This is a genomic window from Fulvimarina thalattae, from assembly GCF_040239565.1.
GTDB lineage: Bacteria > Pseudomonadota > Alphaproteobacteria > Rhizobiales > Rhizobiaceae > Fulvimarina.
In genome coordinates, this window is sequence record NZ_JBEHWS010000007.1 from 167,384 (window position 1) to 220,894 (window position 53,511).

General features: G+C 61.2%; 53 protein-coding genes and 1 pseudogene (1 of these 54 running past the window's edge). 34 read left to right on the forward strand and 20 right to left on the reverse strand.

Features of this window, described 5'->3' with window-relative positions:
- The 9 genes in view from ABRA89_RS11500 to ABRA89_RS11540 are tightly spaced (at most 5 nt apart) and all read left to right on the forward strand, a layout consistent with a single transcriptional unit that may run on beyond the window.
- Nucleotides 1-1,470, forward strand: partial view of a putative monovalent cation/H+ antiporter subunit A gene (locus tag ABRA89_RS11500; RefSeq protein ID WP_349941614.1) — the 3' portion only. 897 nt of this gene lie to the left of the window's left edge; the window shows 1,470 of its 2,367 coding nt (coding positions 898-2,367); its start codon lies beyond the left edge, outside the window; the stop codon is at nucleotides 1,468-1,470.
- Nucleotides 1,467-1,886 carry a Na+/H+ antiporter subunit B gene (locus tag ABRA89_RS11505; protein ID WP_349941615.1) on the forward strand — a complete coding sequence of 140 codons (420 nt, stop codon included), beginning with the start codon at nucleotides 1,467-1,469 and terminating at the stop codon, nucleotides 1,884-1,886. The genes ABRA89_RS11500 and ABRA89_RS11505 overlap by 4 nt, the downstream gene beginning before the upstream one ends.
- Nucleotides 1,886-2,263: a Na+/H+ antiporter subunit C gene (locus tag ABRA89_RS11510; RefSeq protein WP_349941616.1), complete on the forward strand. Its 378-nt coding sequence runs from the start codon at nucleotides 1,886-1,888 to the stop codon at nucleotides 2,261-2,263. The genes ABRA89_RS11505 and ABRA89_RS11510 overlap by 1 nt, the downstream gene beginning before the upstream one ends.
- A 5-nt stretch (nucleotides 2,264-2,268) precedes the next feature.
- Entirely contained in the window at nucleotides 2,269-3,900 is a 1,632-nt protein-coding gene (locus ABRA89_RS11515; RefSeq protein WP_349941617.1) for a Na+/H+ antiporter subunit D, read from the forward strand.
- Entirely contained in the window at nucleotides 3,897-4,370 is a 474-nt protein-coding gene (locus tag ABRA89_RS11520) for a Na+/H+ antiporter subunit E (RefSeq protein ID WP_349941618.1), read from the forward strand. The genes ABRA89_RS11515 and ABRA89_RS11520 overlap by 4 nt, the downstream gene beginning before the upstream one ends.
- Nucleotides 4,370-4,744: a cation:proton antiporter gene (locus ABRA89_RS11525; protein ID WP_349941619.1), complete on the forward strand. Its 375-nt coding sequence runs from the start codon at nucleotides 4,370-4,372 to the stop codon at nucleotides 4,742-4,744. Before ABRA89_RS11520 ends, ABRA89_RS11525 begins: the two co-directional genes overlap by 1 nt.
- Nucleotides 4,741-5,202, forward strand: a complete 462-nt coding sequence (gene mnhG, locus ABRA89_RS11530) for a monovalent cation/H(+) antiporter subunit G (protein WP_349941620.1) — start codon at nucleotides 4,741-4,743, stop codon at nucleotides 5,200-5,202. The genes ABRA89_RS11525 and mnhG overlap by 4 nt, the downstream gene beginning before the upstream one ends.
- Entirely contained in the window at nucleotides 5,199-5,639 is a 441-nt protein-coding gene (locus tag ABRA89_RS11535; RefSeq protein WP_349941621.1) for a DUF423 domain-containing protein, read from the forward strand. Before mnhG ends, ABRA89_RS11535 begins: the two co-directional genes overlap by 4 nt.
- Nucleotides 5,620-6,408 carry an SDR family NAD(P)-dependent oxidoreductase gene (locus tag ABRA89_RS11540; protein ID WP_349941622.1) on the forward strand — a complete coding sequence of 263 codons (789 nt, stop codon included), beginning with the start codon at nucleotides 5,620-5,622 and terminating at the stop codon, nucleotides 6,406-6,408. The genes ABRA89_RS11535 and ABRA89_RS11540 overlap by 20 nt, the downstream gene beginning before the upstream one ends.
- A gap of 6 nt (nucleotides 6,409-6,414) precedes the next feature.
- Here ABRA89_RS11540 and ABRA89_RS11545 read toward each other — a convergent pair whose 3' ends face one another.
- Both ABRA89_RS11545 and ABRA89_RS11550 read right to left on the reverse strand, forming a co-directional pair.
- Nucleotides 6,415-7,197 carry a Crp/Fnr family transcriptional regulator gene (locus ABRA89_RS11545; protein ID WP_349941623.1) on the reverse strand — a complete coding sequence of 261 codons (783 nt, stop codon included), beginning with the start codon at nucleotides 7,195-7,197 and terminating at the stop codon, nucleotides 6,415-6,417.
- 431 nt (nucleotides 7,198-7,628) lie between these two features.
- Nucleotides 7,629-8,807: a M20 aminoacylase family protein gene (locus ABRA89_RS11550; protein WP_349941624.1), complete on the reverse strand. Its 1,179-nt coding sequence runs from the start codon at nucleotides 8,805-8,807 to the stop codon at nucleotides 7,629-7,631.
- A gap of 205 nt (nucleotides 8,808-9,012) precedes the next feature.
- Between ABRA89_RS11550 and ABRA89_RS11555 the strand changes: the two genes are divergently transcribed.
- Complete coding sequence (locus tag ABRA89_RS11555; RefSeq protein WP_349941625.1) at nucleotides 9,013-10,407, forward strand: D-alanyl-D-alanine carboxypeptidase family protein; 1,395 nt, start codon at nucleotides 9,013-9,015, stop codon at nucleotides 10,405-10,407.
- A gap of 90 nt (nucleotides 10,408-10,497) precedes the next feature.
- Nucleotides 10,498-11,604 carry a CobW family GTP-binding protein gene (locus ABRA89_RS11560; protein ID WP_349941626.1) on the forward strand — a complete coding sequence of 369 codons (1,107 nt, stop codon included), beginning with the start codon at nucleotides 10,498-10,500 and terminating at the stop codon, nucleotides 11,602-11,604.
- Here the strand turns inward: ABRA89_RS11560 and ABRA89_RS11565 are convergent.
- Nucleotides 11,597-11,857, reverse strand: a complete 261-nt coding sequence (locus ABRA89_RS11565; RefSeq protein WP_349941627.1) for a sulfurtransferase TusA family protein — start codon at nucleotides 11,855-11,857, stop codon at nucleotides 11,597-11,599. The genes ABRA89_RS11560 and ABRA89_RS11565 overlap by 8 nt on opposite strands.
- Before the next feature lie 96 nt (nucleotides 11,858-11,953).
- Between ABRA89_RS11565 and ABRA89_RS11570 the strand changes: the two genes are divergently transcribed.
- The 8 genes from ABRA89_RS11570 to ABRA89_RS11605 all read left to right on the forward strand — a co-directional run bounded on the left by ABRA89_RS11570 (nucleotide 11,954) and on the right by ABRA89_RS11605 (nucleotide 19,435).
- Nucleotides 11,954-12,505, forward strand: coding sequence for a DUF924 family protein (locus tag ABRA89_RS11570; protein ID WP_349941628.1), 552 nt, complete (start codon nucleotides 11,954-11,956; stop codon nucleotides 12,503-12,505).
- A 122-nt stretch (nucleotides 12,506-12,627) separates the two neighbouring features.
- Nucleotides 12,628-13,893, forward strand: a complete 1,266-nt coding sequence (locus ABRA89_RS11575; RefSeq protein WP_349941629.1) for a GNAT family N-acetyltransferase — start codon at nucleotides 12,628-12,630, stop codon at nucleotides 13,891-13,893.
- Between the two features lie 92 nt (nucleotides 13,894-13,985).
- Complete coding sequence (locus tag ABRA89_RS11580; RefSeq protein ID WP_349941630.1) at nucleotides 13,986-14,435, forward strand: PRC-barrel domain-containing protein; 450 nt, start codon at nucleotides 13,986-13,988, stop codon at nucleotides 14,433-14,435.
- 238 nt (nucleotides 14,436-14,673) lie between these two features.
- Nucleotides 14,674-15,747, forward strand: a complete 1,074-nt coding sequence (locus tag ABRA89_RS11585; RefSeq protein ID WP_349941674.1) for an acyltransferase family protein — start codon at nucleotides 14,674-14,676, stop codon at nucleotides 15,745-15,747.
- Between the two features lie 375 nt (nucleotides 15,748-16,122).
- The gene (dnaJ, locus tag ABRA89_RS11590; protein ID WP_349941631.1) at nucleotides 16,123-17,274 is read left to right on the forward strand and encodes a molecular chaperone DnaJ; all 1,152 of its coding nucleotides are present in this window, start codon (nucleotides 16,123-16,125) and stop codon (nucleotides 17,272-17,274) included.
- A 162-nt stretch (nucleotides 17,275-17,436) separates the two neighbouring features.
- A complete protein-coding gene (locus tag ABRA89_RS11595) occupies nucleotides 17,437-18,090 on the forward strand; it encodes a class I SAM-dependent methyltransferase (RefSeq protein ID WP_349941632.1) in 654 nt (217 codons plus the stop codon).
- Between the two features lie 134 nt (nucleotides 18,091-18,224).
- Complete coding sequence (locus tag ABRA89_RS11600; protein WP_349941633.1) at nucleotides 18,225-18,845, forward strand: class I SAM-dependent methyltransferase; 621 nt, start codon at nucleotides 18,225-18,227, stop codon at nucleotides 18,843-18,845.
- Nucleotides 18,842-19,435, forward strand: coding sequence for an NADPH-dependent FMN reductase (locus tag ABRA89_RS11605; protein WP_349941634.1), 594 nt, complete (start codon nucleotides 18,842-18,844; stop codon nucleotides 19,433-19,435). The genes ABRA89_RS11600 and ABRA89_RS11605 overlap by 4 nt, the downstream gene beginning before the upstream one ends.
- A gap of 16 nt (nucleotides 19,436-19,451) precedes the next feature.
- Here ABRA89_RS11605 and ABRA89_RS11610 read toward each other — a convergent pair whose 3' ends face one another.
- Together ABRA89_RS11610 and ABRA89_RS11615 are read right to left on the reverse strand one after the other, a co-directional pair.
- Entirely contained in the window at nucleotides 19,452-20,489 is a 1,038-nt protein-coding gene (locus ABRA89_RS11610; protein WP_349941635.1) for a LacI family DNA-binding transcriptional regulator, read from the reverse strand.
- A 100-nt stretch (nucleotides 20,490-20,589) separates the two neighbouring features.
- Nucleotides 20,590-21,042 (reverse strand): MarR family winged helix-turn-helix transcriptional regulator, encoded by a 453-nt coding sequence (locus tag ABRA89_RS11615; RefSeq protein WP_349941636.1) that lies wholly within the window; start codon nucleotides 21,040-21,042, stop codon nucleotides 20,590-20,592.
- A 98-nt stretch (nucleotides 21,043-21,140) separates the two neighbouring features.
- Here ABRA89_RS11615 and ABRA89_RS11620 point away from each other — a divergent pair, with 98 nt between their 5' ends.
- From ABRA89_RS11620 to ABRA89_RS11645, 6 genes are all read left to right on the forward strand, one after another.
- Entirely contained in the window at nucleotides 21,141-21,944 is an 804-nt protein-coding gene (locus ABRA89_RS11620; protein ID WP_349941637.1) for a creatininase family protein, read from the forward strand.
- Entirely contained in the window at nucleotides 21,941-22,201 is a 261-nt protein-coding gene (locus ABRA89_RS11625; protein WP_349941638.1) for a hypothetical protein, read from the forward strand. Before ABRA89_RS11620 ends, ABRA89_RS11625 begins: the two co-directional genes overlap by 4 nt.
- 118 nt (nucleotides 22,202-22,319) lie before the next feature.
- Entirely contained in the window at nucleotides 22,320-23,459 is a 1,140-nt protein-coding gene (locus ABRA89_RS11630; protein WP_349941639.1) for a CobW family GTP-binding protein, read from the forward strand.
- A gap of 8 nt (nucleotides 23,460-23,467) precedes the next feature.
- Nucleotides 23,468-24,445 carry a WD40 repeat domain-containing protein gene (locus ABRA89_RS11635; protein WP_349941640.1) on the forward strand — a complete coding sequence of 326 codons (978 nt, stop codon included), beginning with the start codon at nucleotides 23,468-23,470 and terminating at the stop codon, nucleotides 24,443-24,445.
- Nucleotides 24,446-24,730: 285 nt separating this feature from the next.
- Nucleotides 24,731-26,467, forward strand: a complete 1,737-nt coding sequence (locus tag ABRA89_RS11640; RefSeq protein WP_349941641.1) for a putative bifunctional diguanylate cyclase/phosphodiesterase — start codon at nucleotides 24,731-24,733, stop codon at nucleotides 26,465-26,467.
- Nucleotides 26,468-26,621: 154 nt separating this feature from the next.
- Entirely contained in the window at nucleotides 26,622-28,388 is a 1,767-nt protein-coding gene (locus ABRA89_RS11645; protein WP_349941642.1) for a DEAD/DEAH box helicase, read from the forward strand.
- A 12-nt stretch (nucleotides 28,389-28,400) separates the two neighbouring features.
- Here the strand turns inward: ABRA89_RS11645 and ABRA89_RS11650 are convergent, their stop codons facing one another.
- The 4 genes from ABRA89_RS11650 to ABRA89_RS11665 form a co-directional block, all read right to left on the reverse strand.
- Nucleotides 28,401-29,405, reverse strand: coding sequence for an SHOCT domain-containing protein (locus ABRA89_RS11650; RefSeq protein WP_349941643.1), 1,005 nt, complete (start codon nucleotides 29,403-29,405; stop codon nucleotides 28,401-28,403).
- A 131-nt stretch (nucleotides 29,406-29,536) separates the two neighbouring features.
- Nucleotides 29,537-31,936: a PAS domain-containing sensor histidine kinase gene (locus tag ABRA89_RS11655; protein ID WP_349941644.1), complete on the reverse strand. Its 2,400-nt coding sequence runs from the start codon at nucleotides 31,934-31,936 to the stop codon at nucleotides 29,537-29,539.
- Between the two features lie 137 nt (nucleotides 31,937-32,073).
- Complete coding sequence (locus ABRA89_RS11660; RefSeq protein ID WP_349941645.1) at nucleotides 32,074-32,754, reverse strand: GNAT family N-acetyltransferase; 681 nt, start codon at nucleotides 32,752-32,754, stop codon at nucleotides 32,074-32,076.
- 151 nt (nucleotides 32,755-32,905) lie between these two features.
- Nucleotides 32,906-34,039, reverse strand: a complete 1,134-nt coding sequence (locus tag ABRA89_RS11665) for a type III PLP-dependent enzyme (protein WP_349941646.1) — start codon at nucleotides 34,037-34,039, stop codon at nucleotides 32,906-32,908.
- A gap of 547 nt (nucleotides 34,040-34,586) precedes the next feature.
- Between ABRA89_RS11665 and ABRA89_RS11670 the strand changes: the two genes are divergently transcribed.
- Nucleotides 34,587-35,504, forward strand: a complete 918-nt coding sequence (locus tag ABRA89_RS11670; RefSeq protein WP_349941647.1) for a LysR family transcriptional regulator — start codon at nucleotides 34,587-34,589, stop codon at nucleotides 35,502-35,504.
- 67 nt (nucleotides 35,505-35,571) lie between these two features.
- On the opposite strand, the gene ABRA89_RS11675 is transcribed toward ABRA89_RS11670, so the two are convergent.
- Nucleotides 35,572-37,698: a Na+/H+ antiporter NhaC family protein gene (locus ABRA89_RS11675; protein ID WP_349941648.1), complete on the reverse strand. Its 2,127-nt coding sequence runs from the start codon at nucleotides 37,696-37,698 to the stop codon at nucleotides 35,572-35,574.
- A gap of 327 nt (nucleotides 37,699-38,025) precedes the next feature.
- On the opposite strand from ABRA89_RS11675, the gene ABRA89_RS11680 reads away from it, so the two are divergent.
- Nucleotides 38,026-39,423, forward strand: a complete 1,398-nt coding sequence (locus ABRA89_RS11680) for a dipeptidase (protein WP_349941649.1) — start codon at nucleotides 38,026-38,028, stop codon at nucleotides 39,421-39,423.
- Here the strand turns inward: ABRA89_RS11680 and ABRA89_RS11685 are convergent.
- The 3 genes from ABRA89_RS11685 to ABRA89_RS11695 are packed head-to-tail and all read right to left on the reverse strand — an operon-like array spanning nucleotide 39,420 to nucleotide 41,474.
- Entirely contained in the window at nucleotides 39,420-40,235 is an 816-nt protein-coding gene (locus ABRA89_RS11685) for a metallophosphoesterase family protein (RefSeq protein ID WP_349941650.1), read from the reverse strand. The genes ABRA89_RS11680 and ABRA89_RS11685 overlap by 4 nt on opposite strands.
- On the reverse strand, nucleotides 40,232-41,023 hold the full coding sequence (locus tag ABRA89_RS11690) for a 4'-phosphopantetheinyl transferase family protein (RefSeq protein WP_349941651.1): 792 nt from the start codon (nucleotides 41,021-41,023) through the stop codon (nucleotides 40,232-40,234). The genes ABRA89_RS11685 and ABRA89_RS11690 overlap by 4 nt, the downstream gene beginning before the upstream one ends.
- Nucleotides 41,016-41,474, reverse strand: a complete 459-nt coding sequence (locus tag ABRA89_RS11695) for a hypothetical protein (protein WP_349941652.1) — start codon at nucleotides 41,472-41,474, stop codon at nucleotides 41,016-41,018. Before ABRA89_RS11695 ends, ABRA89_RS11690 begins: the two co-directional genes overlap by 8 nt.
- A 111-nt stretch (nucleotides 41,475-41,585) precedes the next feature.
- On the opposite strand from ABRA89_RS11695, the gene ABRA89_RS11700 reads away from it, so the two are divergent.
- On the forward strand, nucleotides 41,586-41,708 hold the full coding sequence (locus ABRA89_RS11700) for a hypothetical protein (protein WP_349941653.1): 123 nt from the start codon (nucleotides 41,586-41,588) through the stop codon (nucleotides 41,706-41,708).
- Nucleotides 41,709-41,720: 12 nt separating this feature from the next.
- Nucleotides 41,721-42,263: pseudogene (locus tag ABRA89_RS11705) on the forward strand (DUF1223 domain-containing protein); the annotation flags it as partial.
- Between the two features lie 3 nt (nucleotides 42,264-42,266).
- Here the strand turns inward: ABRA89_RS11705 and rlmN are convergent.
- The 4 genes from rlmN to thpR all read right to left on the reverse strand — a co-directional run bounded on the left by rlmN (nucleotide 42,267) and on the right by thpR (nucleotide 45,745).
- Nucleotides 42,267-43,526 carry a dual-specificity RNA methyltransferase RlmN gene (rlmN, locus tag ABRA89_RS11710; protein ID WP_349941654.1) on the reverse strand — a complete coding sequence of 420 codons (1,260 nt, stop codon included), beginning with the start codon at nucleotides 43,524-43,526 and terminating at the stop codon, nucleotides 42,267-42,269.
- Between the two features lie 257 nt (nucleotides 43,527-43,783).
- Complete coding sequence (locus ABRA89_RS11715; protein ID WP_349941655.1) at nucleotides 43,784-44,290, reverse strand: invasion associated locus B family protein; 507 nt, start codon at nucleotides 44,288-44,290, stop codon at nucleotides 43,784-43,786.
- A 385-nt stretch (nucleotides 44,291-44,675) separates the two neighbouring features.
- Nucleotides 44,676-45,050 carry a YkvA family protein gene (locus ABRA89_RS11720; protein WP_349941656.1) on the reverse strand — a complete coding sequence of 125 codons (375 nt, stop codon included), beginning with the start codon at nucleotides 45,048-45,050 and terminating at the stop codon, nucleotides 44,676-44,678.
- A gap of 95 nt (nucleotides 45,051-45,145) precedes the next feature.
- Nucleotides 45,146-45,745 carry an RNA 2',3'-cyclic phosphodiesterase gene (thpR, locus tag ABRA89_RS11725; protein WP_349941657.1) on the reverse strand — a complete coding sequence of 200 codons (600 nt, stop codon included), beginning with the start codon at nucleotides 45,743-45,745 and terminating at the stop codon, nucleotides 45,146-45,148.
- A 232-nt stretch (nucleotides 45,746-45,977) separates the two neighbouring features.
- On the opposite strand from thpR, the gene ABRA89_RS11730 reads away from it, so the two are divergent.
- Complete coding sequence (locus ABRA89_RS11730; protein WP_349941658.1) at nucleotides 45,978-46,673, forward strand: GNAT family N-acetyltransferase; 696 nt, start codon at nucleotides 45,978-45,980, stop codon at nucleotides 46,671-46,673.
- A 14-nt stretch (nucleotides 46,674-46,687) separates the two neighbouring features.
- Here the strand turns inward: ABRA89_RS11730 and ABRA89_RS11735 are convergent, their stop codons facing one another.
- Nucleotides 46,688-47,359 carry an arylesterase gene (locus ABRA89_RS11735; RefSeq protein ID WP_349941675.1) on the reverse strand — a complete coding sequence of 224 codons (672 nt, stop codon included), beginning with the start codon at nucleotides 47,357-47,359 and terminating at the stop codon, nucleotides 46,688-46,690.
- A 58-nt stretch (nucleotides 47,360-47,417) separates the two neighbouring features.
- Between ABRA89_RS11735 and ABRA89_RS11740 the strand changes: the two genes are divergently transcribed.
- From ABRA89_RS11740 to ABRA89_RS11755, 4 genes are all read left to right on the forward strand, one after another.
- Nucleotides 47,418-48,122, forward strand: coding sequence for an ABC transporter ATP-binding protein (locus ABRA89_RS11740; protein ID WP_349941659.1), 705 nt, complete (start codon nucleotides 47,418-47,420; stop codon nucleotides 48,120-48,122).
- Nucleotides 48,119-50,737, forward strand: a complete 2,619-nt coding sequence (locus ABRA89_RS11745) for an ABC transporter permease (RefSeq protein ID WP_349941660.1) — start codon at nucleotides 48,119-48,121, stop codon at nucleotides 50,735-50,737. The genes ABRA89_RS11740 and ABRA89_RS11745 overlap by 4 nt, the downstream gene beginning before the upstream one ends.
- A 399-nt stretch (nucleotides 50,738-51,136) precedes the next feature.
- Nucleotides 51,137-51,895 carry a Bax inhibitor-1/YccA family protein gene (locus ABRA89_RS11750; protein WP_349941661.1) on the forward strand — a complete coding sequence of 253 codons (759 nt, stop codon included), beginning with the start codon at nucleotides 51,137-51,139 and terminating at the stop codon, nucleotides 51,893-51,895.
- Nucleotides 51,896-52,052: 157 nt separating this feature from the next.
- Nucleotides 52,053-52,616, forward strand: coding sequence for a GNAT family N-acetyltransferase (locus tag ABRA89_RS11755; RefSeq protein ID WP_349941662.1), 564 nt, complete (start codon nucleotides 52,053-52,055; stop codon nucleotides 52,614-52,616).
- A gap of 12 nt (nucleotides 52,617-52,628) precedes the next feature.
- Here ABRA89_RS11755 and ABRA89_RS11760 read toward each other — a convergent pair whose 3' ends face one another.
- Nucleotides 52,629-52,997 (reverse strand): DUF2794 domain-containing protein, encoded by a 369-nt coding sequence (locus ABRA89_RS11760; protein WP_349941663.1) that lies wholly within the window; start codon nucleotides 52,995-52,997, stop codon nucleotides 52,629-52,631.
- A gap of 62 nt (nucleotides 52,998-53,059) precedes the next feature.
- The coding region (locus ABRA89_RS11765) for an IS30 family transposase (protein WP_349941664.1) at nucleotides 53,060-53,511 on the reverse strand (452 nt) is incomplete at its 5' end.

Consider the following 53,511-nt stretch of genomic DNA (forward strand, 5'->3'; position numbering starts at 1 on the left):
CGCGCGACCGATATCAAGATCACGCTCGCCTATACCACGCTCGCTTCGCTCGGTTTGCTCGTCATGCTGATCGGGGTTTCGTCCGAGACCGCGATCATTGCGGCGGTGCTCTATCTGATCGCCCATTCGCTCTTCAAAGGCGGGCTCTTCATGGTCGCCGGCTCGGTCGACCATAGCGCTCACACCCGCGAGATCGATCGCCTTGGCGGACTTGGCCGCCACATGCCGCTTACCTTCGTGGCCGCGATCCTTTGCGCACTTTCCATGGGCGGCATGACGCCCTTTGTCGGCTTTCTCGCCAAGGAGGAGATCTATCATGCGCTCGAATACGGCGATTTCTATCATATAGCCCTTTTGATCGCGGCGATTGCCGGCAATGCCCTGATGTTCGCCGCTGCCTTCATCGTCGGGCTTCAGCCCTTCGTCGGCACTAAGCCGCAGCATATCGACCATCCCCACGAGAGCGGGCTCAGGGTCTGGCTCGGGCCTCTGGTGCTCGGAGTGCTGTCCCTCGTCGGAGCGCTCTATTACGGCGTCTATCACGAGCTCTTTTCCATGCCGATGGCGAGTGCCTCTTATGGTGAGCCGCTGGAGATCGAGATCGGCTGGGTGCCCCATCTCAATCTCGCCTTTGCGCTGTCCTGCCTCACAATCGTTCTTGGCGTGATCATCTATCTCGCCTCGACCCGGATACGAGCCAAGCTCGCAGCGTTCCTCGCCGCCGTCGGCTGGGGCCCGGATCACGGCTTCGATCAGGCGATGCGTGGGCTTGTCCGCATGTCGTTCTTCGTAACGCGTATCGTGCAGCCCGGCCGCCTCGACTACTATATGACCACGGTGATGATCGTTCTGGTCATCGCCCTCTTCGGTTCGATGTGGTGGGCGGGCGGCTTCCCGAGCGTTCCGGCAATTCCCGATCTTCAGCCCTATGAGTGGATCATTCTCGGCCTGATCGTCTTTGGTATTCTGGCCGTCGTCGTTTCCAAAAACCGGCTTCAGGCCATCGTCTCGCTCGGCATCCAGGGTTACGCTGTCGCCTTCATCTTCATGCTGCAGGGCGCGCCGGATCTGGCCTTCACCCAGTTCATGGTGGAGACGCTGTCGGTCGTCATCCTTGCTCTCGTCATGACCCGGCTGAAGCTTTCGCCGGGCGACCATCGTCCGCTTGCCCAGAAACTGCCTGATGCCACGATCGGCGTTCTCGCCGGTATCGGCTTCGGCCTCTTTCTGCTTGCGGTTGTCCAGAGCGAGTTCGATCGCAGTTTGTCGGACTTCTTCGAGCGCTACAGCTATGCCATCGCCCACGGCAGGAACATCGTGAACGTCATTCTCGTCGACTTCCGCGGAATTGATACGATGGGCGAGATCGCGGTCGTCATGACAGCCGGGCTCGCGGTGCTCGCTCTGATCCGCATTCGGGTCGGCCGATATGGCAAACGAACGGTCGATCCGATGGAGGCAACGCCATGAAAACCATCATCTTCCGCTTCACGGCGCCTTATCTCACCAGCCTGATGGTGCTGTTTTCGATCTTCGTTCTCCTGCGCGGTCATAACGAACCGGGAGGCGGCTTTATCGGCGGCCTCATTGCCGCCTCGGCCTTCGCGATTTACGGCATCGCCTGCGGTGTCGCGCCAGTGCGCCGTGCGCTGCACTTCCATCCAATGGGGATTGCCGCGGCCGGCCTTATGCTCGCGGTCCTCGCCGGTTGCGCCTCGCTGATCGCCGACACGGAATTCCTGACCGGCCTCTGGGTTTTCCCAAAATTCCTCGGAACGGAAGTTCCGCTTTCGACGCCGCTCTTCTTCGATATCGGGGTCTATCTCGTCGTCGTCGGAGCGATCTCCTCGATCGCGCTTGCCCTCGAAGAAAGAGAGACCGACTGATGGAAATCGCGCTTTGCTTCGTCGTCGCGGCGATGTTCGCGGTGACGGTCTATCTGATTCTCTCCAAGCACATCATCCGCATGCTGCTCGGTGTGGTGCTGCTCGGCAATTCGGTAAACCTCCTGATCTTTACCAACGGCCGCATCCAGTCGATCGTCCCGCCGATCATTCCGGAGGGCACGGAAGTGCCGACCGAGGTGATTGCGAATCCATTGCCGCAAGCCCTGATCCTGACGGCGATCGTCATCTCCTTCTCGTTCTTCGCCTTCCTTCTCGTCCTGTCCTACCGGGCGTTCCAGGATCTCAACACGGATGACACCGACGAAATGCGCGTCGCCGAACCCGAGGACGAGGGGCTACCGCCCCTCGGTTACTGACGACCATGGCCGCTGATTCCTCCCTCGAGGCCCTCAAGGCCGAAGCGATGACACAGGGCTCGGTGCCGCTGATCGACTATTCGGTGGTGCTGCCGGTCGTGATCTGCTTCATCTTCGGTGCCGCGTTGCTGATGCTGCGCAAGAACATCCGCTGGCACCCGCTGATCGCACTTCCGGGACTTGTCATCCTTTTCCTGGTCGATCTCTTATTGCTTTACCGGGTTGCGACGCAGGGAACGGTGACGATGATGATGGGCGGTTGGCTGCCGCCCTTCGGCATTGCCTTCACGGCCGATCTCATGGGGGCACTCTTCCTTTCGGCGTCCGGATTCGCCGCCCTCTGTTGCGGCATCTATTCGGTTGCGAGCATTTCCAAGGTGGAACGGCGCTACGGCTTCTTTCCGCTGCTTTTCATCATGATGGGTGGCGTCTCAGGCTCGTTCGTCACGGGAGACATCTTCAACCTCTATGTCTGGTTCGAGGTCTTCCTCATCGGCTCCTTCGGATTGCTGATCCTGGGCTCCGAACACGAGCAGCTCGACGGGGCGACGAAATACTGCTTCCTCAATCTCGTCGGAACGACCTTCTTCCTGATCGCGACCGGTTACCTTTATGGTATCTTCGGCACACTCAACATGGCTGACATAGCGGAAAAGGCCGCGGATACGGACAAGACGGCGATGCTCTTTACGCTTGCCGCTCTCTATTTCATGTCCTTCGCCATGAAGGCGGCGGCCTTCCCGCTCAATTTCTGGCTCCCGGCCTCGTATCACACCCCCCGCTTCGTGGTGTCAGCCCTCTTCGCGGGCCTTCTGACCAAGGTCGGCGTCTACGCGGCGATCCGCATCAACCTGATGCTCTTCCCGCCCGAGCGGGCCGAACTCAGCACGATCATCGCCTGGGTTGCCGCGCTCACGATGCTCGTCGGCGGTCTCGGTGCTCTGGCTCAGAGCGATCTTCGCCGCCTCCTCAACTACATGGTTGTCGCCGGTATCGGCACGATCTTCGTCGCGCTCGCAATGCCTGTGCCGGACGGTGATATTGCTTCGAGTTCGCTCTCGATCGGGCTGTCGGGCGCCATCTTCTATGCGCTCCATTCGATCGTCGTGATGACTGCGCTCTATCTTGCCGCCGGAGTTGCGGCGCATCTGACCGGCACGTCCTCGCTTCGAGAAATGGGCGGTCTCTGGCGGCATAATCCGCTCTTTGCCGCGGTCATGTTGATCCTGCTCTTTGCGGTATCCGGCCTGCCGCCGTTTTCCGGCTTCTGGCCCAAGGTCGCGCTGGTCCGTGCCTCGATCTCGGGCGATCTGCCCTGGCTCGCGGCCATGGTTCTCGTCTCCGGTTTCCTGTTGACGATTGCCAGCGCGCGCGTCTTCGCGCTCGGCTTCTGGCGCCCGCTTCCGGCGGCCGTCGCGGCTGAAACGGAGGCGGAGCGTAAGGGCATCATCGAAGAGAAGTTCCTCGCGGCCGGCCCCGACCGCGCGCTCTCGGCGATCCCACTCTTTGCGCTCACCGCCTTCATCGTGATCGTGGGCGTCTGGCCGCAATGGCTCTTCGATCTGACCGATGGCGCCGCGGCCGGCGTGATCGATCCGAGCGGATACATCTCGTCGGTGTTCGGAGACGCTCCATGACGCTCTATCTCATCAACCTCGTATTGGCGTTGGTCTGGGTCGTCGTCACCGGCTCTTTCACGCTGCTTAACCTGCTGTTCGGTTTCGTCCTCGGTGCCTGCGCGCTCTATCTCATCCGCGAGCAGGTGGGCGGTGCAGGATACATGCAGCGCGGCTTTCTGATCACCAAGCTGTTCCTGTTTTTTCTGCTGGAACTTCTGAAGTCCGCTTGGCGTGTCGCGACCCTTGTGCTGAAGCCGAAGATGAACCTCAAACCCGGCATCTTCGCCTACCATCTGAGAGCCGATCGGGACTTCGAGATCACGCTGCTCGCCAACATGATCACGCTAACGCCGGGTACGCTCTCGGTCGACGTCTCCGAGGACCGATCGACCCTTTATGTGCACGCCATCGACTGCTCCGATCCCGAAGCCAACCGCCGCGATATCGCGACCGGTTTCGAACGCATGATTCTGGAGGCATTCCGATAATGATCGAGGACTATGCCAGCCAGTTCTATGAATATGCGATCGATTTCGGTCTTGTATTGATGGGGCTTTCCTTCCTGCTGACGACCGTGCGGATCATCATTGGTCCGACGTTGCCGGACAGGGTGCTCGGCCTCGACATGCTGACCAGCGTTTCGATCGGTTTCATCGCACTCATTGGTATCAATACAGGCTTCACGCTCTACGTGGACATCGCCATCGCGCTCGGACTTGTGGGCTTTCTCGCGACCATCGCCTTCTCGCGCTTCATCCTCGCACGCGGACAGAGCGGCGATGAGGATAGTCCAGAGTCTCTGCCGTTCCGCGATCCGCAGGGCGAGGCGTCCGACGGTTCGGAAGAGGAGGCGAGCTCGTGACGGCTTTTTATTACGTACTCGAAGGCTTGCTTATCGTTGCCGGCTCGCTCTTCATCGCGCTGGCTGCGCTTGGCCTTGTTCGGCTTCCCGATCTCTACACGCGAATGCACTCTGCGTCGAAGGCTGGATCGGTCGGGGCAGGCCTTCTCCTGTTGGCACTGGCGCTGAATTCGGAGTCCCTGCCGGAGAGCCTCCGCGCCATCGCCGCGATTGTCTTCTTCCTGCTGACGGCGCCGATCTCCGCTCATCTCCTCGCCAAGGCATCCTACACCGTCGGCTATTCGTTGTGGCCGGGCTCGGTCCTCGATGAGATGCCGAAGGTGAAACCGAAGGCCGGCGAGAGCATCGCGCGGGGACGTGCTCAGGAAGAATTCTTTGTCGGCAAGGCGACGGAGCCGGCCTGGCGACGCGACCGGCGATCGGCGGCTCCGAAATGGAGCGATCTGAGGAAGAAGTGAGACGCGCGGCCCGAGCCACGGTTCAATTTCTCGGCGCACTCGTCGGGGCGAGCGGCGTTGCTTTCGCGGCCTACGCTTCGCACGGCACGGCGGATCAGGCGTTGGCGGTTCCCGCCGCGGGCATCCTGCTTGCCCATGCGCCGGTGCTTCTGGCTCTTTCGATCATGGCGGATCGAGCACCGCGTCTGATCGGCCTGATCGCGCTGGGGATGACCGTTGGCCTTGCACTCTTCGCTGGCGACCTTGCCGCACGCATCTGGCTCGGCAACCGTCTCTTCCAAGGTGCCGCGCCGCTCGGTGGTGGCATGATCATCCTCTCCTGGCTGCTTCTGGCGGTCGAAGCGCTGGTCTCCGGTTTGGTTGGCGGACGCTCGGCGCTCTGGCGGGGGAAGCAATCGAACCAGCAAGGGCCACAGCGTGTCTCTCGGATTCAGTGATACCCTCTTTCGGGGCAAGACCGTCGTGGTAACCGGCGCGGGGCGTGGAATCGGAGCGGCCGTCGCGGCGTCGTTTCTGGCCTGCGGGGCACGAGTGATCGCCCATGCCGGACGTTCCCTCGAACATGCCGAGACCGATCTTCTGAAGAGAATATCGCCCAATGAACGAGAGGGGCTTTCGCTGTTGACTGCCGACCTCTCCGAGCCGGGCTCCGGGGCGAACCTTGCAGGCCAGATCGCGGCGGAGGCCGGCGGTCCCATCCATGCGCTGGTCAACAATGCCGGAACGATGGAAGGGCGCTTCAAGGCCGAGAGTGTGACCCGAGCGGAATACGACCGGGTGGTCGATCTCAATGTTCGTTCGGTCGTGGAACTGACCACGGCCCTTCTCGGTCCGCTGAAGCAGGCGGAGGGTGCCGCGATCGTCAATACATCGTCGATTTCGGCGACTGTGGGCGGGTCGCCCGGCTCCTCGCTCTATTCGGCCTCGAAAGCCTTCATCTCGACCTGGACGCGGGCTCTCGCCCGTGAGCTTGCGCCCGACCGCATCAGGGTCAATGCCGTCTCGCCGGGCACGATCATGACGGATTTTCACCGCCGCTATTCGTCGAAAGAAAAGCTGGAAAAGACCGCTGCCTCAATCCCGCTAGCGCGACTCGGTGAGGCAGACGACTGTGCGCCGGCCTATGTCTTCCTCAGCGCACCGGAACTGTCCGGTTACATCACGGGGCAGATCGTCGAGGTGAACGGCGGTCAGTTCATGGGTTGACGGAAATTACTGAGCCGCTTGCGTAAGCGGGGCTCCATCCATGTTGCTGGAAGCCGACATCATCATCGGATGGGTGCGGAAATGCAGATAACCGGGGTCGAATTCCGCAATGTCGGACAGCCCCGCCCAGTTCTTGATCGTCAGCCAGGATCGATCGCGATCGATGAGACCCTTTTGTTTGAGGGTCTGAAGAGTTCGATTCACGGTGACCACCGTCAGACCCAAAGCGTCGGCCAATTCGTTCTGCGTCACGGGAAGGTGATATCTCCGTCCGTCCATGAGCCCCATGGCCTGCATGCGCATGAGGAGTTCGCACAGGAGATGTGCGGTTCGCTGCACGCCCGACATCCGGCCAAGCGACACGATCCATTGCCGGAAGATCGAGCCGTCGATGAGCGTTTCTCGCCAGAGAGCCGACGCGATGTTCGGACGCTCCATGCACAGATTCCAGATCGCTTCATGCGGAATGAGACCAATATCGCACCGCACCGTCGCCGCAAGACTGTGGTCGAGGGTATTGAATTTCAGGCTGTGAAGGTCCGGAATGTCGCCCGAAACATGAAAGGCGATGATCTGGCGCTTGCCGCCGCGCATGGTGCGATAGCGATGGGTGAAACCGTCGACCAGAAGGCAGCAGTGATTGATCTCCTCCCCATGTGAGGCGATGTCAGTGCCGGCCTGAACCGTTTTGCCTATAAGAGGGAGCGCGCGCAGTGCTTCTCGGTCGTCTTCGTTCAGTGTCGCGACGAGATCGAGCCGTTTGATCAGCGCTCGGTCGAGTGCATTCATTCCGTCTTTCCAGACCCCCGCGAGGAGTTGTGACTGTCAGCGACCAACGGGCGCGCTCATTGATAACGCGCTCCACGGGCCACAATCGATCGCCACGAGGAGTTTCGAGACTCATTCTTGGACCACAAATTCCGGAAAGACAATGTTCGCAGTCGAACACTTCAGGCAGGCGAAGCATAAATCATTGTAAATTCTGCCAAAAAAATCTTTTCCTACAATACTCTTTAAAAAGACTGCGATCCGTTCCTGTCAGTGCTGCTAGGTCGTGGCGGAAGGGTTTGAATGATTGGCCTGCCCTTGCTCCAGGATCTTCTCTTGAAAACAATATTCCGATACAAGCTTGAGTATTGGGTAGGTGCTTCTTGCGGAAAATGCGATCGGGTCTCCATTATCTTTTTCCTTCAGCAAAATCATCGCGATATGTTGCAAGCTCATGCTGATTGAGCCCGTGCCAGTGTTTGTTCCGCCAAGGCGATCCAATAGCTTGCACCGTAGACAATGGCTTCGTCACTGAAATCATACTTGGAGTTGTGGAGTCCGGCGCTGTCACCATTTCCGACGAAAACATAGGCGCCGGGTCTTTCTTCCAGCATGTAAGCGAAATCCTCGCCTGCCATCAGCGGCTTGGTGTCGCCGTCGACATGGGATGCACCGACGATTTCCGAAGCGATCTCGGCGCAGAACGCGGCCTCGTCGGCATTGTTGACGGTCGGCGGATAACCCTTGCGCCATTCGACCTCTGCAGTCGCGCCGAAGCCCGTCGCGATGCTCTCGGAGAGCGAGCGGATTCGCTCTTCCGCATAGCCTCGAAGTTCGGGCAGGAGGCAACGAACGGTGCCGGAGAAGAGCGCCACGTCGGGGATGACGTTGTGCGCATAACCGGCGTGGAATTCCGTCACCGAGACGACCATGCTGCGCAGCGGATCGAGATTGCGCGACACGATAGACTGGAGGCTCTGTACGATGGCGCTTGCGGCGACGATGGGATCGACCGTCCCGTGCGGTAGGGCCGCGTGTCCGCCGCGGCCTTGGACTTTCACCTTGAAGATGTCGACCGCGGCCATGATTGGCCCCGGACACATGGCGAACTGGCCGACGGGCAGGCCGGGCAGATTGTGCATTCCATAGATCTGCGAGATCGGAAACCGCTCGAAGAGCCCGTCCTCGACCATCGCCTTGCCGCCGGCGCCTCCTTCCTCTGCCGGTTGGAACACCACTGCGACCGTGCCGTCGAAATGGCGCGTCTCACAAAGGCTTCTCGCGGCCGCGAGAAGCATCGTCATATGTCCGTCATGCCCGCAGGCATGCATCAGTCCGGCTCGACTGGACGCGTGTTCGACGCCGGATTCTTCCACGATCGGAAGCGCGTCCATGTCGGCCCTTAGTCCGATCATCGGACCGCCGGAGCCATTTCGACCATGGATCAGACCGACGATCCCGGTGCGCCCGATACCGGTTTCCACGACATCGCAGCCGAAAGCCTTCAGCTTTTCACTGACAAAGGCGGCAGTGTCATGCACGTCGTAGAGAAGTTCGGGATTTCGATGCAGATGCCGGCGCCATTCGGCAAATTCGGCTGCGCTGTCGGCGATGCGGTTGTTGACGGGCATGGAGCCTCGATTTCGGTCAGCGATATTAATCTGGTGAGAAGGGAAATATGTGAACCTTTTGGCAATGTCTTCCCGTCTGTGCCATTCTTGCGTCACATCGGTAAATTAACGACCAATCATCGCAGATCACGGATATGTGTGGCGCTGTTGCAGGCATCGCCCGAGGCGAGCCCGGAGACGGGCTCATAAGCAATGGGGTTCTCGGTTGAACGCATCGCTCTTTTCAGCATCGAAGACTCTTCTCGCGGCTCTTCTGTCGGTGAGCCTGATGACGTTTGGCGGGACGGCTCAGTCCTTCGCCCAGACCGATGACGAAGAGGCCTCGGCACAAGTCGAGGAGACGGCGGAAAAAGCCGAAGACGAAAAGCCCGAGGATGCGAAGAATTCGCTCGCATCAATCGTCGTCGATCTGAAGACCGGCAAGGTTCTCTCTCAGTCGAACGCAACCGAGCGGCGTTATCCAGCCTCCACCACGAAACTGATGACCGCCTACCTCGCTTTGAAGGCTGTGAAGGTCGGATCGATAGGCTGGGATACGCCAGTCGTCATGACGCGTCAGGCTGCCAACGAGGCGCCGTCGAAGCTTGGTGTCCCGCCGGGATCGGTCATGCGTCTCGACGAGGCAGTCCGCACGATGCTTGTCAAATCGGCGAACGATCTTGCAACGGCCGTCGGCCAGACACTTGGCCACGGTTCGAACGAGACCTTCGTCGCGATGATGAACCGGACCGCCGGTCTCATCGGGATGCGCGATACGCGGTTCATAAACGCCCATGGCCTGCCGGGCGAAGGGCAGCATTCGAGCGCGAAGGATCTGGCAATCCTGGCAATGACGATCCGCGAGGAATTCCCGGAATACAAGGACTGGTTCGGCACCGAAGCCGTCGTCTTCAACGGCAAGCTCATGAAGAACGGCAACAAGCTGTTGGGCCGCTTCGACGGTGCTGAAGGGATGAAGACCGGTTATATCTGCGCCGGTGGCTTCAACCTCGTCTCGGCTGTGACGCGCGACGACCGCACCCTGATTGGCGTCGTTCTTGGCGCGAACGGCACGATCGAGCGTGAGACCCTTTCGGCCGAACTCTACGATGCCGCTTTCAAGGCCGACCCGGACGCGGACTACAAGACCGTGAAGGAACTGCCGATCGTGGGCGATGAAACGGAAACGCTCGATGTTTCCAGTTATATCTGCTCCGGTGAAGGTCGCACGGCACGCGCCAATGACCGCGTCAAGGACCGCAACGACCGGAGCACCGTCTACGGTTCGCCGCTGCTGCACGACATGGGCCGTTCGCCGAAGGCGATCCGCGTGTCGCTTGGCGGTGCCGCCGCCGGCGAACACTTCGAGGCGGGTATCTCGCTTATCGAGAATTATGGCATTCCGCTGCCGCACTTCCGTCCGCCTCAGCCACAGGACGCAGAGAACCTTCTCGCAGCCGCTGTACTGCGTGAGAGCGTCGACGAGCCGGGCAACGAGGTCGAAGCGGGCGATCGAACCGATCCAGCCGACAAAGCCACTCAGGAAGAGGTCACGGCGTCCGTGGAGATCGAAGGCGAGCGCGCGCCGGACATGCCGGTTCCACAATTTGTTTCGCGCTGAGCCGGGCTAAGCTTCGGGTTCCGGTGCTTAGATGCCTGCCGACAATCTGAAGCGCTTGTCCATGTCGGCCGACGCGCCCATCTCTCGGGGATGACCGAATCCCCGCCGTCGGCGCCCCGAAGCCGCACCCCGATCCGCCTGACGCTTCTCACCGGATTTCTCGGTGCGGGGAAAACCACCGTGCTCAACCGTCTACTGAGCGAGCCGTCCGTCACGGATACGGCGGTCGTCGTCAACGAATTCGGAGAGGTCGGCATCGATCAGATGCTGGTGGAAGCAGAGGTCAGCGATGGGCTGATCGAGCTTTCGGACGGTTGTCTGTGCTGTTCGGTGCGTGGCGAATTGGTCGAGACGCTCGAACGTCTAGCCGAACGGGAGAGGGAAGGGCGGCCGCTCGCCCGCGTTATCGTCGAGACGACCGGGCTTGCCGATCCGACGCCCATCCTCGCTGCGATCATGACCCATCCAATGCTCGCCAGCGCCTATGCCCTCGATGCCGTCGTCTGCGTCGTCGATGCCGTGAACGGAGAAACGAACCTTTTCGATCAGGTCGAAGCGGCTCGCCAGCTCGCCGTCGCCGATCGCATCCTTCTCACCAAATCCGATCTCGTGTCCGGGAACGGCGAGACGCTTCGTAGCGCAATCCGCAATGTGAACGGCCATGCCGACATCGTCGTATCGGGTGAGGCCGCGACGCTCGCCGAACATATCCTCGATTGCGGCTTGTCAAAGATGGACGGAACACTGGGTGATCCGGCTGACTGGCTGGGCCACGATCATGCCGGAGAACCGCATCACCATCACAGCCACCACCGGCACGGATCCGTCCGCTCGATGGCGCTCGTCCACGACGCGCCGATACCGGAACACGCGGTTTTTGCATTTCTCGAAATGCTCGGGAGCTTCGAGGGCGGCAAGATCCTGCGCATGAAGGGCGTAGTCCTGACGCAGGAATATCCCGATCGTCCGCTGGTGCTTCACGGTGTTCGCGGATACCTGCATCCGCCAGCGCGACTTCCTGCCTGGCGGAAAGACGCCACCCGCCAGTCGCGCCTCGTCATTATCGGCGATCACCTGAACGAAGACCGCGTCCGCGATCTGTTCGCCGCTTTCGCAGGTGAAGCTCGCACTGATGCCCCCGATCGCGCCGCAATCGAGGACAATCCGCTCGCGGTTCCCGGAATGAGGTTCAGTTGAAGTCGTCCGACGGATCGTCAGGAGGCACAGGTGTTTCTCCGGCCTCGACGATGAACCAAAGCGTTTTGCCCTCACGCCCGCTTTCGATCAGACAGTGGCTCGAGCCGGATACGAAATGCGGCAGATCGATCGCCGCCATCGGATCGTCTGCGATGATTCGCAGCCTTTCGCCAGCAACTGCACCATTCAACGCCTTGCGGGCCTTGAGCGTGGGCAGCGGGCATTTTAGCCCTGTGAGATCGAGATTTCGCATGGGCCGGGTCTGTGCCCTTCCGCCTTTTCCGCAACTTCGTGCCGTCTATATCAGGCGCGACGCCCGAACCCGAGACTCTGAAGGGACTATCGTTCGATGAGCACTTATACGGTTGCACCGGATACGATCGTCGAATTCTGGTGGAATGCCGGGCCTGACAAATGGTTTTCCAAGGACGAGGCCTTCGACGAGACGATCCGCAACCGGTTTCTGGATATCTACGAGCGGGCGGCCGACGGCCATCTCGACGACTGGATCGAAGAGCCGACCGGCGCACTCGCGCTCGTCATTCTGCTCGATCAGTTTCCGCGCAACATGTTTCGCGGCACGCCGCGCGCCTACGCGACCGATGAAAAGGCCAGGGAGATCGGCCGTCAGGCGCTTAACCGAGGCGATCATGAAACCGTCTCCGAAGAGATCAACCAGTTCCTTGCGATGCCGCTGATGCACTCGGAGAAGCTCGAAGATCAGGAGGCGTGCATCGAATGGATGAAACGCGTCGGCACCGAGCAGAATATCGAATACGCCCAACATCATCGCGATATCATCGCGCGCTTCGGACGCTTCCCCCATCGCAACGGGATACTCGGGCGCGACAGCACTGATGAAGAGAAAGAGTATCTGAAGGAAGGCGGATTCTCGGGCTGACGATCTGTCGTTAAGGCAGTATGACAATATTGCGGGAGCAGACGTCCGCGAAATTTTAAGGCTTCGGTGCGCATTTTCGGCAAATCCGATTACGTGTTCGCACAGACCGAGGCCCAAGCCGAATGTCCGCCATCAATCTCGCCACCGGGAAACAACTGGCCGACGAGCCTGCCGACCTCGAAAGCGGCATTCGGCCTACGCCTCGGGTCGAGGTGTCGGCGTGTGCCGACTATCCAGGTCGCAGCATTTCGATCTACGAGCCGAAGCACGCATTCGGCATGATCGACGAACTGATCCATCTCTCTGAGCGCTCGATTGAGCGCAATGTCTTCTACGATCCGCGCTTTCTGGTGCCGGCCATGCCGCGTCTCGAAGACCGGCGTGTCCGCCTTCTGGTTATTCGGGACGAGAACGAGAACCGCAGCCGGCTTCGTCTGCTTCTGCCCTTTTCTGTCGAACGGATCGGTCGCTTCGCCCGCAAGCAGGCCATCCGCGTCTGGAGCCATCCATTCGGGCCACTCGGTACGCTCCCGCTCGACGGGGACGATCCGGTCGGTACGCTCAAAAGCCTCGTTACCATGCTCGGAGGCTCCGATCTCGACTTTCCCGACGTCCTGATCCTTCCGGACCTACGGATAGAAGGCGGCATGGCATGGGCTGTCCAGCGATGCGCGGAAGAGCTCGATTTGCCGATCACGGTGGTCAACCGGTTCTCGCGTGCGGCGCTCACGCCCGGCGGTAGCCGTCGGCACATGATCGCGAACCACCTTTCCGGCAAGCGCATGCGGGAACTGAAGCGTGGCCGGCGCTGGCTGGAAAGTTTTGGCAAAGTAAATGTCGAGATCGCCCGCGAGCCGAACGCATTCCGCATTGCCCTTGAGGATTTTCTGATCCTCGAAGCTTCAGGCTGGAAGGGAAAGGCCCGCAGTGCGCTGACCAGCGATCGCTACCGTGCCGCTTTCGCCCGCGAGGCCCTCAATGCGCTCGCCGAAAAGGATCGCGCGCGCATCTTCACCCTGCGGCTCGATGGTGCGGCGATCGCCAGCATCGTGATGCTGATCGATGGCGGCGACGTCTATGCATGGAAGAGCGCTTACGACGAACGCTATGCGAAAGCCTCTCCCGGCCAACAGATCATGGCGGAGGCGACCCGGAGCCTGCTTGCAGACCCGACCATCCGCCGGGCCGATTCCTGCGCCCAGCCGGATCACTTCGTCATGAACCGCTTCTGGCGCGACAGAATAGAGGTTGGCACGATCGTCCTCGGCTTGAAAGCAGGGATCGATCGCGACGTAAAGGCGGTCGCGCACTCCATCGAAAAGTCGAAACGGACGGCAAACCGGGTCCGTCTCATGCGCGAGGCGATCATGTCGGCCTTTGGCCGATAGTGTTCATCCCTGCCTTTATTTTTCAGACTTGAGTGGAGCGAAACCTGGCGTTTTTCGTTCATCGAAAATCGCCACGAACAGACCAAAGCCCCATGAAATTTATCGCCACGTTCTCCGCCGTCATCCTCCTTGCCGGCAGCGCCCTTGCCCAGGATGCCTCCCAAGGCAGCGGAGAGGCCGCCGGCCAGGCGGCTGAACAGCAGACACAGCCGGCCGGCGACCGTCAGACGGCGGCAACGTCGCAGGTTCTCGTCCCCATCGACAACGAGGAAACCCCGGTGCCGGCCCTCAATCTCATGGCGGGTCAGGTCGCAGAGATGAATGTCATTGGATCGGACAACGAAGAGATTGGCGAGGTTTCGGAGGTTCTTGGCGATCAGAATGGCGTGCCGCAGGCCGTCGTCATCGAGGTCGGAGGATTTCTTGGCCTCGGCGAAAAGCGGATTGTTCTGATGCTCAATCGGCTTTCTCTCGATCTGGGCCGTTTGCGCACAAGCCTGACGGCAAACGAGATCAGCGAGCTACCGGAATTTCAGGGCTGATCGCGCTCAGACCCTTGGCCGTATATCTTTGTGGTTTGAGTGGCAGTTTGAGAGCCCGGCTATGTCTTTTCGGCATTATTCCCGGTCGCTAAAATACCAGGCTTAACTGCGTTTCAATCATCTGCTTGCAGGTTAGAGGACGAATTGCATGATCCGGACCTGAGGCCGAAGCTTGCGAACCCGCGAGCGCGTTGCTTCGGCATTGCAAGATGGGGGCCTGATCCCGGTGTATTTCAGAGTGTTCGATTGTTGGCGCTTCATCGCGGCCCTGCTCATCATGACCTACCATTTCCTCTTTTGGGGACCGGCGGGGTCTGAGGTTGCAATCGAATATCTTTACCGGCTTCTGCCGCTCCTCGACATGTTCTTCATGATTTCGGGCTTCTTCATCACCAGCCGGTACGCAAGCCGTCTCAATTCTCTCGCCGATTACGGTTCGTTTTTCAGGCGCCGCGTTGCGCGGCTCTACCCGCTGCATCTCCTGACAACGCTCTTTTTCGTCTGCGCGGCGATTTATGCCTGGTCGGTTGACGCACACAACTATCCGTGGGCGCTCGATCTCGGAAGTCTACCCTATCACCTTCTGGGCATCCATGCCTTGGGCTTCACGCCGGATCTTACCCTCAACTACGTCTCATGGTCGGTGAGCGCGGAGTTTTTCTCCTATGCGATGTTCCCGGTGATCGTGGTCGCCTTGCGTCATCGCGGTTTGGTCGGCCTTCTGATGGTGATCCTCGGCTATCTCGCCATCCTCGAATTTGCCTCCGCCATGGGCTTCTTCCCGAGCGGCCACTGGACCTCCGCCGATACGTTCGGAGCCTATCGTGCCTTTTGCGACTTCATGATCGGCGGTCTTCTGGCGCGGATCGTTGCGTCGGAACGGCTTCAACTCCGGTCGCCGCTGCCCGGTATCCTTATCATGGCCCTTGCGGTCCTCTCCATGCTGACGCTTCAGCCGTGGTACGTCGTCTTCGCGCTTCTCATTTTCTCGCTGTTGACGAGCGCTCTGGCCGAAACCCAGAACCCTCAGTCCACGCAGGTCGTCGATTTCGCAATGCCGGTGACCGCCGCAGCCTTCGGCGTCTACATCTGGCATCCGGTTTTCGAGTTCATCTTCCTTCGCGCTGTTTGGGACCGTTGGCTGGAATCGACGGGTTGGATCAGCTTCTACGCGTTCATGATCGTTCCGATGATCGTGACAATTGCCGTAGCGGTGGTTTCCTTCCGCGTCCTCGAACCGGCCATGGCGAAGATGATCGTCGGTCCACGACCCGCCGGCACGCCGCGCAGTGGAGCGATGCAGACCACCTGACTGCGTGGCTGACCGAAGTTTTCGCGGAAGCTCGAAGAAATGTTCCGCCGCCTGAAACGGCATGGAGAACACCTCCGCAGAGCGAGAATGCTTCGAACTCCCGGTATGAAATCTTGAGACCCTGTGGTATCGGCGCCAAATCATTCCTACATCGGACGCCAATCCGGGTGATCGAAGTCGAACTCCGAGGCGAGGCGGAGCGATCCCGACTTTCAACTTCCCGGCGCGGCGGAAAAACAATCGAATGAAGCCTCGGTGCTTAACGCACCGGGCTGAAGGTCCTTGAAGGACGGACGATTACGGTGAGGCGACATCCGGTCGACGGACCGGACAGGCTGCCCCCGCTCGGTCCGTCGAAGCAGTTTGGAAGTTTGAATGAAGGCCGATTACTACGAAACGCTCGGCGTGTCCCGCGATGTGGACGAAAAGGGGCTGAAGAGCGCATTTCGCAAGCTCGCCATGAAGTATCACCCCGATCGCAATCCCGGCGATACCGATGCCGAGGCGCGGTTCAAGGAGCTGGGCGAGGCTTACGAAGTCCTGAAAGACCCGCAGAAGCGATCGGCCTATGACCGGTTCGGCCATGCCGCGTTCCAGAACGGCGGCGGCGGTGGTGGGGCCGGCGGCTTCCGCGGCGACTTCTCTTCCTCCATGGCCGACATCTTCGACGACATCTTCGGCGAGATGATGGGCGGCCGGGGCAGACCCCGCCAGTCCGGCGGCGGCACATCTGGCCGTGAGCGCGGGTCCGATCTTCGCTACAACATGGAGATCAGTCTCGCCGAGGCCTTCAGCGGCAAGACGGCGGAGATTTCGGTGCCGACGACGATCCAGTGCGACGTCTGTACCGGAAGCGGCGCACGTCCCGGCACCACGCCGTCCTCCTGTCCGACATGTGGCGGCGTCGGCCGCGTTCGGGCGGCGCAGGGCTTCTTCTCGATCGAGCGCACCTGCCCGACATGTCAGGGCAGGGGGTCGGTCATTACCGATCCGTGCGACAAGTGCGGCGGCGACGGCCGGCTGCCGGAAGAGCGCACGCTTCAGGTCAATATTCCGGAAGGCATCGAGGACGGAACGCGCATCCGCCTTGCCGGCGAAGGCGAAGCCGGACTTCGTGGCGGTCCTGCCGGCGATCTCTACATTTTCCTGTCGATCGCGCCGCACGAATTCTTCCAGCGCGAGGGCGCCGATCTCTATTGCAGCGTCCCGATCTCGATGACCAAGGCGGCACTTGGCGGCTCCTTCGAGGTTCAGACGATCGACAACGGCACCGCGCGGGTCAAGCTTCCCGAAGGGACCCAGACCGGCAAGCAATTCCGTTTGAAAGGCAAGGGCATGCCCGTGCTGCGCTCGCCGCAGACTGGTGATCTGTTCATCCAGGTCATGGTCGAGACGCCCCAGAGCCTGTCGAAGCGCCAGCGCGAGCTTCTCGAAGAGTTCGACGAGATCGGTTCGAAGGAGAATTCACCGCAGACAAACGGTTTTTTCTCGCGCATGAAGGACTTTTTCGAGAACCTAAGCGACTGATCGCGCGTTGGGTCTGAGTGAACAGCGTCGGGTTCACGAGCCGAGCGCAGGCTCGTGAACGCTCCGAGACGTCTATATCTTCCGCTAGCTTCTTATATGAAGATTTCGTATGTGCCGGTCTTTCGGCACTTCATCGTGTAGCAAGCAGGGACCCTCGACCACATGTCGCTTCTGGAGCCACTTTCACCGTCGGTGACGCAGCCGTCCCTGCCCAAGCCCAAGCTGCTGCGCCGTCCGTTGAATATCGGTGACGAAGCCCGCTTCTTCACGACATGGCTGCGCCGACCCCTGACGATGGGCGCGGTTTCGCCTTCCTCGCGTCAACTCGGCGAAACCATGGCCGCTTACGTGCCCGATCCTACCGGCTTTGACGAACACTCTGCGGTTCTGGAGCTCGGTCCGGGAACAGGGGTCGTCACCGAATGCCTGATCAAGCGCGGCGTGCCGGAAAGGGCCCTGATTCTCGTCGAATATTCGGCTGAATTCTGCGAACTCCTCAAGACTCGTTTTCCGCTGGCAAAGGTCATTCAGGGCGATGCCTATGCAATCGCCGCCGATCTGGGAACGGTGACAGGCGGTCGTCGCCTGGAGGCGGTGGTTTCGGGCCTTCCGCTTCTGACCAAACCAGACGCGATGCGCGAAGAGGTGGTCCGTCACCCGCTGAGCGTGATGGCCGATGGAGCGCCGTTCATCCAGTTTTCTTATTCGCTGACCTTGCCGGTTAAGCCGGCCGCAGTGAAGGCGGAAGTCGAAACGAGCCCTTGGGTGAAACGCAATCTTCCGCCAGCCCGCGTCATCGTCTATCGCGCGGCGTGAGCATTTCATTCCACTGTCACGAATTATCCGACTATTGGTCTCGCCCTTGTCCTGTGCTGCGCTGCGGCTAGAACGAGGAAGACGGGCACACGCGATCCTGCGTCTCGTCCGAAGGTCAGCGAACGGATTTCGAAATGGCAGACAATTCGAAAATACTGGAACGGGACGCCAAGAACGACGATCTGGGTCCGTTCCTCGCGAACTGGGTTCGTCATCCGATCTCGATGGGCGCAGTGGCTCCCTCAAGTCGGCAATATTGCCGGACTATGGTCGAGCACTCCAGCGTCGAGCTGGACGGGCCCATTCTGGAGCTCGGGCCGGGCCTCGGAGCTGTTACCCGCGCGATGCTTGAAAAAGGCGTCGATCCGGCCCGTATCACCTCGATCGAGTTCGAGGAGAATTTCGCCGATGCGCTGAGACAGAGGTTTCCGGAAGTGAACGTCATCCACGGCGACGGCTTCGACCTCGATAAGACGCTAGGCGATCGCAAGGACGAAAAGTTTGCGGCGATCCTCTTCGCCATCCCGATCACATCGCAGAAGGCGAGCTGGCGGCAGGATCTGTTTCGCGACTACTTCGGGCGTTTGCGTTCCGGCGGTAACATCACCCAGCTTTCCTATATGTGGAAGCCGCCTGTGCCAGCCGTTCCCGGCGTCTTCTCGGTCCGTTCGACCGATATCGTCTGGAACAACATTCCGCCGGCCCGCGTCTGGATCTACGAGCAGGATCTCGCCTTTTCGGAGATCGACGCTTGAATCCCAAAATCGCGATCATCGTTGGCTCCACTCGGACAGGGTCCTTCAACAAGCAGCTCGCGATGGAGGCTGCACGCCATCTGGCCAAGACCGACGTCAAGCTGACTCTGCTCGATCTCTCGGATTACCCGCTTCCGATCTATGACGGCGATACCGAAAGCGAGGACGGCGTTCCGGAAAACGCCTTCAATCTTGCCCGCCAGATCGCGCGGCAGGACGGATTGCTGCTGGTTTCACCAGAATACAACTCATCCGTACCGCCGCTTCTGAAGAACACTGTGGATTGGGTGAGCCGCGTCCGACGTATCAGTGATCGGCCAGTGTTGCCGTTCAAGGGGCTGGTCGTGGCGCTCGCTTCAGCTTCCACAGGCCAGGGCGGTGGTCGTCGCGGCCTCGAAGCCTGGCGTTCTGTCATGCGCAATGTGGGCGCCGAGATCATCACCGCGCAATGCACCGTGCCGAACGCACGGGAGGCCTTCGACGAGGATGGTGGTATCGCGGCCGATCACGTGCGGATGCAGTTCGATGCGCTTTTGGAATCGTTCATCGACGTGACCCGCAGCCTGGCGCGAACGCTCGATCAGGATTGATCGCGATCCACTCCGTTCAGGCGTCGACCCGGTCTTGCAGGCTGCCGGCAAAATGGCTTGAGTCGCGTATCTTCAGGACGGGCTTGATCAGTACCGTCTCGTCGCTCGCCGGATTGCCGGCCAGACGATCGAGCAGAGCGCCCGCCGCCCGATGGCCGACTTCCGCTTGACCATTCGAGACCGTGGTCAGGGAAGGCATCGCGATCTCGGCCTCGGCGATGTCGTCGTAACCGACGACTGCGACATCGACGCCGGGCGTCAAGCCGGAGCGTGCAAGGCCGTACATGAAGCCGAGCGCCACCATGTCCGAAAAGCAGACGACTGCCGATGGGCGATGTTTCATCTGGGTAAAGCTCTGGGCTGCCTGGAAGCCCGCGTCGCGGCTGCGTGGCCCTTCGATGCGCCATTCGGGTTTCGGCTCGATGCCGGCCTTCTGAAGCGCCGACCGCCAGCCGGATGCCCGGTCCCGCCCGGTCGAAGTCTGCGACGTACCCCCAACCATAGCGATTTCGCGGTGACCCTCCGCGATCAGGTGATCGACCGCAAGCGCCATGCCGAACGCGTCGTCGCCCCGAAAGCCGCAGACGCCGGCCCCTTCTATCGTTCGCGCGATCAGAACGGTTGGCAGGTCGTTGCCTTCGGCGAGCTTGATGTCCTCGGCCGGCGTGCCGACGGCCGGCGAAAGAATCAGTCCATCCGCACCCAGCTGAAGCAACGTATCGACGAAAGCGCGCTGCTTAGAGAGATCGTCGTAATGGTTCGAGAGAATGAAGGTTTGCTGCCGGCGGTCGAGCTCGTGCTCGACATATTTCAGGATCTCCCCGAAGAAGGGGTTCATCACGTCATGAACGCAGACCCCGACGATGCCTGAGCGCGAGGTGCGTAAGGAGGCCGCACGGCGGTTGTAGATATAGCCAAGCTCGCGGGCCGCCGCCTTGATCTTGTCGCGCGTCACGTCGGCGACGAGAGGGCTGTCGCGCAAGGCGAGCGAAACGGTTGCGGTTGAAACGCCCAGTTCGTCCGCGATCGTCGATAGTTTGACTTTTTGCGCCACCGGCCCTCGTCACGCTTCGGTCATGTCCCGTCCCCGATCTATGGCAAAAGCCACGAGAAAGCGCAAAGCGCAGGCGATTTTCCGTTTTCGATGGGCTGTTTCAATCGCCATTCGCCACATCGTCCGGCATACCACCGAAATTGATCTCGATCTGCTTCAGATACTTGAGAAAGGCCTTCTGTTCTTTCTCCGACAGACCTTTGAGAGCCGTCTTGCGGAACCGCTTCCTGATCGTCTTGAGGTCCTTTGCCGCCATCCGGCCTTCGACGGTGAGGAAGGCACGGCTCTGGCGCGAATCGCTGGAAGCGAGGCGTTTCTCGACAAAGCCCTGCGCTGAAAGTCGGGCGATCGTCTTCGTGATCGTCGGCGGGCGAACCGAGAGCAGGTTTGCGAGATCTTTCAGCGAAATCCCTTCGTTCTCGCTGATGGCGGTCAGAACCGTATCCTGCCCTGGGTGGAGGCCGATCGCCGCCAGCTCCTGCCCGCTCGCGCCGCGCACGGTTCGCGATGTCCGCGCCAACTGGCCCAAAACGTCTTTTTTGCCGCGCGCCATGCCATCCTCTTCCCAACCTCTCTCTTGACCATGTGGAAACGATCGCCTCTTGTCCACCAAGCCCGTGCCCGGCGAAGGAGGAGCAAGGACGAACGGCGATGCAGCGCTTTTTCGAAGACTGGACCACCGAGGAGATTGCCGAGGCGAGGGCCGACCTCCCGAATCTCGTGCCGATCCTTCCGCTCGCGGCGATTGAGAGCCACGGTCCGCATCTGCCGCTCGGCACCGATATGATCCTGGCGCGCGAAATGGTCTATCTCGTCGACGAGCGGGCCGAGGACGACTGGCCGGGCATCTTCCTCCCGGTCCAGAGCTTCGGTGTCTCGACCGAGCACACGCATTTTACCGGAACGATCGATCTCGGCTGGCGCGCCATGGGTGAGACGATCCTCGCGATCGGGCGTAGCCTCAACCGCGCTGGTTTCACGAAAATGGCTCTGGTGAACGCCCATGGCGGCAATGCCGCGATGATGGGGCAGATGGCTGTCGATCTGCGCGCCGAGACGGGGATGATGGCCGCGACATGCTCATGGCTGAGGTTCGGATATCCGGATGGATTGCTCCCCGAAAAAGAACTTTCGGAGGGCATCCATGGCGGCGCCGTCGAGACCAGCCTCATACTGCACTTCCGGCCCGATCTCGTGCGGATGGAAAAGATCGGAAATTTCCGGTCGCGTCAGGCGGAAATGCGCGAAGAAAACCGATATTTGACCGCGCATGGCCGGCTCGGCTTCGGCTGGATGTCCGACGACCTCAACCCGGCGGGGGTCGTCGGGGACAGTTTGCTCGCAGAGCCAGAGATCGGCCGGGCGATCGCCGAGCATCAGGCTGATGCGTTTATCACGTTCATCGACGAGGTCGCAGCCTTCGATGCGGCACGGGCTCCTAGAGAGGTCCTGTGAAAAAGATCGTCGGTGAGTTGGCGATCCGAGCGGCCCGCAAGCTGGTCGAATCCGCACTCGGACAACCGAACATCTTTCCGCAGATCCGGTCCGATCTCATGGCGATCTGTAATCGGCTCGACCGGGCAGAGGAGAGCGCAGAACTCCAGAACGAGCAATGCGAGATTCTGGAAGCCTATATCGGAATCGCGCGTAGGCAGCGCCTTTCACCGAAAGACGAAGCTATGCTGACCGAACTGGCACGACAGCTGGCTTGAGATTTGCGCCATACCTTTCGGCGTCAGTCCACCTTCCTTTCAATCGAGTGCACGATGTTCGTGCATTTCGATTTTGAAGATCATATATGCGCGCGGAAGCTGGAATAAGGAGCCATCCATGTCCGATGCCGTCAGCCAGAACGTCGCCACTCCGGCGGCCGAGAGCAATCCGATCCCGGTCACCGTCCTCACCGGCTATCTCGGCTCCGGCAAGACGACGCTGCTCAACCGCATTCTTTCAGAAGATCACGGTCGCAAATATGCGGTGATCGTCAACGAGTTCGGCGAGATCGGCATCGACAACGACCTCATCGTCGAGAGCGACGAAGAGATCTACGAGATGAACAATGGCTGCGTCTGCTGCACGGTGCGCGGCGATCTCGTGCGCGTGGTCGAGGGGCTGACTCGTCGCAAAGGCCGCTTTGACGCAATCCTCGTCGAGACGACCGGCCTTGCCGATCCGGTGCCGGTCGCCCAGACCTTCTTCATGGACGAGGATGTGCGGGCCAAGACCGAACTCGACGCAGTCGTCGCCCTCGTTGATGCCAAGCATCTGCCGCTTCGCCTGAAAGATTCGCGCGAGGCCGAGGACCAGATCGCTTTTGCCGACGTCGTGCTCCTCAACAAGACGGACCTCGTTTCGCCCGAAGACCTCGCCACTGTCGAAGCGACCGTCAGAGCCATCAATCCATACGCCGTTATCCACCGGACTGAGCGCGCCGGGATCGATCTCACCAAGGTCCTCGGCCAGAAAGCCTTCGATCTGAAGAAGGTTCTCGACCACGATCCGGATTTTCTGGACGAAGCGAGCCATGCCCATGACGATCACGTCTGCGGCCCGGACTGCGATCACGATCACCACCACCACGGTCACGACCATGGCCATGATCACCACCATCATCACGATCATGCCCATGGTGAAGCCTCGGCCATTCACGACGTGACGGTGACCTCGATCTCGCTCAAGGCGGGCGAACTCGATCAGAAGAAGTTCTTTCCGTGGATTCAGGCGCTTACCCAGGAGGAGGGCCCGAACATCCTCCGCCTCAAGGGCATCATCGCCTTCGACAACGATCCGGACCGCTACGTCGTCCAAGGCGTTCACATGATTATCGAGGGCGATCACCAGCGCGCTTGGCGAGCCGACGAGAAGCGCGAGAGCCGTCTCGTCTTCATCGGCCGCGATCTTAATCGAGAAGAGCTGGAAGCGGGCTTTGCTGCCTGCGCCTCCCGCGTCAGCGCCCCCGCCGAGGCCTGAACCGTTTCATGCCCTCGATTGCCCCTTACGATCTCGGCGAATTCGTCGAGCGCGCCGTCTTTCTTGGCGATATGCCTGCCTTTGCGCTTGCTGATGGAACCGTCCATCTGCCGGCCGGCGGTGGCTCGGTGCTGACAGCACATGACGGCGGACTTCTGACGGCATCCTTCGATGCCTATTCGAACCGCCTCCTCACCGGCGGCGAGGACGGGCGCGTCATGGCGATCGATGCAAAGGGGGCGCTGAGCGAGCTCGCGTCGATCGGGAAAAAGTGGGTCTCGACTGTCGCTGGCGGCCCCAATTCGGCCGTTGGCTTCGCCTCGGGGCGAAACGCTTATGCCCGTACCAAGGATGGCGCAGTGCTGGAGCGGGCCTTCCCGCGCACCGTCGAGGGCATCGCCTTCGCGCCGAAGGGTTTGCGCTGCGCCGTCGCGCGTTATGACGGCGCTTCGCTCTATTTTCCTGCGACCGAGGCCGAACCCGTCTTCCTCGAATGGAAGGGCGCGCATCTGGGCGTCAGCTTCTCGCCGGACGGAAAATTCGTCGTCACAACAATGCAGGAAAACGCTCTGCACGGCTGGCGCGTTTCCGATGGCAAGCACATGCGCATGACCGGCTATCCGGCCAAGGTGAAGGACTGGTCCTGGTCCGCCAAGGGCAAGTACCTTGCCACTACCGGCGCGCCCGCTGCGATCCTCTGGCCGTTCTCCGGCAAGGATGGGCCGATGGGCAAGGCGCCGCTCGAACTCGGCACGCGTGGAGACGTGATGGTAACCGCGGTCGCCTGTCATCCGGATGAGGATATGCTGGCGATCGGGTATTCCGACGGGATGATCCTCGCCGTGCGCTTCGCAGATTCCAAAGAAGCGCTTTTGCGGCGCGGCGGCAATTCAGCGGTCCGCACCATGGCCTGGGACAAGGGTGGGCGCATGCTCGCCTTCGGCTCCGAAGGGGGCGAGGCGGGCGTCGTCGACATTGCTGGATAGCTGCGTGTCGAAGGCGCAAATTTGACACCTGCGGTTGACAGGTTGGCCGCACATCTTTCCAAAAGAGCCGCGAACTTTCACCCTTGTGCCCGTCTGTGTCCGATCACTGGAGTGCCAATCGGATATGAAATTGGGGTGCACCGGCGGAGCTGATCCATGATTAGCATCTCGCCGTGCCGAGAGCCGAAAAAGTCGTAACATCTTAAAGTTTCATGCAGAGCTTATCGATAACTTCGCCCAGAAGTAAGCCGCGTAGAAGGCAACTCAAAATGGGACGGAAGGATCGTGTTCAGAACAGAAGACCGGCGTGAAACGCCCCTGATCGCGGCCGCTGGCGGTCTTTCCTTCGGAGCGATGGCCATCCTGGCCGCGATGATCGACAGCGGACGGTTCGAACTTACCGACTCTCCTCCAATTCCAGCCTATGTATCCAAAGATACCACGCTCTCCGGTGCTAAGCTGCGTGGTGAACCGCAGCTGATACTGGACAAGTCGCTAAATGGGCAAGAAGCAGCGCCGGCAGCCTCTGCGGAGCACGCTAAGGAAAGTCCCTTGCCTGCGATCACCGGCGAACGGCTCGCCACAAATCTGAACATCCTGTTCTGGCTGATAGCGGCCCTCCTGACCTGCGGTCTGGCGCTCCTGGGGCTGCTGGCCGAAACGCGGCGGAAGGCACGCAAGAGCGCAATGACGGACGAATTGACCGGCCTTCCCAACCGGCGCGCGTTCAGTAGCTATGTTGAGCAGTACTTTGTCGATTGCGCCGGTAAGGCGGATACGAAGGTTGCGATGCTCATCTTCGATATCGACAATTTCAAGCTCGTAAACGACGAGCACGGTCATGAAGGTGGTGATCTGCTCCTCAAGGCGTTCTCTGACCGTATTTCCGAGACAATCGGCTCCGGATGCCTGTTCGCCCGCCTCGGCGGCGACGAATTCGCTATCGCGCTTTTCGGGAACGATGCGGACGATCGGGCACGCCAGACAGCACGCTGCCTGATCGCGCTTGGCGAAAAGGCGTATGAGATTTCCGACCGGACCATCTCGGCAACGACCAGCATCGGTGGCGTCGTCTGTAGCTGTGAGCTGATCGACGTGGCGGCGATCATGCGCCGGGCCGATATCGCGCTCTACAGCGCGAAAGAAAACAAACGGAGCACAGCCTGCTTCTACGACGAGTCGATGGAGCTCGTGGTCACCAAGCGTGCGGCGCTGATGCGCGATCTGCGCCATGCGGTGGAGAACGGCGAGCTTTCGCTCCATTTCCAGCCGATCGTTGAATTGGCCGCCTCCAAACTGGTCTCCTTCGAAGCCCTGTTGCGCTGGCGGCATCCGAGCCGCGGTTTTGTTTCGCCCGGCGAGTTCATCCCCATCGCGGAGGAAAGCGGCCTCATCTTGCCGATCGGCCTTTGGGTTATCGAGGAAGCCTGTTCCATCGCAGCCGGCTGGCCGGATCATATCCGGTTCACGGTCAATCTTTCACCGCGCCAGTTCAGCGATGAGCGACTGGTTCCGACGATCCTCGATGCTCTGGGCAAGAACGCTGTCGATCCGCAGCGGATGACCGTCGAGCTGACGGAGACGGCGATCATCGACCACGACGGCAAGGCTCTTACCGCTCTGAAACAACTGCGTGCGAAGGGTGTGAAGATCGCGCTCGACGATTTCGGAACGGGCTTCGCCTCGCTCAGCTATCTCACCCGTTTTCCGTTCGACGTGGTCAAGATCGACCAGAGCTTCGTGCGCGAGGCCAGCCGCAACAACAATGCCGACCTCGTCATCGCCTCGATCTGCGATCTTGCGGCGCGTCTCGGCCTTGATACGGTGGCGGAGGGTATCGAGAGCCTCGATCACCTGGAGCTAGTCCGCAAGGCCGGCTGCAACCGGGGACAGGGCTATCTTTTCGGCCGCCCCGAGCCGGCGATCGACTGCGCCACGCGGATCGCCATCGAAACGCTTCGCGGCGTCAGCGTCGAAACGGTCAAGCCCATCGAAGGCCGAGGGATTGCAAACGCGGTCTGATTCGAGAAGCCGAAAACCTTCTATCTGAGAATCATGACGCTTGGCATTGAGGCGATGCGCCGAATATGGCATATCGCGCTGCAGCAAGCCTTGGAATGACGCGGCTGGATGAGTTCCGCGATACGAGGCGCACTTTTGCCTCCAAGGACTCCTCATGTCACTTCCCACCACGAGCAAGCCGCTCGCGGACGCTCTGTCGAACCGCGGCTATGATCAGCTCACCGATGTCCAGACTGCTGTTCTGGACGAAGCGCTCGCCGAGCGCGATCTTCTCGTTTCCGCCCAGACCGGCTCGGGCAAGACCATTGCCTACGGTCTGGCCATGGCTGGCACGCTGCTCGGCGAGGCCGAGCGCTTCGGCGGGGCCGGCGAGCCTGTCGCCCTGATCGTTGCCCCGACGCGTGAACTCGCCATGCAGGTGACGAACGAACTCACCTGGCTCTATGCCGGCACGGGCGCCAAGCTTGCCACCCTTGTCGGCGGCATGGACCCGCGCGCCGAACGCCGTCGTCTGGGTGAGGGCGTCCATATCGTCGTTGGCACGCCGGGCCGCCTGCGCGATCACCTGACGCGTGGCGCCTTGCAGATCGGTAAGCTGAAGGCACTCGTCCTCGACGAGGCCGACGAGATGCTCAATCTCGGATTCCGCGAGGATTTGGAATTCCTGCTTCAGGCGACGCCCGCCGAACGCCGCACATTGCTCTTCTCGGCGACGCTGCCGAAGACGATCATCCAGATGACCCGGAACTATCAGCGCAACGCGCACCGGATCGAGATCGCGAAGGGCCAGAGCGGTCACGCCGACATCGAATACCGTGCGGTGCGTATTGCGCCGAACGAGGTCGAGCACGCGGTGACGAACGTCCTGCGCCATGCCGAACAGCCGAGCGCAATCGTCTTCTGCAACACGCGCGAGACCGTGCGCCATCTCTCGTCTGGCCTTATCGAGCGCGGCTTTGCCGCCGTCACGCTCTCCGGCGAACTCGGGCAGGCCGAGCGCAATCAGGCGATCCAGGCTCTGCGCGATGGACGGGCGCGGGTCTGCGTTGCGACCGACGTTGCCGCACGCGGGCTCGACCTGCCGAGCCTCGGCCTTGTCATCCATGCCGATCTTCCGAGCGATGCCGAAACCCTGCAGCACCGCTCCGGTCGTACGGGCCGGGCAGGGCGCAAGGGCGTCTCGGTCCTCCTCGTTCCGATCTCGCGCCGGCGCAAGGCAGAGCGCCTCCTCGCAGAGGCACGGATCAACGCGACCTGGGGCGCGGCGCCTTCCGCCGACGAAATCCGTCAGGCCGACGAAGCCCGCTTGATCGCCGATCCCGTTTTCGCCGAAGAGCCGAACGAAGAGGATGCCGCTGCCGCCGCGCGGCTCTTGGAAAGCCATTCCGCGGAAGCGCTCGCAGCCGCTTTCGTGCGCCAATGGCGCGCACGCATGCCCTCGCCGGAAGACGTGTTCGATCCGAATTTCGGCCCTGATCCGAAGGGCGGCCGTCCTGCCGAGCGCGGGGACGGCAAGCCGAAGAAGCACGAGCGCGGCGGGCCGAGCGTCTGGTTCCACATGGATGTCGGCCGCAAGAACAACGCCGACCCGAAATGGCTGCTGCCGCTTCTGTGCCGGCGAGGCAAGATCACCCGAGACGACATCGGCGCGATCCGCATCTTCGATCGCGAGACCAAGTTCGAGATTTCCGAGAGCGTCGCCAAGCGCTTCGCCAAGGATGCCGAGGTTAGCGACGGCGACGACATCACCATCACCCTCGCCGACGGCGCGCCCGGCCCCGACCGCAAGGGCGGGAAGGGACCGAAACCCGGCGGCAAGCCGAAATTCAAGAAGGATTTCGGCAGCGGCGCACCGGCGCGCGGCAAGCCACGCCAGTCCAAGCCGAAGGCGGCGAAGGCGAAAGCTTCTTCCAGAGGCTGATCCGGCTCTTGTTTACAGCCGGGAGAGAAGCTCCGCTTTCTTGGCGGCAAACTCTTCTTCGGTGAGAATGCCCTCGTTCTTCAGCTCGGCGAGGCCGCGCAGGAGGGCCAGCGGGTCGCCGGCCGGCTTTTCGGCGCGGTCGGAGGGAGCCGCTTTGGGTGCCTTCGGCTGAGGAACGGTGGGCACCTCCGGCAAGATCGGCTCTTGGCGGTGGGCCGAGGGTGGCGACTCAGGTTCAGGTTGCGGGAGTGCGGGGGACGCGTCCTTTGAATCGATCTCCGCAGCGGAGTCTCTCTCTTCCTGTTTGAAGGATGCTTCGGCTGCAGCAGGTGAGGGTGGGGTGTACCCTTGCGTCTGCGACTGAAAGTTTCCTGGACCCGCTGAGGTGAACGCCGATTGAGACTGTGATCCCGTGTTGATCGGGGAACTGTTGGCGGGATAGGACCGCGAGTCCTTTGCCTCCTCAACCGTACCGCCATCCACGATCTTGAGATCGCCCGGCTCGATCGATCCGAACTGGCTTGAGAAGCGCAAGCTCGAGGTGCCGCCCTGCTGCTGAGAGACGCCGCCGATCTGGTGATGGCCGGTATCGTAGACCGTCACCTTTCCGCCCGTCTCGATCGCCAGCCGCGCGGTGCCGGGGAAGACGGCGTACCGAATGCCGTTCTGAGCGCCGCTGGAGGAAGGCTGCCCGAGCTCTTCGGGCCACCACTGGCTCTGCGTCCCCAAGCCAAAACCATCCGACCTTGCCGTACGCATCGGCAGGTCGCCGCGGGCGAGCGAGCCGGACACCATATCGGCCAAAGTGCCGACCCGGCCTTTCAGCACATTGTTGAACATGTCGCCGATCATCAGCATTCCGCCGGCCGACCACTGCCCAAAGCCGCCAAGCTCCGAATGGTTGAACTGGGCCATCGTGCCGTTGCCGGCGCGCAGCGCTTCGGCCATGGCGCGCACGGCGTCCTCCGAGAAACCGGTCGAGGATGAGATACGGGCGATCTCTCGGGCGTCGTCCATGGCAGGGTCCTGTTCGCGAAGATCAGATTGCCATCTCAACGGATCGGCTTGGCCGTCCGCGATGGTCTTTTATGGAAGATGGGGTGTCACCTTCGTTATCGCATCCGGCCGTCAGTCGCCAGATGGAAGGCTCATTCGCCGAGAAGCGCATTCATCGAGCAGACGAGACCACTCGGCTCGTAGTTCAGTTCGAGATCGCCACCGAATTCGGCGCTGAGCGACTGTTGTATCAGGCGTGAGCCAAAGCCTTTTCTCTCGGGCACGCTAACAGTTGGGCCATCGCTCTCGCGCCATTCGAAGGTCATCCTCTGCCCCTCGGCGCGGCGCGGTTCCAGTGTCCAGTGGATACGTACCTTGCCGTCGTCATTTGAGAGCGCACCGTATTTCGTCGCATTCGTCGCGAGTTCATGCAGCGCCAGCGACAGGGCAAGCGCCTGCCGGGCCGTGAGCATGGTTTTCGGCCCACCCCAGACCAGCCGCTCGGCACGCCCCGGATGGTGGATGACGAGAGTGCGCGCGACGACGTCCGCTATCGGCGCTGACGTCCAACTCGTCTCGACGAGGATATCGTGCGCCTTGGCAAGAGCCGCAATCCGGCCGGTGAAGGCATTGAGCCCATCTTGTGGATTCGTGGCCCGCCTTATGGTCTGGTTCGCGATGGCAGTCACCATGGCGAGCGTATTCTTGACGCGGTGCTGAAGCTCCCGGGTCAGAAGCGACTGGCGCTCCTCGGCGAGTTTTTCCTCAGTGATGTCACTGACGGCGCCGACGAAACGGATGGTCTGGCCATTCGAAACGATTGTCTGGCCCTTTGCCTGGACATGGCGGACGAGGCCGTCCTCCTTGCTGACGGTCCTGTAGACGATATCGTAGTCGGCGCCGATGTTTGGATCGAGCGTTCTGTTCACGGCCGCCATGACACGCTCACGGTCGTCGGGATGAACGCCGTTCACAAACGTGTCGTCATAGGTGATGTTGTCGCCGCCGAAAATGCCGAACATCGCCCGGCAGCGTTCGTCCCACATGAGCTTGCCGGCAACGATGTCGTAGTCGAAGGTGCCTATGTTGGCCGCCTCGTGCGCAAGCCTCAGCCGCGTCTCGGTCTCGACCAGGGCCAGTTCAGCCCGCCTGCGGCGCGTGTAGGTCCAGGCGCGCGAAAGGATCTCGCGAACGAATGCGATGTCGTCCGACGACCACGGACGCGGACGGTCGTCGTGGACATAGAATATCATCTTCAGTTCGCCGCGCTCGACTACCGTGATGTTGACGAGCGAGCGAACCGATATCGAGGCGAAGCGATCGCTGAATTCCGATGTTCGCGGATCGCTGGCGATGTCGTTGATGGCGACGAGGCCACCGCTTAGCGAGCTGCGAAACTCGTCGCCGTATTTTCGCAGATCGAAGTCTCCGCTAAGGACACCGACGTCTTCGGCTGTCCATTCGTTGACGATCGTCGCGGTCCGTCCCTCGCCGCTGACAGTCGCGTAGCCCACCCGCGCGACATCCAGCGCTTCGCCGAGGATCGTCAGTGCGTTCATCGCATATTCGTTCGGCTCCATCTCCTTCAGGAGATCGTCCCCGAGGCGCAAGAGAGCGGCCTGACGGAGCGAACGCTCTTTCTCGGCGGTGATATCGACGATCGCGCCCGGAAACCGAATGGGTTGGCCATTCTCATTCAGAAAACAGCGCCCGCGACTGAAGATCCAGCGCAGGCGCCCTTCGGAGTCGATGGTCCGGTATTCTTCGATGAAGGGCGCGCCGGTCTCGGAAGCGATGCGAATCTTTTCGGTCACGCGTCCGCGGTCGTCCGGGTGGATACCATTGACGAAGGCTTCGAGCGTCGCGCCGGTCTCGGCCGTTTCAGGCGGCAGGCCGAATACGGATGCGAAACGGGCATCGGCCCAGATTGTGTTCGTTTCCACGTCCCAGTCGAAGGTTCCGACGATCGCGGAGGCGTCGAGGGCCATTTGCAGCCGTTCCTGGCTGGTCTTCAGCTCGTTCTCCGCCAGGACCTCACGGGTCCGATCCCGCAGGATCTTGATGTAGCCCACCGCTTCGTCGTGGTCATCGTAAAGCGGCATCATCTCGCCGGAGGCAAAGAAACGCGAGCCGTCGGCTTTCATGTGCCAGCGTTCGTCGCGAGCCTTACCTTCGGTCAGGGAAATGCGCATTTCCTTGACATGGACATCGTTCGCAATGTCCTCGGGCGTGAAGATCGTATCGATCGAGCGGCCGACGATCTGGCGTTCGGACCAGCCGAGCACGTCCTCTGCCGCCTCGTTCCAGGTGGTGATTGTTCCGTCGAGATCGGTCGCGACGATCGCATAATCTACCGCGCTTTCGACGATCATCCGGTAGACGTCGTCGGTCCCGCGCATCGCCCGGCGCGGCTGCCTACGCGAACTGTCTTGGACTTCTCTCTGGCTTGCGACGGATGCCAGTTCGGCTTCGGCACGCGAGAGGCGCAGACGCAAATCTTCGTTCTCAGCTTGCAGCGAGGCAAGGCGGTAGTCATGCGTCAGCGTCGTCATCCCCCAATCCATGTCGGAAATTTCATCAGCGGCCAAAAGGACGCATGTTAATTGAGAGCACGATCATTTGATAGTTATTCTACCGATAGGCAAGGGTGGAAGGCTAGCGACCACCTTTAATTTTGCCTTTCAAACACTTACGCCGCTGTTGCGATATGTACCGATATAGCGCTTTCTTCGCTTGCAACAGAGCCGTTTGAGACCAAGTCGATCTCGCCGGTCGGCCGGATGAGACCGGATGCGCCGAAAAGGGCGCCATTAGCAAGTTCGAGCGCCAGAAGACGGCGCGCTTCGAAGGGGCCAGGCATGGCAAGGCCAGCGGTCGCGAACGTAGAGAAGCCGAACCGAGCATAATATTCCGGATCGCCCACGAGAATGATCGCACCGTGGCCGAGCGCTTTTGCAGCGGCAATGGCATGACGCATCATTGCGCCGCCGAGACCAAGCCCCTGCGCGGCAGGATCGATCGCAAGCGGACCGAGCAGGAGTGCGGGCACCGCCACATTTTCGCGCGAACCAGCCGAGATGTGCCAGAGCCGAACTGTACCGAGCAGCGAAGCATCGGGAGCCATTGCCGCAAAAGCGAGCCCCTCGGCGGGTAGGCGGCCCCGCCGGATCGTTTCGGAGGACTTGCGCGTCCGGCCTAGACCCATCGCCCGGTCGAGCAGCGCCTCGCGTGCAGGCACATGCGCCTCTGTCTCCGCGACGATGGCGAAGGCAGCCGGAGCGGGCAGAAAGGCGATGGAGGGCAGGTCGAACGCTGACGGCTGAACCGGGGATGCAGCGGTAGCGGTATCGGCGAAGGGAACATGAAGCATGACGGACCACCCATGATGTCAGGCGGTTGACGAATGCCGTTCAGATGAGAAACGGCGCGCGGGATGCTGACCCGGCGCGCCATTGGCGCCGGATCAGGACTTTCGGCTTCTTCGTCGAAGCAGGGAGGCTCTGATCGGTCTCATGCGATCCTCAAATGACGTAGGAGGCCAGCGGCTCGAAGCCGTTGAAGGCGACCGACGCATAGGTCGTGGTGTAGGCACCGGTTCCCTCGATCAGCACCTCGTCGCCGATCGTCAGCGCGAGCGGCAGCGGATAGGGCTTCTTCTCGTAGAGCACGTCGGCCGAATCGCAGGTCGGGCCGGCAAGGACGCAAGGCTCGGTCGCGCCGCCATCGTGGCGGGTGCGGATCGGGTAGCGGATTGCCTCATCCATCGTCTCGGCGAGACCGCCGAACTTGCCGATATCGAGATAGACCCAGCGATTCTCGTCCGTGTCCGACTTCTTCGAGACGAGGACGACCTCGGCCTTGATGACGCCAGCATCGCCGACCATGCCGCGGCCCGGCTCGATGATCGTCTCGGGCAGGCGGTTGCCGAAATGCTTCTTCAGGCTCTCGAAGATCGCATGGCCATAGGCCTGCGCGGTCGGGACGTCCTTCAGATAGCGGGTCGGGAAGCCGCCGCCCATGTTGACGAGAGTGAGGTTGATGCCGCGGCGCTCCAGCGTCTCAAAGACGAGTTTGGCATCGCCGATTGCCGAATCCCAGGCGTTCGTATCGGTCTGCTGCGAGCCGACATGGAAGGAAATGCCGGTCGCCTTGAGGCCGAGATCGCGGGCATGGGTGAGGACGTCGATCGCCATCGCCGGAACGCAGCCGAATTTGCGGCTAAGCGGCCATTCGGCGCCTTCACCATCGGTAAGGACGCGGCAGAAGACGCGGGCACCCGGTGCGGAGCGGGCGATCTTCTCGACCTCTTCGATGCAATCGACCGCGAAGAGCGAAACGCCGAGGGCGTGCGCCGAAGCAACGTCGCGCTCCTTCTTGATCGTGTTGCCGTAGGAGATGCGCTCAGGGCCGACGCCGGCGGCGAGCGCCATCTTGATCTCGGCGACCGAAGCGCAGTCGAAATTCGAGCCGAGCGAGGCGAGCAGCTTCAGGATTTCCGGGGCGGGATTGGCCTTGACCGCATAGAAGATCGCGGAGTCGGGAAGCGCCTTGCGGAAGGCGTTGAAGTTATCCTTCACGACGTCGAGATCGACGACAAGGCAAGGGCCTTCGACAGGATTGGCGGCGAGGAAGTCGGTGATGCGCTGTGAGGCCATGGTGGCTCTCCCATAAACCAGGCGGCCCAGTGTCAAACGGGCGGGGTCGACGAGGAGCGAGACGCGAACAGACCTTGCCGGTTGAGGTGAAATCACCCTTTCCGGTTTGAATCGCTCGCGCGACGCGATGGGTCCGAAAACGGCACGGCTCGTGCACCGGCTTCGGGTATCGGTCTGCCATGGATTGGAGGGCTTGGACCCGCCGCACTTCAGGCAAGGAAGGTGTGCCTCTTCAGTATTCCTGGGTTTGGACACCAGGAGAGACCAGAAAGGCCCGGACCGTCGTTGCTTCAAGCGTCCTCGGTTATCGCGCGGCTCGCGAAACCGACTGGGTGTGTTACGTCCAGGTACCGTCCCGGTTCATCCTCGCTATCGTGAGGACCGGGGGACGCCCATGGGCACGTGCGACATTGGGCAGAACGTGAAATAGAGTCGGCGACTGTCATACGCAAGACAAAAATCGACCCGTGCCGAAATTTTAGGAATGAGTTGATTTCAGTGGCAAAAGCGCCATAGCCACTCAAGACCAGAGTATAAGGACGACGCGATGGACACCCTGACCCGAATGCGCGCTTTCATGGCTGTCGTGGAGAACGAGGGGTTCTCCGCGGCCGCGCGCAAGACCGGGCGTTCGAAGGCGCTTCTCTCGAAATATGTGCGTGAACTGGAGGATGAGATCGGCGTCCTCCTCATCAACCGGACGACGCGCCAGGTTGCGCTGACTGCCGCCGGTGAGGTCTACATGACCCGCGCCGGCCAGCTTCTCAGCGACATCGAGAGCCTCAACGATGCCGCGCGCGAGGCGACGGGCGAGGCCAAGGGCATGATTCGTGTCAGCGCCGCACGCACGTTCGGCGATGCTCATCTCGGCCACAGCCTCGTCGACTTCGCGGTCGACCATCCCGATATCAGCCTCGACATCCATCTCGACGACGGTTTCGTCGATCTCGTCAACGAAGGTTTCGACGTCGCCATTCGCATGACCCGGCTCGCCGATTCCGCACTGATCGCCCGGCGTCTGGCTTCGCTCGATTTCTGCATCGTGGCGAGCCCGGAACTTCTGAAGCGGCTCGGCAAGCCGAGCCATCCTTCGCAGGTGACGAATTATCCGGTCGTGATCGATTCCAATGCACGAATCTTCACCTCATGGAACTTTCGCGACCCTGAGACAGGTCAGTCGTTGCCCGTCCAGGTGTCGGGCCAGTTCACCGCGAACAGTCCCGTCACCGTTCGCGCTGCCGCGCTGGCCGGCCTCGGGCTCGCCCTGTCGCCCTCCTTCGTCGTCAAGAACGACGTGAAGGAGGGACGGCTCGTGAAACTGTTCGAGGAATACATGGAGAGCGAGGCTGGCATCTACGCAGTCTTCCCGCACCGCCGTCACCTGCCGGCTCGCGTGCGCCTCTTCGTCGACTATCTTGCCAACTGGTTCAAGAAACACGACCTCGAACTGACGAAAGAAGAGTGACCTGAACGGCAAATCCCCCGGAGGTGAACTCCGGAGGATCGATGCATGATTTTTGCCGACTGGCTGATTACTCCGCCGGCTGAGCGCTGCTCTTCGCGGAGCCCTCGCGCTCCTTCTCTCCATCGACGACGACCTTGCCGACGAAGCGGACGATGACGAAGGCAGCGGCTATTCCGACCGGAAGCGTGATCCACCACGGGATACCGAAGCCGGTTGGGATCAGGCCGATGAGGATTGCGATCCCGCCGACCGTGAGCGCGTAGGGAATCTGCGTTCTGACGTGGTCGATATGGTTTGACCCGGCTGCGACCGACGAGATCACGGTGGTGTCCGAAATCGGCGAACAGTGGTCGCCCCAGACGCTTCCCGCCAGGATCGTGCCGACCGTGGCGTAGAGGATGTACATGTTCTCCCCGTCGCCCATGCCGGCATTCTGCATCAACGACCAGACGAGTGGCACGGCAAGCGGCATCAGGATGCCCATCGTGCCCCAACTCGTGCCGACGGCGAAAGAGACGGCCGCCGAGAGAATGAAGAGGATCGCCGGCAGGAACTGCGGCGGGATCGCATCGCCCAGAACCGAGACAAGGAAGGACGCCGTGTTCAGGTCCTCCGCGATCGCGGCGAGCGACCATGCCAGCGTCAGGATGATCATGACGAAGAGGACCGATTTCATGCCGTCGAACCAGGCAAGAACCGTTTCCTTCATCGACATGAGCCGTTGCGACAAGGTGAGGATGAATGCCGTCAGGACGCCCAGAAGGCCTGACCAGACGAGTGCCTTGTTGCCCTCGGCCGAACCGATGATCTCTCGCAACGTATCGCCTTCGCCCGTGACGTAGAGGCCGATCGCAACCGTCAGGATCAGCACGACGATCGGCAGGACGGCGTTGATCGAACGCTGGGTGACGCCCTCCTTGAGGCGCAACTCGCCGCCTTCCTCAGTCTCTCCATCGTCATCTTCGTCGCTGGCGGCCTTTGCCCCCTCGCGGGTCAGATGTCCGTCGATCGCTGCCCGTCGCTCGGCTTTCAGCATCGGGCCGAAGTCGCGGCCCATCGAGGCGATTGCGATCACGAAGGCGAGCGCGATGATCGGATAGAAGTTGTAGGGAAGGGCGTTGAGGAAGATTGAATAGGCGCCTTCCTGATAGCCGATCGAGCCGATCGCATCCTCGATGAGGCCGATCTGATAGCCGATCCACGTCGAGATGATCGCGATCGAGGCGAGCGGTGCCGCCGTCGAGTCGACGATATAGGCCAGCTTCTCGCGGCTGATCTTCATCTTGTCCGTCACCGGCCGCATCGTGTTGCCGACGATCAGGCTGTTCGCATAGGTCGAGAAGAAGATTGCAAAGCCGAGGCCGTTGGTGGCGAGCTGCGTGCGCTGGCGCGTCTTGGCGAGCGTCGAGATGCGATCCGCGATCGCATGGGCACCGCCGTTTCGGTAGATGATGCCGATCATGCCGCCCATCATCAGGGTGAACACGACGATCTGCATATGGCTCTTCGAACCGTCCGAGGGGACGAGGGCTTCGAGTATGTAGATCTGGATCGTGTCGAGCAGACCGTACCAGATGCCGGTTAGCGAAAGCCCGTAGGTCATCCATGCGCCGAGGGCGATACCGAGGAAGAGCGAGGGCACGACCTGGCGCGTCACGAGTGCGATGCCAATGGCGAGAAGGGCCGGAAGGATCGAGAACCAGCCCGAGATGATCGGGATCGTTTCCTCCTGAAACGTCTCTCCGCCCGATATGAGCGCCAGCGTGCCGTCGTCGCCACTCGCGGTGATCTCGTCGATCTTCGCCGTAAAGCCGATTTGGTCTTCACGCTCTTCGAAGGCATCCGGCTCCGCCTCGTAACGCTCGCCGCCGACTTCGATGGCGACAGGCTGAGATGGCGCAATGCTCGACGTTACCTCGACTTCGAAGGGGACCCCGTTGAGGAGAACTTTTGGCGGAGAAAAGGTGAGATCGAGCGGTTCTTCGGCCGAATTTTCAGAGCTCTCGGCGGCAGCGTTTTGTGAGCTGTCGGACGAACTGGACTCTTCCTGGGCATGGGCCGGAAAGATGGCGAACGTCATACAGATCGCCAGCATCGCAAAAAGCGGTCTCAGCGCGAAGTGCCGCAGGGCAGCAGAAGCTGTCCCAAAAGCTGTGAGCGTTGGCAGGAGGGTCGAAAGGCGTTGATCCGTCATGGCACGGCCTTCTCTTTCTCAAGGCGCACCATGTCGTTCTGCTCGTTCCCGATCAGTCGAAGATTTCGGCGCCCAAAAATACCTGAAAAATCAGCTAGTGGCTCTGCGTCATCGGTCGATAGGCGGATGCGAAATACTTGAAATGCAAAGCCTTTGTGCGGCTAAGTATCGGTTGTTAAAATCGATAGATTCAAGCAATCTGGTTTAGTCTGAAACCCCTGCGTAATAGGTGTTTTTTGTCACTTTCCTGACACAATTCGGCTTTGTTGCGAGGCGCCTTCGCCCTACGTTTCGCACCAGCGAAATTTTTTATGCAGGACGGAATTTATGGCCTCACTCGACAGCGTCTTGAGCTGCATCGACCTCAATCTCGACCGGTCGCTCGGCCGGCTGTTCGATCTCTTGCGCATCCCCTCGATCTCGACCGATCCCGAATACAAGAGCGAGTGCCGGAAGGCGGCCGACTATCTGGCCGGTGACCTCGCCGCGATCGGTTTTCAGGCTTCGGTGCGCGACACCAACGGCCATCCGATGGTTCTCGCCCGCCATGAAGGGCCGGAAGGTGCTCCGCACGTCCTCTTCTACGGCCACTACGACGTCCAGCCGGTCGATCCGATCGAACTGTGGAATTCCGATCCCTTCGAGCCGGTTGTGGCGGACGGGCCCGATGGCACGAAGCGGATCGTTGCGCGCGGCGCGGCGGACGACAAGGGCCAGCTGATGACCTTCGTCGAGGCCTGCCGCGCCTTCAAGGCGGAGACCGGCGGCCTGCCCTGCGGCGTCACGATCCTGTTCGAGGGCGAGGAGGAGTCCGGTTCACCCTCGTTGCTGCCCTTCCTCGAGGCTCATAAGGACGAGCTGAAGGCCGATGCGGCCCTCGTTTGCGACACCAATATGTGGGACCGGCAAACCCCCGCCATCTCGACAGGTCTGCGGGGCCTCGTGGGCGAGGAAGTCGTCATCAAGGCTGCGAGCCGTGATCTTCATTCGGGCTATTATGGTGGCGCGGCCCAGAACCCGCTCCATGTCCTGTCACATATTCTTGGCAGCATGCATGACGAGATGGGCCGGGTGACGATCCCCGACTTCTACGAGGGCGTCGATGAGGTACCTCTGGACGTGAAGGCGCAGTGGGACGAGCTCGACTTCTCCGAAGAGGATTTTCTCGGAGATGTCGGCCTTTCGGTTCCTTCCGGCGAAAAGGGGCGCTCCGTTCTGGAGCAGACCTGGTCACGCCCCACGGCGGAAGTGAACGGCATCATCGGCGGCTATACGGGCGCGGGCTTCAAGACCGTCATCCCGGCCGAAGCCCGGGCAAAGGTGTCGTTTCGTCTCGTCTTCAATCAGGATCCCGAAAAGCTGCGCGAGAACTTCCGCCGCTTCGTGCGCGATCGCCTTCCGGCGGACTGCACCGCCGAATTCCACCCTCATGGCGGATCGCCGGCGATACAGCTTCCCTTCGACAGCCCGTGGATCGCGGCCGCCAGCGAAGCCCTTTCCGCCGAATGGCCCAACCGCGCGGCGATGATCGGCATGGGTGGTTCGATCCCCATCGCGGGCGAGTTCAGGAACCAGCTCGGTATGGAGACACTTCTCGTCGGCTTCGGCAATGGCGACGACGCCATCCACTCCCCGAACGAAAAGTACGAGATGACGTCGTTCCACAAGGGCCAGCGTTCCTGGGCCCGCATCCTCGAGCGGCTCGGAAAGGGTATTGCGGCCTAAACCGCCATTATCTCCCGCACCGCCATATCCGGGTGGGGCCGCCGGCCCTGCCACTGTTTCGGGTAGCCGAAGGATACCTCCTCGAAGGCGACGCCTTCGACGCTTTTGGAGGAGGGGATGTGGATATGCCCGGAGATAACCGCCTTCGCGCGATAACGCCGATGCCAGTCCTCGGTGAGCTTTGTCCCGCACCAGATCGAAAAGCGGGGCACGCGCGGGGTGCGGGCGACATCCTCGCGAAGCGGCCAGTGGCTGACGAGAATTGTCGGATGTTCCCGGTCCAGCGCGTCGAGCCGCGGTTTCGTCGCCTCGAAGCGCGCATGACACCATTCGGTGCGCGAGGCATGCGGATGGGCCGAAAGGAAGAACTCGTCGGAACAGAGGACTCCGCTTTCCCTTGCCCATTCGACCGCATCCTCGAATGCAATTTCGGACGGGCGGAAGGAATAGTCGTAGAGCAGGAAGAGCGGGCAGAGCCTAACCGTGCCGCTTTTAAGATCAAGCACCGGATAGTCGTCTTCGGGTGTAAGAACGCCGTATTCCCGGCAGAGCGCGACCAGTTCCTCGTAACGCGCGACGCCTCGTACGCTATCCGCGCCCGGACGGGTCCAGAGTTCGTGATTGCCGGGCACCCAGACAAGCTGTGCGAACTTTTCGGCGAAGTGCTCGAAGGCGAAGCGGATATGTTCGTTCTTCTCCGCGACATCACCGGCGAGGATCAGCCAGTCGTCGGGCCTTGCTTCGATCTCCGCGATCGCTTCCCGGTTTGCCCGGTGGCCAAGATGAAGGTCTGAGACCGCGAAAAGCCTCATGAAAAGGCATCCGCGATTGGCGGCGTGAACACGCTCGGCGACGAGGCGAGCGGTTCGGCTATGTAAAAGCGTGAGGCACCCGAACCGGCCGGGCAGGCGAGGGCGAGCCTGTGCCCGTCGCTGATTACCCGCCGTTCGAAGCGCCAACGCCCTGAATCGTCCTCGATCTTTTCGTTGAACGAGACGGTTGGCGGGCGCTGCGAACAATCGAAGAGGAAACCGTCGAGCGGCAGCGAAAGACCCATGCCGCGCGCCTTGATATAGGCCTCCTTCAAGGTCCAGAGCGCGAAGAAGCGTTCGGTCCTCTCGCCCTCGTCGGCGCCGGCATCGATCCAGTCGGCTTCGTCCTCGGTGAAGAACCGCCGCGCGATATCGTGATCCGGTGCACCGCGCGTAATCGCTTCCACATCGACGCCGATATCCTGCGACAATCCAACCGCCAGCGCGACCAGTCCGCGTGTGTGCGAGAGGTTGAAGAACAGCTTCGACGGCTTGGCGCCGGTCGCGCTCCAGTCGATCGCCGGTCTGCCAAAACCGTTCAGCGCGAAGCGCCACGCATCAGGTGCGATATCGGGCCGAAGACTGCTAAGGGTCGTTCTCAAAAGCGCGCGGCCGACGAGAAATTCCTCGCGGGCGCCCTTCACCCGGAATCGGTCGTGACGCTCTCGCTCGCTGGCGTCGAGAAGACCGACATAAGTGGAAAGCCGATCGGGCGGTAGATCGTCGATCAGGACGAGATGCACCGCGACCTGATCTGCATTCGGCTTCTCGGCATGTGTCTCAGTCATGCGGTTGCGGCGTCTCTTTCGTTTTCACCTTCCGGCGTGGTCGCCATGCGCCGGCCCTACGGCCCGCGACCAGCCAATAGGTGAGGGCGAAGACGATCCCCGACATGACAATCGCGGCTTGTATCGAGCCGCTCGGTGCTGGCTCGCCATAGGCCAGAATGATGATGGATACCGAGCCCGCGATGCCGGCCGCAATGTGAAGCAACAGCGAGGATAGCCCCAGAATTTCGCTCGCTGCCATGAAGATCGCCCAGGGAATCAGCAGCGTCGAGCCGATCTGCGCGCCCTGTGCCCAGAAGGCGACGGCGGAATGGACATAGACCACCGGACTGAACGCGTTCTCCGCCTCCGTCAGCCCGAGATAGGGCCAGAGGATGGTGAAGGCGCTCGTCAGGCAGGCCATAACAAAGCCGAAGGGGATGACGAAGATGAAGCGAAGGATCGTTGCCATGGACTGCGATGCTCTTACCGGCCCGACGTCATCTGAGAAGCGGCTGCTTGCACCGCGACCGATAGACTTGCGACGGAGACCCAACGGGTCTGGACGGAGGAGGCTGATCTCATGAAGCTGAAAATAAGCGCTGTCGCCGCAATTTCGATGCTTGCCTTTGCGGTCGGGCGAACGGACGCACAGGCTCAGTCCCATGTCGTTGAGCTGTTCACGAGCCAAGGCTGCAATTCCTGACCGCCGGTCGATGCGTATGCAGAGTCCCTGAAGGCAAGCGGCGACATGCTCGTGTTCGCCTATCACGTCGACTATTGGGACTATTTCGGCTGGAAGGACACGCTCGGCTCTGCCGAGAGCTCAGCCCGCCAACGGGCCTATGCCGCCCGCCGCGGCGATGGACGCGTCTATACGCCCCAGGCGGTGGTGGACGGCTGCGGCCATGTCGTGGGTTCGGATAGAAACGCGGTCCAGCGCCTTGCCGGACAGGCGTTGACCGTGCCGGTTTCGATCCGCGGCAGAGCGGTATCTATCGGTAAAGCACCAGCGGCCGGGACGGTCTGCCGCGTCGACTACACGCGGCAGGCCGACATTCCCATCAACCGTGGCAAGACGATCCGATACGTGAATTCCGTCCGCGGTATCATTAAGCTCGGCACATATTCGGGCGCTGAGACGCGCCTCGATATCGGTCAATGCGGAGCAGCACAGGGAGCGGATGCCTGCGCTGTTATCGTCCAAGAAGGTTCCGCAAATCGGCCAGGCGAAATCCTCGGTGTGGCGAAAGCAGGATAGGGCTCAGGCTGCGCCGTTTCCCGACAATTCAAGAATGCGCGCCGACTCCATCTTCTGGCGGTCGGTCTTCCGCATCCGTTCCGATTCCGACTTCAGCTGACCGCAGGCGGCGAAGATGTCGCGGCCGCGGGGGGTGCGGATGGGAGAGGCGTAGCCGGCCTGGTTCACGTAGTCGGCGAAGCGCTCGATCTGGTCCCAGTCCGAGCACTCGTATTTCGAGCCCGGCCACGGATTGAACGGGATCAGATTGATCTTCGCCGGAATGCCCTTCAGCATCCGGACGAGGTTGCGCGCGTCGTCCATCGAGTCGTTCACGTCCTTCAGCATCACATATTCGAAGGTGATGCGCCGGGCGTTCGACAGGCCGGGATAATTGCGGCAGGCCTCAAGCAGCTTTTCCAGCGGATACTTCTTGTTGATCGGTACGAGCTCGTCACGAAGCTCGTCGTTCACCGCGTGGAGTGAGATCGCGAGCATCACGCCTGTTTCCTCGCCGGCCCGCACGATCTCCGGCACGACGCCGGACGTCGACAGAGTGATCCGGCGCTTGGATACGGAAAGGCCCTCGCCATCCGAAATGACGCCGAGCGCCGTCGAGACGTTGTCGAAATTGTAGAGCGGCTCGCCCATGCCCATCATGACGACGTTGGAGATGAGACGGCCTTCCGAAGGCACTATCGCGCCAGCCGGGGTGTCGATCTCGGGAAAATCGCCCAACCGCTCGCGGGCGAGCAGAACCTGGGAGACTATCTCGCCGGCCGTCAGATTGCGTACGAGGCGCTGGGTGCCCGTGTGGCAGAATGTGCAGGTCAGTGTGCAGCCCACCTGGGAAGAGACACACAGCGTGCCGCGCCCTTCTTCCGGAATGTAGACCGTCTCGATCTCCACCGGCCGTCCGGCACCGCGCGGCGGAAAGCGAAAGACCCACTTGCGCGTGCCGTCCACCGAGATCTGCTCGGTGACGATCTCGGGCCGTGCGATCGTATAGGCATCGTGGAGCTTCGCGCGCAGCTCCTTCGAGACGTTCGCCATATGCGCAAAGTCCGAGACGCCGCGGACGTAGAGCCAGTGCCAGAGCTGCGCCGTGCGCATGCGCACCTGCTTGGCCGGCACGCCGATCTGCGCCAGTGCTTCGCCGAGCTCCTCGCGGCTCATGCCGACGAGTGACGGCTTTTCCTCGCCGCTTGCTGCGGCCGGAGACAGCGCGGCAGCATCCACGACGGGCCGGGTCTTCGGATCGGCGAGATCGAGGGTGACGGACATCGGACAGGAACCTTTGACGGACGGATGAACGGCTTTGCGGACGGGGCGAATATTCGCGCCGCGCCGTGCTGAAAAAATGACGATACGATTTGCTTGAGCGCTAAATGCCGTGTCTTAAGCCAATCTTCAAGCCGTCCGGCCTTCTCAGGAGGCTCCGAAACCGAAAAGAGCGCCGCGGCAAGGCCGGACGCTCCTTCGAAAAATGAATGTAGATGACCCTGCCAAACTTGAGCTCGGCAAGATCGGTCAGCCAGCGCTTACTTGCAGTCCTTGATCGAATTCAGGGCTGCGGTCACGCCGGAGAGGGAATAGGTGTAGCTGGTGTTCGTGCCGCGCTTGGATGTCGCCGAAATGGTCATGGAGCGACCTGAACGCAGATCAGAGACGAGCTGCGGTTCCTGTGCCGCGTTCTCCATCCAGGCCGAGTCATTCTTGGAGAACATCGCGTATTTCTTGCCGTCGACGTCGACTTCGACCTTCTCGCCTTCCTTCAACTCGTAACCCATGACGACCTGCGGTTCGTAGGCGATGCCCTGGCCGGGCTTTTGCGAGACGAGGAAGAAGATGTCGCCATGATCGACATTGGTTGGCTTCATCTGCTTTGGTGTCGACAGGATGTAGCAGACCTTTCCGCTGTTGTCGGAATAGGCGTACGTGCCCCAATCGTTATACTGGTTCATGCGGGTCGGCGTCTGAGCTGCGCTTGCGGCGCTCGACACAATCAGTATCGCCGCCGTCGCTGTCAGGAGTTTCTGGAAGGTCATGGTTCCCCACTTCGATTGCGTCTTCGTATGGCCTTGAAAGGCCCCCCGCGCGTCTCCGGACCGTGGCCGATCTGCCGAAGACCTCGCCTGACCGAGACAGTTGCACGCTTCGCCTTTACCGCGGGTTAACGCTGACGTGTCTCTGGCTCGGGAGCCTTCAGGCGCTACGATATTCCATCGAGGCCCGCGCCTTTTTGACAAGGCGTCCGCATACCCCAAGCGGTGCGGGCCGATCACAGTTGATGAAAAACTGAAAGAATCTGGCGACAGTGCGGCGTGAACGCACCAACTGGCCGGAATCTGCACGCGAGCTGGTCGAATCTGCAGGAGCCGATGTTTTTCGGAGCCAGACGACGGCCGAAAACCTGGAGCCGCAACGTCAGCTTCAGAGATTGTCGAGAGTCTCCCGAGCCCGGTGATAGTGCTCGGGACGAATATTCGAGCGCACCGCATTGAATGCGGCCAGCAGCACAGCGATGTCGTCGGTAAAGCCGAGGCCAAGGAACATGTCAGGTATGATGTCGAACGGCAGAATGAAGTAGAAGAGGGCAGAAAAGAGGATCGCCCGGCTTGCCGCTGGCGTCTCGGTGTCGAGCGCACAGTAATACGCGGCGACCACGTCCTCCATGAACGGAATGCGCTTCAGGTTCTTACGCACCTTGTCGAAGAAGGACGCACGGACGCGTTCTTCCTTCTCGCTCTGCTCGTCCGCGCTGCCGGGCTGCAAGATTTCCTGAATTCGAATCCTGTCCAGCGCCATCTTCAACATCCTCCGGTGGTGTTCACCAAAGGAAATGGGCTCGTCCGGCAGAAGCCTCAAGGGGCGCTTGCCGGCGGATTGGGTCGCGAACCGGGCTATCCGCGGGAGAAACCGTAGGCGGCTGCCTCTTCGAACGGCTTTGGTGCCTGGGTCATGACAGGCTCGCGGAGATCAAAAGGCTCTTCCAGGATGTATGGCCCGCCGCCGATCGACGCCTTCGAGGAATAGAGCCCGAACCGCTTTACTTCGAAAGGCGGGGAGCGATAGCCGCCTTTTTCGGCGAGATATTTCGCAACGTCCCGATCCCGCGGCTGGCGAAGGCGTGCGATCGTGACATGCGGCATGAACTTGCGTCCGTCGCTGGGCAGGCCGAGCCGCTTGGCGATCCGGTCGATCTCTGCCTGCAACTCCACCAGCTCGGGCGAGGCGACAACGCCGGCATAGATCGAGTGGGGCTTCTTCGGCGTGAAAGCGCCGAGACCCAGCAGCTTCAGCGAGAAGCGCGGCCGATCTATCCGGTCCAGCGCCTCCACCAGATCGTCCGCGGCGCGCGGCTCGATATCGCCGAAGAAACGCAGGGTAAGATGATAGTTTTCGCGATCGATCCAACGCGCGGAAGGGAGCCCACCGGTCAGGAAGGTCAGCGTTGTCGCGACGTCCTGGGGAATTTCAAGGGCGGTGAAAAGACGGGGCATTAATCGTCTCCGTGCAGATGGAGCAGGCGGCGCCTCGGGCCTTCGCTCAAGCTTTCATCCTTCGAGCTATGCCGCAAGAGGGTACCGGCTTTGCGCACAACCCTATCCCGGTCACCGCGTTCCGATGCCAAATATGAGAGTGAAATCGACGGGTTGGGCGAGGATCGTCGTAGGTTTTGAGTACGGGAGGATCGGTCTCGGGTGCGAGACCCGGTGAAGAAGGGCGTCTCCCATGGCACGTAATGCCGATATGTCTCCGGCTCTGATCAAGAATGAACTGCCAGGCACTGGCTCGGCCCCATATCGGGCGTGGATTACGGTCAGGCGGCTTCATCCCGGAGAGAACGATCTGTTCCTTGCCCATCTGGAAAGGCTCGATCCGGAAACCCGGCGGTCTCGCTTCGGGCATCTGGCCGGCGATGCGTTCCTGAAATCCTATTCTGCACGTTCGCTATCGGGTGATGCCGTGGTCGAGGGGCTGTTTGTCGATGGTGTCCTTCGCGGCGTGGCGGAGCTCAGATTTTCCCATGAGGATCGGCACGAGGCCGAGGCTGCGTTCTCCATCGAGCGCCTATTTCAAGGCAAGGGCCATGGCGGGCGGCTGTTCAGCCTCGTCGTCGATGCGGCACGCAATCGCGGGGTAACCCGCCTGCATCTGACGTGCCTGCGCGAAAACAGTCGCATTCGGGCGCTCGCCCTCAAGCACGGCGCCAAGCTTCTCGCGACCGATCAGGATATCGTGGCCGAACTGCCGGCTCGCCCGGCCGATCTTGCCAGCCTTCGTGGTGAGTGGCGCCAAGAGGCCGAGGCGATGGCCTATGCTTTCTTCGAATGGCGCCTCGCGAGCTGGAAGCGCTGGACCACGCCTTTCTACGGTGCCAGCGGTATGGCGCGGTCGCTTGGTCAGATGTTCGGCGTGAAGACGTAACACCCGCCGAAACATCAGCTTTCGGCGGGCTGGCTCTCCAGAGCTTCAGTCACCGTCGGCATGATGTTGTCGACGATGACGCCGACGCCCTCTGCGTTCGGATGCATCTTGTCGGATTGATTGAGATCGGCCTCTGCCGCGACCCCTTCAAGGAAGAAGGGATAGAAGGTCACGCCGTATTCTTCCGCCAGTTCAGGGAAGATCGGATTGAACTGCTGGGCATAATCTTCGCCCATATTCGGCGGCGCGAGCATGCCCGCCAAAATGACGTTCTGTCCGCGCTGCTTGAGCTGATCGAGGATCTTCGACAGGTTCTCCCGTGTGATCTTCGGGTCGATGCCGCGGAGCGCGTCGTTCGCGCCGAGTTCGACGATCACGAGATCGGCACTTTCCGGCACTGACCAGTCGATGCGCGCCAGTCCGCCGCTCGTCGTATCGCCGGAAACGCCGGCATTGGTGACCGACACGTCGTAGCCGTCTTCGCGGAGGGCTGCTTGAAGCTGCTCGGGGAAGCTTTCGCCAGGGCCGACGCCATAGCCGGCGGACAGGCTGTCTCCGAAAGCGACGATCTGCCGCTGCGATGATGCGCCGGCTTCCTGCGCCGGTGCCGGCGCGGAGATAACGAGCGGTAACAGTAGCGTCAGAAAGGCAAGAGCCGGTTGGAAGCGCTGCACAACGAACCCCATATGATGGCCGGAGCGCGAACACGCGCCCTGATGATCATCCATATAGGTTGAGTGCGATTTGGCGGAACCTGCGATCCGATTACGAAACGTTCATCTCACGCTAGGCAGTGGGGCGAGTTCCGTTCACGTGCTCAAAGGCATCGATCTCGATGTCGAGCGTGGTCATTCGGTCGGCATCGTCGGGCCTTCGGGTTCGGGTAAATCGACGCTTCTGATGGTGCTCGCCGGTCTCGAGCGCGCCGACGGGGGTGAGATCGAGATTGCGGGTAAGTCCCTGGTTGGACTATCGGAGGACGAACTCGCTGCCTTCCGCGGCAAGAATGTCGGCATCGTCTTCCAGTCTTTCCATCTCATTCCGAACATGACGGCGCTTGAGAACGTCGCCGTGCCGTTGGAACTGGCGGGCGCGCCTAACCCGTTCGATCGAGCCCTGAAGGAGCTCGAGAACGTCGGTCTCAAGGACCGCGCGACGCATTATCCGGGCGAACTCTCCGGCGGGGAGCAGCAGCGCGTCGCGATGGCCCGCGCGCTTGCGCCGGAACCTGCAATACTCATCGCTGACGAGCCTACGGGTAATCTCGACCAGACGACTGGTCGCCAGATTGCCGATCTTCTCTTTGCCGAGCGCGAGCGCCGCAACATGACGCTCGTTCTCATCACGCACGACCCGAATCTTGCCCATCGCTGCCAGCGCGAGGTCGGTGTTCGGTCCGGCCGTATCGAAGGCGAGCGCGCCGAAGAAACACGTGACGCTGCCGAATGACAGCCATCGACGCCGACACCGCCTACGCCCATAAGGCCGGAACCGCCGATGCCGGTCTTCTCCCGACCATGCGTCTCGCCTGGCGCTTTGCTCTGCGCGAGATGCGCGGAGGCCTCAACGGCTTCATCATCTTCCTTTTGTGCATCACGCTGGGTGTCGGCGCCATCGCCGCAGTGAACTCCGTCGCCTCGATGATGAGCGACGGCATCGCCCGCGAGGGGCGCGCTATTCTCGGCGGCGACATGCGCTTCCAGCTGGTCCAGCGCGAGCGCACGCCTGAGGAGGCGAGCTATATCGATGGGCTCGGCGAGATATCCGAGACGGCCGGACTGCGCTCGATGGTCCGTCTCGAAGACGGCTCGGACCAGTCACTTGCCGAGGTGAAGGCGGTCGACGACGCATATCCGCTTTATGGTTCGGTCGAAACCACGCCGCCGATCGCGCTCGAAACGCTTTTCGAGGAGCGCAATGGCCGCTACGGCGCGATCGCCGCGCAGGAACTCTACGATCGCCTCGGCGTGGAGCCCGGCGCGATCGTCAGGCTGGGTGACGCCGAGATCGAGCTTACCGGTGTCCTCAATCGTGAACCGGATATCCTATCCGACGGCTTCGCTTTCGCCCCGCGCCTGATGATGTCGCGGGCCGGTCTCGACGCGAGCGGCCTGATCCAGCCCGGCAGCCTCGTCGAATACGACTGGCGTGTGCGCCTGCCGGCCGGCAGCGATGCCGAAGAAGTGGCGGACGAAGCGCGCGATCAGTTTCCGACCGCCGGCTTCCGCATCCGCACCGCCGAGGATGCCGCGCCCTCGCTCCAGCGCAATATCGAACGCTTCTCACAGTTCCTGACCCTGGTCGGCCTGACGGCGCTCATCGTCGGCGGCGTCGGTGTCGCGAATGCCGTGCGGGCCTATCTCGACAGCAAGCGGCCGGTCATCGCGAGCTTCAAGAGCCTCGGCGCGGCGGGGCGCCTTGTCGTCTTCGTCTATCTCTTCCAGATCATGACGCTTGCGGCCGTCGGTGTCGTCATGGGGCTCATTCTCGGCGCCATCGCGCCCTTCCTGACGGCGAGTTTCCTTGAAAGCGTCATCCCGGTGGGCGCGTCGGCCTCGTTTTATCCAGGCGCCCTCCTTATTGCCGCGCTGTTCGGTTTCTTGACAGCGCTTACCTTCGCGCTTCTGCCACTCGGCCAGACCCGCGATGTCGCGGCGACTGCTCTCTTCCGCGATGCCGGCGCGACCGCGACCGGAAAGCTGCGCTGGACCTACGCGGTGGGCACAGTGGTGCTCGCGCTCTGTATTGCGGGCCTTGCCCTCTTCATGGCGCGCGACAAGCAGATCGCACTCATCTTCCTTGGCGGCACGGCGGCTGCCTTTGTCATCCTGCGCGCCGTCGCGATCGGCGTGATGGCACTTGCCCGCCGCGCGCCGAAAGTTCAATCGACGCCTCTGCGGCTCGCCCTCGGAAATATCCACCGGCCCGGCGCGTTGACGCCCTCGGTGGTCCTCTCTCTCGGCCTCGGTCTGACGCTGCTCGTGACGCTCGCCATCATCGACTATGACCTGAGGCAGGAGGTGGGTACGGGCCTTGCCAGCCGTGCGCCGAACTTCTTCTTTGTCGACATCCAGAACAACGAGATCGACCAGTTCCGCCAGACGGTCGAGGAGGCGGCTCCGGGCTCGACGCTGAACGCCGTGCCCATGCTGCGCGGCCGGATCACCCATCTCGGCGATCAGGATGTCGCGACGATGGAAATCCCGGAGGAGGGCGGCTGGGTGCTGCGCGGCGATCGCGGCATCACCTATGCTGCGGAAACTCCAGAAAATTCCTCGCTTTCCGATGGCGAATGGTGGGCGGAAGACTATGACGGTCCGCCGCTGGTTTCCTTCGCCGACGAAGAAGGGCGCGAACTCGGTCTCGAAGTGGGTGAGACGATCACCGTCAACGTGCTCGGCCGTTCGATCACGGCTGAAATTGCCAATTTCCGGGTGATCGAATGGGAGAACCTCTCGATCAATTTCGTGATGGTCTTTTCACCGAACACCTTCGAAGGAGCCCCTCACGCCTGGCTCGCGACGCTGACGCTCGATGACGGTGGTGCTGACCGCTCGAACGCCGATGTCGCCTCGCGTGAAAAGCAGATCGTCAACACGCTCACCAATGCCTTCCCGGCCGTGACCACGGTTCGCGTGAAGGACGCGCTCGATGCGGTGAATTCGCTGATCGCCCAGCTCGCACTTGCGATCCGCGTCGCGGCGGGTGTCGCCCTGATCGCCTCCGTTCTCGTGCTCGCAGGTGCATTGGCGGCCGGCAACCGCGCCAGGGTTCATGATGCCGTCGTCCTCAAGACGTTGGGCGCGACGAGAGCGACTCTTATCAAGGCATTCGCCACCGAATATGCGCTTCTCGGGCTTGCGACCGGCATCTTCGCGATTGGTGCAGGAGCAATCGCTTCCTGGTTCGTCGTCGATCAGATCATGACGCTGCCTTACGTCTTCGATTGGACGGTCGCGCTGACGACACTGGTGGTGTCACTGGTGCTCACGGTGGGCTTCGGCCTTGCCGGCACGTGGCGCATACTTGGACAAAAGGCCGCGCCGGTCCTGCGCAATCTGTAGAATGTGCGCCTTGGTTTTGGTGAGGTGGCGCGGCTAATTCGGGCCGCGAACACCGAGAGACCGCTTTTCGGCGATATAAATCCGTGTTGTCGCGGTTTTCTATCTGAAACGGGCTCTAGATCAGCGGGCACCGGGTCATGGTAACTGGAAGCTTAGATCCGCTAGACTGGCCAGTCGCGCGATTTTCAAGATTACTTACGAATCGTTCACGGTGATTTCAGCCGAAACGGGCCTGAAACGTTCGCGAAAGCGCCGGAAACTCTTGTGTCAGGCTATCTGACATCGCATATTATGACCATCGCTGGGCGTCCCGCCAGCGGCCCTTGATCAACCCGCTCTCACGTCCGAGAGCCAATATCGAGCACCCGACGGGACACTCGTATAAGGATTAAAACGAATATGGCTGACTATCGGAATACCAGCGCGCGAACAGTGCCTGCTGCCGGTACAAGAGCGGATATCGACCAGGGCCTGCGCAGCTATATGCTGAAGGTCTACAACCTGATGGCGGGCGGTGTCGCTCTCACCGGCGTCGCGGCCTACGTGATGTATATGTTGTCCTTCGTGACCAACGACGCCGGTCAGGTCGTCGGGCTCACGCAACTGGGCAACACGGTCTTCAATACGCCGCTCAAGTGGGTCGTCATGCTCGCTCCGCTCGGCATGGTCTTCTTCCTCTCGTTCCGCGTCCACAAGATGAGCGTCGCCGCCGCGCAGACGACCTTCTGGGTCTATGCCGCGATGGTCGGTGTCTCCCTGGCTTCGATCTTCGCGGTCTACACCGGCGAGTCGATCACCCAGGTGTTCTTCATCACGGCGGCGGCTTTCGGTTCGCTCTCGCTCTGGGGTTACACCACCAAGCGCGATATTTCGGGCTGGGGCTCGTTCCTGTTCATGGGCGTGATCGGCATCGTGATCGCGATGGTCGTGAACATCTTCCTCGCCTCGCCGGCGATCCAGTTCGCGATCTCTGTGATCGGCGTGCTCGTCTTTGCGGGTCTGACCGCGTACGACACGCAGCAGATCAAGGAAATGTACTACGAGGGCGACGGCTCGGCTGTTGCCGGACGCAAGGCCGTCATGGGCGCGCTTCGCCTCTATCTCGACTTCCTGAACATGTTCCTCTTCCTGCTGCAGCTCTTCGGCAATCGCGAGTAAGCGAGACTGAAGAGCCAGGCCCGAAATCGGGCGGTTCGTTGAGTGGAAAATGCGAAAGGGCGGCCTTTGGGTCGCCCTTTTCTCGTTTCGTGGGCAAGAAATTGCCGCTAACAATGCGGCGTGGCTTTGCAATTTCAACGAACGAGGACGCCGCTCCGTGCCGTCACCCACCAATATTCGCCCAGCTTCCACAGCAGATATCGCCGCCATTACGGCGATCTACGAGGACGAAGTCCTGAACGGCACGGCGACCTATGAACTGGTGCCGCCGGACGAGAGTGAAATGGAGAGGCGGTTCGAGAATCTCGTTGGCAACGACTACCCATACATCGCGGCAGAAGGGCCGGATGGCGCCGTTTTAGGGTATGCCTATGCTGGCCCTTACCGGCCGCGCCCGGCCTATAACTGGATGGTCGAAGATACGATCTATCTTGCTCGGGAGGCGCGAGGGCAGGGCATCGGCACGCGCCTGTTGGCCGATCTCGTCGCACGCTCTGAGGCGCTGGGCTTTCGACAGATGATCGCCGTGATCGGCGGCGGGGATAATCAGGGCTCGATCCGCGTCCACGCCCGGCAGAAATTTGAGATGATCGGGACGATGAAGGCGACGGGTCTCAAGTTCAACCGATGGATCGACACCGTCCTCATGCAGCGATCACTGGGAGAGGGAATGCAGACAGTCCCCGACAAGGACGCATATCCGGGCACGATCGGACGTTAGAACTCGGGGGTATCAATCGCTGTCGACTGACTTCAGCTGCTTCTCGAAGACGTTCAAAACCGTCGGAAGATCGTGGCCACGTTTCATCACCATTCCGCCCGCATTGACCACCTGATACGCGCCCTGTTTGCGGGCGAGCTTCGGGTTCTTCTCCACCCGGTAGATCGGCATCTCGCTGCTGCGCCGAAAGATCGAGAACACGGCGCGGTCTTTCAGCATGTCGATGGCGTAGTCGCGCCATTCGCCTGCCGCGACCATGCGACCGTAGACCTTCAGAATTTCGGAGAGTTCCTTTCGATCGAAGACGGTTTGAGCCTCCGAACCTCTCTGGCCGGGAAAGGCGATGAGGTTGGATGCATCTGCGGCGCTCGCGACGGTCATTCGGTTCGACTGTCCCTTCTTTTCCATTCACCCGGTGGATTCCAGCATGAAGTGCAACGTGATCATGAGAAGCGGATTTGGACGTCTTTGCCAAGTTCTTTGAGCATGGCTTGGAGAGGCGTGACGAAGCCGAGGCATTTTCTCGGTGTCGTATTGATCGAGACGAGGACGTCCTGAATGTCGGCTTCGGTGAGGGTGTCGAGATCGAGTGACCGCGGCAGCCATCGTCGCAATCGGCCGTTTGCGTTTTCGACGCCACCCTTTTGCCAGGAGGCGTAGGCGTCGCAGAACCACGTGGTCATGCCGAAGATATCTTTGAGCAGGCCATGACGGGCAAAGGTCGTGTCATTGTCGAAGGTGACGGACGATCTGAGTCCGGAAGGTGCACGCTGGAAGATCGCGATCATCGCCGAGATGGTCTCGGCGGCCGTCTTTCCGGTCAGCCGGGTCGCGATCGTGATCCTCGTCTTTCGCTCATGAAGAACGAGAACAGGCCTCGCCCTTTTGCAGATGA

Excerpts from the sequence above, each read along its gene's own strand:
- ABRA89_RS11505 (WP_349941615.1), top strand. The coding sequence starts at position 1,467 with ATGAAAACCATCATCTTCCGCTTCACGGCGCCTTATCTCACCAGCCTG.
- ABRA89_RS11510 (WP_349941616.1), top strand. The coding sequence starts at position 1,886 with ATGGAAATCGCGCTTTGCTTCGTCGTCGCGGCGATGTTCGCGGTGACG.
- ABRA89_RS11515 (WP_349941617.1), top strand. The coding sequence starts at position 2,269 with ATGGCCGCTGATTCCTCCCTCGAGGCCCTCAAGGCCGAAGCGATGACA.
- ABRA89_RS11520 (WP_349941618.1), top strand. The coding sequence starts at position 3,897 with ATGACGCTCTATCTCATCAACCTCGTATTGGCGTTGGTCTGGGTCGTC.
- ABRA89_RS11525 (WP_349941619.1), top strand. The coding sequence starts at position 4,370 with ATGATCGAGGACTATGCCAGCCAGTTCTATGAATATGCGATCGATTTC.
- ABRA89_RS11545 (WP_349941623.1), bottom strand. The coding sequence starts at position 7,197 with ATGAATGCACTCGACCGAGCGCTGATCAAACGGCTCGATCTCGTCGCG.
- ABRA89_RS11550 (WP_349941624.1), bottom strand. The coding sequence starts at position 8,807 with ATGCCCGTCAACAACCGCATCGCCGACAGCGCAGCCGAATTTGCCGAA.
- ABRA89_RS11560 (WP_349941626.1), top strand. The coding sequence starts at position 10,498 with ATGACCGAATCCCCGCCGTCGGCGCCCCGAAGCCGCACCCCGATCCGC.
- ABRA89_RS11565 (WP_349941627.1), bottom strand. The coding sequence starts at position 11,857 with ATGCGAAATCTCGATCTCACAGGGCTAAAATGCCCGCTGCCCACGCTC.
- ABRA89_RS11570 (WP_349941628.1), top strand. The coding sequence starts at position 11,954 with ATGAGCACTTATACGGTTGCACCGGATACGATCGTCGAATTCTGGTGG.
- ABRA89_RS11575 (WP_349941629.1), top strand. The coding sequence starts at position 12,628 with ATGTCCGCCATCAATCTCGCCACCGGGAAACAACTGGCCGACGAGCCT.
- ABRA89_RS11580 (WP_349941630.1), top strand. The coding sequence starts at position 13,986 with ATGAAATTTATCGCCACGTTCTCCGCCGTCATCCTCCTTGCCGGCAGC.
- dnaJ (WP_349941631.1), top strand. The coding sequence starts at position 16,123 with ATGAAGGCCGATTACTACGAAACGCTCGGCGTGTCCCGCGATGTGGAC.
- ABRA89_RS11595 (WP_349941632.1), top strand. The coding sequence starts at position 17,437 with ATGTCGCTTCTGGAGCCACTTTCACCGTCGGTGACGCAGCCGTCCCTG.
- ABRA89_RS11600 (WP_349941633.1), top strand. The coding sequence starts at position 18,225 with ATGGCAGACAATTCGAAAATACTGGAACGGGACGCCAAGAACGACGAT.
- ABRA89_RS11615 (WP_349941636.1), bottom strand. The coding sequence starts at position 21,042 with ATGGCGCGCGGCAAAAAAGACGTTTTGGGCCAGTTGGCGCGGACATCG.
- ABRA89_RS11620 (WP_349941637.1), top strand. The coding sequence starts at position 21,141 with ATGCAGCGCTTTTTCGAAGACTGGACCACCGAGGAGATTGCCGAGGCG.
- ABRA89_RS11630 (WP_349941639.1), top strand. The coding sequence starts at position 22,320 with ATGTCCGATGCCGTCAGCCAGAACGTCGCCACTCCGGCGGCCGAGAGC.
- ABRA89_RS11635 (WP_349941640.1), top strand. The coding sequence starts at position 23,468 with ATGCCCTCGATTGCCCCTTACGATCTCGGCGAATTCGTCGAGCGCGCC.
- ABRA89_RS11645 (WP_349941642.1), top strand. The coding sequence starts at position 26,622 with ATGTCACTTCCCACCACGAGCAAGCCGCTCGCGGACGCTCTGTCGAAC.
- ABRA89_RS11650 (WP_349941643.1), bottom strand. The coding sequence starts at position 29,405 with ATGGACGACGCCCGAGAGATCGCCCGTATCTCATCCTCGACCGGTTTC.
- ABRA89_RS11655 (WP_349941644.1), bottom strand. The coding sequence starts at position 31,936 with ATGACGACGCTGACGCATGACTACCGCCTTGCCTCGCTGCAAGCTGAG.
- ABRA89_RS11660 (WP_349941645.1), bottom strand. The coding sequence starts at position 32,754 with ATGCTTCATGTTCCCTTCGCCGATACCGCTACCGCTGCATCCCCGGTT.
- ABRA89_RS11665 (WP_349941646.1), bottom strand. The coding sequence starts at position 34,039 with ATGGCCTCACAGCGCATCACCGACTTCCTCGCCGCCAATCCTGTCGAA.
- ABRA89_RS11670 (WP_349941647.1), top strand. The coding sequence starts at position 34,587 with ATGGACACCCTGACCCGAATGCGCGCTTTCATGGCTGTCGTGGAGAAC.
- ABRA89_RS11675 (WP_349941648.1), bottom strand. The coding sequence starts at position 37,698 with ATGACGGATCAACGCCTTTCGACCCTCCTGCCAACGCTCACAGCTTTT.
- ABRA89_RS11680 (WP_349941649.1), top strand. The coding sequence starts at position 38,026 with ATGGCCTCACTCGACAGCGTCTTGAGCTGCATCGACCTCAATCTCGAC.
- ABRA89_RS11685 (WP_349941650.1), bottom strand. The coding sequence starts at position 40,235 with ATGAGGCTTTTCGCGGTCTCAGACCTTCATCTTGGCCACCGGGCAAAC.
- ABRA89_RS11690 (WP_349941651.1), bottom strand. The coding sequence starts at position 41,023 with ATGACTGAGACACATGCCGAGAAGCCGAATGCAGATCAGGTCGCGGTG.
- ABRA89_RS11695 (WP_349941652.1), bottom strand. The coding sequence starts at position 41,474 with ATGGCAACGATCCTTCGCTTCATCTTCGTCATCCCCTTCGGCTTTGTT.
- ABRA89_RS11700 (WP_349941653.1), top strand. The coding sequence starts at position 41,586 with ATGAAGCTGAAAATAAGCGCTGTCGCCGCAATTTCGATGCTTGCCTTT.
- rlmN (WP_349941654.1), bottom strand. The coding sequence starts at position 43,526 with ATGTCCGTCACCCTCGATCTCGCCGATCCGAAGACCCGGCCCGTCGTG.
- ABRA89_RS11715 (WP_349941655.1), bottom strand. The coding sequence starts at position 44,290 with ATGACCTTCCAGAAACTCCTGACAGCGACGGCGGCGATACTGATTGTG.
- ABRA89_RS11720 (WP_349941656.1), bottom strand. The coding sequence starts at position 45,050 with ATGGCGCTGGACAGGATTCGAATTCAGGAAATCTTGCAGCCCGGCAGC.
- thpR (WP_349941657.1), bottom strand. The coding sequence starts at position 45,745 with ATGCCCCGTCTTTTCACCGCCCTTGAAATTCCCCAGGACGTCGCGACA.
- ABRA89_RS11730 (WP_349941658.1), top strand. The coding sequence starts at position 45,978 with ATGGCACGTAATGCCGATATGTCTCCGGCTCTGATCAAGAATGAACTG.
- ABRA89_RS11735 (WP_349941675.1), bottom strand. The coding sequence starts at position 47,359 with ATGGGGTTCGTTGTGCAGCGCTTCCAACCGGCTCTTGCCTTTCTGACG.
- ABRA89_RS11745 (WP_349941660.1), top strand. The coding sequence starts at position 48,119 with ATGACAGCCATCGACGCCGACACCGCCTACGCCCATAAGGCCGGAACC.
- ABRA89_RS11750 (WP_349941661.1), top strand. The coding sequence starts at position 51,137 with ATGGCTGACTATCGGAATACCAGCGCGCGAACAGTGCCTGCTGCCGGT.
- ABRA89_RS11760 (WP_349941663.1), bottom strand. The coding sequence starts at position 52,997 with ATGACCGTCGCGAGCGCCGCAGATGCATCCAACCTCATCGCCTTTCCC.